The following is a 57,671-nucleotide window of genomic DNA, read 5'->3' on the forward strand; positions in this document are numbered from 1 at the left end:
GGAAAAAATTTCGCGAAAGGCTATATCGTTAAAGACGAACACAAAAACGAATCCGCGCAGGACACGCGCTGGCTGGCGTTTAATATTCAGCGCCCGGTTTTTTCCGATCGTCGGGTGCGTGAAGCCATTACTCTGGCGTTTGATTTCGAATGGATGAACAAAGCGCTGTTTTACGGAGCCTACAGCCGGGCGAACAGCTATTTCCAGAATACTGAATATGCCGCCCGTGATTATCCCCACGCGGACGAGCTGGTTTTGCTGGCGCCATTGAAAGCGGAGCTACCGCCGGAGGTGTTCACCCGCATATTTGAACCGCCCAAATCCGACGGAAACGGGTTCGACCGGGACAACCTGCTGAAAGCCAGCAGCCTGCTGGATGACGCTGGCTGGGTGCTGAAAAATCGGCAACGGGTTAATGCGCAAACCGGTAAACCGCTCAGCTTCGAACTGCTGATTGCCTCTGGCGCAAACGATCAGTGGGTGCTGCCGTTTAAGAAGAACCTTGCCCGGCTTGGCGTCACTATGAATATCCGCCAGGTCGATATGGCCCAGTTGACTAACCGCAAGCGCAGTCGCGATTACGATATGATGCAGACCCTGTGGGCCGCCCAGCCGTGGCCGAGTTCAGATCTGCAAATCTCCTGGGCATCGGGGTATATCGACTCCTCCTACAACGCCCCGGGCGTAAAGAGCCCGGTGATTGATGCGCTGATTGCAAAAATTGTGGCCGCTCAGGGCGATAAGAACAAGCTTCTGCCGCTTGGCCGCGCGCTCGATCGGGTATTAACCTGGAACTATTACATGCTGCCGATGTGGTATATGGGCGAAGATCGCGTGGCCCGCTGGGATAAATTCTCCCTGCCTGCCGTTCGCCCGGTTTACACCCTCGGCTTTGACGCCTGGTGGTATGACGTGAATAAAGCCGTAAAATTGCCCGCAGAGCGGCGTTAAGGAGTGACGATGGGCGCTTATCTTATCCGCCGGCTGCTGTTAGTGATCCCGACGCTGTGGGCCATCATTACCATTAACTTTTTTATCGTCCAGATCGCCCCCGGCGGTCCGGTGGACCAGGCGATTGCGGCAATAGAATTTGGTCACGCTGGCGGCATGCCGGGCGGCGGCGGCGAAGGAATGGGGGCCAGCCATGCCCGGACGGGCGTGGGCAACATCAGCGAAAGCCACTACCGGGGCGGTCGGGGTCTGGATCCGGAGGTGATCGCCGAGATCACCCATCGCTATGGTTTTGACAAGCCGCTGCACGAGCGCTATTTCAGGATGCTATGGGATTATGTCCGTTTCGATTTTGGCGACAGCCTGTTTCGCAGCGCCTCGGTGTTAACCCTGATCAAACAAAGCCTGCCGGTTTCCATCACGCTCGGACTGTGGGGGACGCTGATTATTTATCTGGTCTCCATTCCGCTGGGGATAAGGAAAGCGGTCTACAACGGTAGCCGTTTCGATATCTGGAGCAGTACGTTTATTATCATCGGCTACGCTATTCCGGCGTTTCTGTTTGCCGTGCTGTTGATTGTGTTTTTCGCAGGCGGCAGTTATTCCGACCTCTTCCCGCTGCGCGGGCTGGTCTCCGCGGATTTCAGCACGCTGCCGTGGTATCAGAAAATCACCGATTACTTCTGGCACATCACGCTGCCGGTGCTGGCGACGGTCATCGGCGGTTTTGCGGCGCTTACGATGCTGACCAAAAACGCCTTTCTTGATGAGATCCGCAAACAGTACGTCGTCACCGCGCGCGCCAAAGGCGTCGGTGAAAAGCAGATCATGTGGAAGCACGTTTTTCGTAACGCCATGCTGCTGGTGATTGCAGGTTTCCCCGCCACGTTCATCAGTATGTTTTTTACCGGCTCGTTGCTGATAGAAGTGATGTTCTCGCTCAACGGATTAGGGCTGCTGGGCTATGAGGCCACCGTCTCCCGTGATTATCCGGTGATGTTTGGCACACTCTACATTTTCACCCTGATCGGCCTGCTGCTGAACATCATCAGCGATATCAGCTATACGCTGGTCGATCCCCGTATCGATTTTGAGGGCCGCTGATGTCGCGTTTAAGCCCCGTCAATCAGGCCCGCTGGGCGCGCTTTCGCCACAACCGTCGCGGCTACTGGTCGCTGTGGATCTTCGCCGTCCTGTTCGCTTTAAGTATGTGTTCGGAACTGATTGCCAACGATAAACCCCTGCTGGTGCATTTCAAAGACCGCTGGTATGTACCGGTGCTTACTACCTATAGCGAAAGCGATTTTGGCGGCCCATTTGCGACGCCAGCCGAGTACCAGGATCCCTGGTTACGTGAGCAGATAGCGCAGCACGGCTGGGCTATCTGGGCACCGATTCGTTTTGGCGCGAACAGTATTAACTTCGCCACGTCTACCCCCTTCCCTTCGCCGCCTTCCGCGCAAAACTGGCTGGGAACGGACGCCAACGGCGGCGATGTGCTGGCGCGTATCCTCTATGGCACCCGCATCTCGCTCCTGTTTGGGCTGATGCTGACGCTCTTTAGCAGCGTAATGGGCGTTGTGGCGGGCGCCGTGCAAGGCTATTACGGGGGTAAAATAGATTTATGGGGACAGCGCGTGATTGAAGTCTGGTCCGGTATGCCAACGCTGTTTCTGATTATCCTGCTGTCCAGTGTGGTACAGCCTGGCTTCTGGTGGCTGCTCGGGATCACCGTCCTGTTCGGCTGGATGGCGCTGGTCGGCGTGGTGCGCGCGGAGTTTCTGCGCACGCGGAATTACGACTATATTCGCGCCGCGCAAGCGTTAGGCGTGAGCGATCGCGCAATTATCTTCCGCCACATGCTTCCCAATGCGGTGGTGGCGACCCTCACCTTCCTGCCGTTTATTTTGTGCAGCTCCATTACCACCCTGACGTCGCTTGATTTTCTTGGTTTCGGTTTGCCACTGGGCTCACCGTCCCTTGGCGAACTGCTGTTGCAGGGCAAAAACAATCTCCAGGCCCCCTGGCTGGGCATCACCGCATTCCTCTCCGTGGCGGTGCTGCTTTCCCTGCTGATTTTTATTGGCGAAGCCGTGCGCGATGCCTTCGATCCCAACAAGGCGGTATGACATGCCCCGGCCTCTTCTGAGCATAGAAAACCTGTCGATTGCGTTTTCAAAGCAGGGCGAATCACGCACGGTAGTGACGGATTTATCGTTGCAGATCCAGCGCGGAGAGACGCTGGCGCTGGTCGGGGAATCCGGTTCCGGTAAAAGCGTCTCGGCACTTTCGGTGCTGCGCCTGCTCCCCTCCCCGCCGGTCAGCTATCCGCAGGGGGATATTCTGTTCCATGGACAATCGCTGCTGAACGCTGACGAGCAAACCCTGCGCGGCATTCGTGGCAATAACATCGCCATGATTTTTCAGGAGCCGATGGTGTCGCTCAACCCTCTGCATACGCTGGAAAAACAGCTCTATGAAGTGCTGTCCCTTCATCGGGGAATGCGTAAAGAGGCAGCGCGGGGTGAAATTCTGGACTGCCTTGAACGCACCGGTATTCGTCATGCGGCGAAACGGCTGAACGATTTCCCGCACCAGCTTTCCGGCGGCGAGCGCCAGCGCGTGATGATCGCAATGGCCCTGCTCACACGCCCCGAACTGCTGATTGCCGATGAACCCACCACCGCGCTGGACGTCACGGTGCAGGCGCAAATTCTGCAACTGCTGCGCGAGCTTCGCGACGAGCTGAACATGAGCCTGTTGTTCATTACGCACAACCTGAGCATCGTGAAAAAGCTTGCTGACACGGTGGCCGTGATGCAAAACGGCCGCTGCGTGGAACAGAACCGGGCATCCGCCCTGCTGAGCGCGCCTCAGCACCCGTATACACAGCGCCTGCTCGATAGCGAACCCGCTGGCGACCCGGTTCCGCTTAACGCTGACTGCGCGCCGTTGCTGAGCGTTGAGGGGCTGTCGGTGTCATTCCCGATCCGCAAAGGCATTCTCCGTCGCGTGGTCGATCACAATCATGTCCTGAAAGACATGAGTTTCGCTCTGCGTCCGGGTGAGTCGCTTGGGCTTGTGGGCGAATCCGGCTCGGGCAAAAGCACCACCGGCCTGGCGCTGCTGCGCCTGATCGCCTCTCAGGGAAGCATTGTCTTTGACGGCATGCCGCTGCAAAACCTGAATCGCCGGATGATGCTTCCTGTCCGCCCGCGGATGCAGGTGGTATTTCAGGATCCAAACTCTTCGCTTAACCCGCGCCTGAGCGTATTACAGATTATTGAAGAGGGCCTGCGCGTCCACCAGCCGACAATGACGGCGCAACAGCGTGAAATCGACGTGAAGCGGGTGATGGAGGAAGTGGGTTTAGATCCCGAGACCCGGCACCGGTATCCGGCTGAGTTTTCTGGCGGACAGCGCCAGCGTATAGCGATTGCCCGCGCGCTGATCCTGAAACCGGAGCTGATCGTGCTGGACGAGCCAACCTCTTCCCTGGACCGCACCGTGCAGGCGCAAATTCTGGCGCTGCTGAAGGGGCTACAGGAAAAGCATCGGCTGGCCTATATCTTTATCAGCCACGATTTACAGGTGGTGCGTGCGCTTTGCCATCAGGTGGTGGTATTGCGGCAGGGAGAAGTCGTGGTGCAGGGAGAGTGCCAGCGCGTATTCACCGCGCCGACGCAGGATTACACGCGCCAGCTATTGTCCGCTGACTAGCACTCAGAAAGGGTATTGACCGGAGAACGGCTCGGCAATGGCCACGCCGAAGTTTTTCAGACGACAGGTGGCGGCAAACTCATCCTGGCTGTTAACAAACAGGCACGGCTCACCTTCGCATTCCAGCACGGAGCTGTCCACTTCGATGTCCGTCAGCGCCTGGCTGAGACGTTCCATAACCGGCCACGCATTTTCATCGCTCGGGCTGAGCAGTTTGAGCGCCACCAGGCAATTATCCTCCCCGGCAACGCTTTGCGGAATCGGTTCAACTTTCGAACCTGCAAAACCCGTCGACCAGCGATAGCTCTGGGGCAAGCGATGGACAATGGAGAGTTGTAATGTATTCACGTTCAGATCCCCGGAAGCAAATTTACTTCACAATTTATTTACATTTATAGTAACACATCATCGACAACCTGCACTATTTAGCGGATTTTATAGGCGTTGCAGGCTCGCGTCGGCGCTATATGTACCCGTTTCTGCGATCTAACTCAACCTTTTTAAATACAATGATGTGACTTTTTACATAAATAGATTTTACATAAAAGAAACAAACACAGGGTAAACGAACGTAGGGTTGGTTGATATGGGTCAACAAAAAGGCCCGTATCGGGCCTTAAGTGGTCATTTATGCGCCGTCTTTCGCGGCCGGCTGGCGTAAAGATAAAAAAGAATGGAGCAGGTCGCGCAGAGGGCAATCGCCCACAGCATCGGCCAGGCGGTATTAAACGTCGCCGTCGAGAGCAGCGCCCCGACTATCGCGCCAATCCCGAAACGGAACGTTCCTGCCAGCGACGAGGCGGTACCCGCCATATGCGGGAATTCGTCGAGGATCACCGCCATCGCGTTGGATGAAACCATCGACACGCAGCCGACAAACGCCGCCACGCCCACCACCAGCGCCCAGAAACCGACGCCCAGCAACGCGCTCAATACCAGCCAGATAGCCATCACGAACTGGATCCACAGCCCGGCGCGGAACATATTCAGCGCCCCAACCCGCCGGACAAAGCGGCTGTTGATAATGGTCATCACAAACAGGAACACAATATTCAGCGCGAAGTAGTAACCAAAATGCTGGGGTGACACATGGTTCAGTTCGATGTACACAAACGGCCCCGCACTCAGGAACGAGAACATTCCGGCAAAGCTGAAGCCGCTGGCAAGCATATAACTGAGCACACGCTTATGGCGAAACAGCGAGGCAAAGTTGCCAAGCGTGGTGCGAACGTGGAACTTCTGACGTCGCTCGACCGGCAGCGTTTCATCGATAAAGACGAAGATCATCACCGAGGCCAGCAGCGCGGCAATCGCCAGGATCCAGAAAATCGCATGCCAGCTGAACCAAACCAGCACCGCCCCGCCCACCATGGGGGCGACCAGCGGCGCAATTGTCGTGACCAGCATGACGAACGACATCATGCGTGAGAACTCTTCCTTCGGGTAGACGTCGCGCATCAGCGCGTTAATTACCACGCTTGCCGCAGCCGCCGCCAGGCCATGGAAGAAACGCATCACAATCAGCTGATCGATACTCTGCGCCAGCGCGCAGGCCACCGCCGCCGCGGCAAATATCAATGTCCCCCCCAGAATAACGGGTTTACGCCCCAGGCTGTCGGCCATTGGGCCATAAAAGAGCTGACCGAGGGCAAAACCAAGAATGTAGGTGCTGAGCGTCATCTGCGCGCTGCCTGCCGGTACGCCAAACTGCGCGGAAATCACCGGCAGCGCGGGCAGATACATATCGATAGACAGCGGCATCAGCATGGCCAGCAGGCCAAGGATAAATACAATTTTAAACGACGAGTGTGGCCTGGTGGTCACAGAGTTCTCCTGAATTTAGCGTGAAGGCAGCCCGACGCTGGCAATCTCTTCTTCCGTCAGCGGGCGATATTCCCCTGGCGCCAGGTCTGGATCGAGTGCAATCGCGCCGATACGTTCACGATGCAGCCCCACAACGTGGTTGCCCACGGCGGCAAACATCCGTTTCACCTGGTGATAGCGGCCTTCACTGATGGTCAGGCGCACGTCGGTTGGAGTGATGATTTCCAGCACCGCCGGTTTGGTCAGATCTTTTTCATTATGCAGCTGAACGCCTTTTGCGAACTGCTCTGCCGTGTCATCCGAGACCGGAGACTCAAGCGTCACCCGATAGGTTTTCTCACAGTGATGGCGCGGGGAGGTGATGCGATGCGACCACTGGCCGTCATCGGTCATCAGCACCAGGCCGGTGGTATCAATATCCAGTCGCCCTGCCGCATGCAGCTTGTGCGCCACAGGTTCGTCGAGGAAGTAGAGCACCGTCGGGTGATCCGGATCGTCCGTTGAACAGACGTAACCTTCCGGTTTGTTGAGCATGAAGTAGCGCGGGCCATTCTGCTGGGTCAGCGGGTTGCCGTCATACTCCACCTGGTGCTCAGGCTGGAGTTTAAAAGCGCTATCTTTCACAATGTCGCCGTCCACGGTTACGCGGCTGGCGCGAATTTCACGCCCGGCAATAGCGCGGCTTACGCCGAGTTGCTGAGCGATAAACTTATCAAGTCGCATGAAATCTTTTTAGCCTTAATGGTGCTGGAAGTCGGACTACGCGTCCGAAAAAGAAGCAGTCAGAAACAGTTCAGTATAATGGTCTGGTTGCGCCACTCCAGGGAAAAAGTTTCGTGGCATACTATATGCGAGTTAACTGAATAGAGAAGCCATGACGTTCACATTACGCCCCTATCAGCAGGAAGCCGTTGATGCCACCCTCGCCTGGTTTCGCAAGCATCGGGAGCCCGCCGCCATCGTACTCCCGACCGGAGCCGGTAAAAGTCTGGTGATTGCCGAACTGGCGCGCCTGGCCCGCGGACGCGTGCTGGTGCTGGCGCACGTCAAAGAGCTGGTGGCGCAAAACCACGCCAAATATTGCGCGCTCGGCCTGGAGGCCGACATTTTTGCCGCCGGACTGAAGCGCAAAGAGAGCCACGGAAAAGTGGTGTTTGGTAGCGTACAGTCCGTCGCGCGCAACCTGGAACTGTTTCGCAGCGAGTTTTCCCTGCTGATTGTCGATGAGTGTCACCGCATCAGCGATGACGACGACAGCCAGTATCAGCAAATCCTCACTCATCTGAAAAAGGTGAATCCTCACCTCCGTCTGCTTGGCCTCACCGCCACGCCGTTTCGTCTGGGCAAGGGCTGGATTTATCAGTTTCATTATCACGGCATGGTGCGTGGCGATGAAAAGGCCCTGTTCCGCGACTGTATCTATGAGCTTCCGCTGCGCTACATGATCAAGCACGGCTACCTGACGCCGCCGGAGCGGCTGGATATGCCCGTCGTTCAGTACGATTTCAGCCGCTTACAGGCGCAGAGCAACGGGCTGTTCAGCGAGGCAGATCTTAACCATGAGCTGAAAAAACAGAAGCGGATCACGCCCCATATCATCAGCCAGATTGAAGAGTTCGCACAAACGCGCAAAGGGGTGATGATTTTTGCTGCCACTGTCGAACACGCGCGCGAAATTACGGGGCTGCTGCCCGCCGACGACGCGGCGTTAATTACCGGTGAAACCCCCGGCCCGGAGCGCGACAGCCTGATCGAGGACTTCAAAGCTCAGCGGTTCCGCTATCTGGTGAATGTCTCCGTACTAACCACCGGCTTTGACGCCCCGCACGTCGACCTGATTGCGATTCTTCGCCCGACGGAATCCGTCAGCCTGTATCAGCAGATTGTTGGCCGCGGGCTGCGTCTGGCGCCGGGCAAAACCGAATGTCTGCTCCTTGATTACGCCGGTAACCCGCACGATCTCTATTCGCCAGAAGTAGGCACGCCAAAAGGCAAGAGCGACAACGTTCCCGTTCAGGTTTTTTGCCCTGCCTGCGGGTTTGCCAACACCTTCTGGGGGAAAACCACCGCCGACGGCACGCTGATTGAACATTTTGGCCGCCGCTGTCAGGGCTGGTTTGAAGACGATGAAGGCCATCGCGAACAGTGTGATTTCCGCTTCCGCTTCAAAAACTGCCCGCAGTGCAACGCTGAAAACGACATTGCCGCCCGCCGCTGTCGGGAGTGCGACACGGTCCTGGTCGACCCGGACGACATGCTGAAAGCAGCGCTGAAACTAAAGGATGCGCTGGTGCTGCGCTGTTCCGGCATGGCCTTACAACCCGGCGCGGATGAAAAAGGCGAGTGGCTAAAAATCACCTATTACGACGAGGATGGCGCAGACGTCAGCGAGCGGTTCCGGGTCCAGACGTCCGCCCAGCGCACCGCGTTCGAGCAGCTCTTTATCCGCCCGCATACCCGCACGCCTGGCGTACCGCTGCGCTGGCTAACCGTTGCCGATATCGTGCGCCAGCAGGCGTTGCTGCGGCATCCTGATTTTGTTGTCGCCCGCAAAAAAGGGCAGTTCTGGCAGGTACGTGAGAAGGTCTTTGACTATGAAGGACGCTTTCGCCGGGCAAACGAATTGCGCGGTTAACGGGACTTTTCGTTGATGTGCGAGCCATTTGAGTATAAAATGCCGCCCGCTTCACATCCGTGAGGCAGAACACTCACCTGCTGCTGGGTCGCCTGTAGTAGGGTTTTAAATACAGAGAGAAATCAATGTTCACTATCGAAGCAGAAGTACGTAACGTGCAGGGTAAGGGTGCGAGCCGCCGCCTGCGTACCGCAAACAAGTTCCCGGCTATCGTTTACGGTGGCGAAGCTGCTCCAGTTGCTATTGAACTGGATCACGACAAAGTATGGAACATGCAGACCAAAGCTGAGTTCTACAGCGAAGTTCTGACCATCGTTGTTGGCGGTAAAGAAGAAAAAGTGAAAGTTCAGGCTGTTCAGCGTCACGCGTTCAAGCCAAAACTGACTCACATCGACTTCGTTCGCGCGTAATCGCAAACCTGTCGAGAAAAACCCCGCGTTTGCGGGGTTTTTTTATGGCTGTTACTTACCGCCTGAGGTGCGACGCTGAAGCTGGTCGCGCAGATTCGGCGGCGTGCCTTTAATGGTCAGCGTGTCGGTGGCCGGGTCCCAGAAGATACGTTCCCCGAGCAGCATGGCATCAAAGTTAATGGTTAACCCACCGCCGCTACCGGCAAATTTCGTCAGCTGACGCAGCGTACTGCGATCCGCCGGGAAGCTCTCTTCCAGCTCATAGCCTTTTTCCGCGGTAAATTCCTGGAAGCTGACTTCGCTGACGCCTGCCAGCTCTTTGGACAGCGACTCCAGCTCAATCTCTTCCCCGGCCTGTAACTGCTCGTTGCAGTAGCTGTAAACCTGCTGACGCACGTTTTGACGCTCAGATTTATCAAGCTGCGCCTCAGCCGTAAAGTCATCCACCGCCTGGAGGAGACCTTTGTTCTGCGCTTTGGCATTCAGCCCTTCGCTGGCACCGAGGAAGTCCATAAAGAAATCGGCCACTTTGCGGCCCACGCGACCTTTAAGGAAGGTCAGGTAGCGCGTCGATTCCGGGTTGGTTTCCCATTCGGTTAAATCGATACGCGCCACAATATCCGCATGGTTGATATCCAGGTAGTGCGTTGAGCTGATATCCAGCTGCTCGTTCACGCGCATGCTGCTTAAGTTATTCAGCACGGTGACCAGGAGATACTCTACCGCCAGATAGCGGTAGTGGCAGAACAGGACGATACCGCCATCGGCGAAGGGATATTTCGCCAGTTCGTCACGCAGACGGCCAGTAGCAGCGCGGCTGAATGCCAGGAAATCCTCTTCGCCCTGACGTTGCAGGCGCAGGCTATCCGCCAGTTCGCTCTCTTCGCTGAACAAGCCATAGGCTTTATTTTTCGCGCTGTAGACGCGATGCAACTCCGCCATCATCTCGACAACGGTAGGCGTTGGTTCCAGTAACGAATCGCGCAGCACCACTTCAAGGGTTTGCTCATCACGCTTGATAAGCTGGTGCAAGGCAATCTGGTTGATTTCCAGACTCATGATAAACTCTCCTTTTAGACCGGGCGGTATTCAACCACCACCAACGCATGTGTGCAACAGAAGATAAAAAAGGGGAAAAAAAGCTGTTGCTACGGTAATATGTCGCCCTTCTCCCAACAAACTGATTTTGATTTATGCCACAACATTCCCGCTACAGTGACGAACACGTTGAACAACTGCTCAGTGAGCTGGTCAACGTACTGGAAAAACATAAAACGCCAACCGATCTCTCCCTGATGGTTTTGGGAAATATGGTTACCAACCTGATCAATACCAGCGTTGCTCCGGCTCAGCGTCAGGCGATCGCCAAATCTTTCGCCCAGGCTTTGCAGTCCTCCGTTAGCGACGACCAGGCACACTAAGGGAAACGAACAACAGTTTATGGTGACGAATCGTCAGCGCTACCGTGAAAAAGTCTCCCAGATGGTCAGCTGGGGGCACTGGTTTGCCCTGTTCAACATTCTGTTGGCGATGGTGCTCGGCTGCCGTTATCTGTTTGTGGCGGACTGGCCAACCACATTAACCGGGCGCGTCTACTCGTGGATGAGCCTTGTGGGTCACTTTAGCTTTCTGGTCTTCGCCACCTATCTGCTGATCCTGTTCCCACTGACGTTTATCGTCATGTCGCAGCGGCTGATGCGCTTCCTGTCTGCCATTCTTGCAACGGCGGGCATGACGCTGTTGCTGATCGACAGCGAAGTCTTTACCCGATTCCACCTGCACCTGAATCCTGTCGTCTGGGAGCTGGTGATTAACCCGGATCAGAACGAGACCGCGCGCGACTGGCAGCTGATGTTTATCAGCGTGCCGATTATCCTGCTGATCGAAATGCTGTTCGCCACGTGGAGCTGGCAAAAACTCCGCAGTCTGACCCGACGCCGCCATTATGCGAAGCCCGTCGCGGCGCTCTTTTTCGCCTCATTTATCGGTTCGCACCTGATGTATATCTGGGCAGATGCGAACTTCTACCGCCCGATTACCATGCAGCGCGCAAACCTGCCGCTCTCCTATCCGATGACGGCGCGTCGTTTCCTCGAAAAACACGGCCTGCTGGACGCGCAGGAGTATCAGCGTCGTCTGGTCGAACAGGGTAATCCGGAAGCGGTCAGCGTGCAGTATCCCCTGAGCGATCTGAAATATCGCGACATGGGGCGCGGTCAGAACGTGCTGCTGATTACCGTCGATGGCCTGAACTATTCCCGCTATGAGAAGCAGATGCCAGCGCTGGCTGAATTCGCTGAGAACAACATCGTATTCACTCAGCATATGAGCTCAGGTAATTCGACCGACGCGGGTATTTTCGGCCTGTTCTATGGCATTTCACCGAGCTATATGGACGGCGTGCTGTCGGCCCGTATTCCGGCGGCATTGATTACCGGGCTTAATCAGCAGGGCTACCAGCTGGGGCTGTTCGCCTCTGATGGTTTCAACAGCTCGCTGTACCGCCAGGCGCTGCTGTCTGATTTCTCACTGCCCGCCGCGCAGAGCCAGTCTGACGATCGGACCGCTGACCAGTGGATAGACTGGCTGAAGCGCTATGCGCAGGAAGATAACCGCTGGTTCTCCTGGGTTGCGTTTAACGGCACAACGCTTGATGACAGCAATCAGAAAGGCTTCGCGCGCCGCTATAGCCGTGCGGCGGGCGATGTTGATGCGCAGATCGGCCGCGTGCTGACCGCCCTGCGCGACGCGGGCAAGCTGGATAATACGGTCGTGATTATCACGGCGGGGCATGGCGTGCCGCTCGGCGACGAGGCGAAGGGCATGGAGTGGTCGCGTCCGAACCTGCATGTTCCCCTGGTGATCCACTGGCCGGGCACTCCCGCGCAGCGCATCAACATGCTGACCGACCATAAAGACGTCATGACCACGTTAATGCAGCGGCTGCTGCACGTCAGCACACCGGCAATTGAGTACTCGCAGGGCCAAGACCTCTTTAGCGCCACGCGGCGTCATAACTGGGTCACGGCTGCTGGCGGAAACACGCTGGTGGTGACCACACCGACGTTGTCCCTGGTGTTGAACAGCAACGGCAATTACCAGACGTATAGCCTCGAAGGTGAGAAGCTGAAAGACCAGAAACCGCAGCTCAGTTTGCTGTTGCAGGTGCTGACAGACGAGAAGCGCTTTATCGCTAACTGATTATTTATGAATCAGTTAGCGTTGCTTGCCCCTTGCATTCAAAAAGGAATAGAGTAGTATTCCTTTTATGCGTCGGCACGTAGCGCAGCCTGGTAGCGCACCGTCATGGGGTGTCGGGGGTCGGAGGTTCAAATCCTCTCGTGCCGACCAAAACTACACAAAAAAACCAGCCGCTTATGGCTGGTTTTTTATTGCCTGTCTCCGCATGCGCAATGCTTAGTGTTTTTCACGCCCACCGAGAAAGAAAATCCCCAGCGGAATCGCCAGCAGCACGGTGAACACCAGGCTGTAAACAAAGATCATCGCCGATTGCAGGACAAACATGCTGGTTGTCCACGCAGAGAGCGGGATGTTGTACTGCTCAATCACACCGACAATGGTTGCTCGCCCCACGCATGCAGCAGCAATCATAAACACAACCAGTAACGCCAGCAGGAACTTGCGGCCTTCAGGTGTCTTCAGTTTTTCCCGTACCATCTCTCCTCCCTTTACAGATAAATAACAATAATTAACGCGTAAAATAACACGATCGCCGCACCGACTCCACCACAGCATTAAACACCAATAAAAGAACACAAAAGCAGTGTATTACTCCGTTTAAAATGAAAATGTGAGTAAATTACGCCAACCATTCACGTATATTATGTTAGTCTTTCCAGGATCGTTTTAACAAAAAGGAATGACAGTGAAAAACGCACCTAAATTTGCCATCGCCCTCATCGCCGCTGCGTGCGCCAGCAGCAGTGCTTTCGCCAGCGAAACCCAGAAAGAGCAGCCGCTGGAAAAAGTTGCTCCATATCCGCAAGCGGACAAAGGGATGAAGCGCCAGGTTATTCAGCTCCCGGCTCAGCAGGATGAAGCAAATTTCAAAGTTGAGCTGTTAATCGGCCAGACGCTGGAAGTGGACTGCAACCAGCATCGTCTGGGCGGCCAGCTGGAAAGCAAAACGCTGGAAGGCTGGGGCTATGACTACTATGTCTTCGACAAAGTAACCTCGCCAGTCTCCACCATGATGGCGTGCCCGGACGGCAAGAAAGAGAAGAAATTTATTACCGCGTATCTGGGTGATAACAGTCTGCTGCGCTATAACAGCAAGCTGCCGATCGTCGTATACACGCCGGAAAACGTGGAAGTGAAATATCGCGTATGGAAGGCGGATGAGACGGTAGGACAAGCGGTAGTTCGTTAAAAATAAGTCGGGTGGCGCTCACGCTTACCCGACCTGGAAAGGGTGCGTTCTGATGCCCTCACCCCAACCCTCTCCCACCGGGGAGAGGGAGAAAACTCTAAAAACGGTAACGGATGTTACCGTTTTGCGTTTACCTTACAGCGCGATATCCGCTACCGGCTTGCTTTCCGCCTGAGGCTTCAGCTCTGCCTGTGGCGCAGCATCCGCAGCCTGCGGTTTGACGTATTGCAGTTGCAGAACGCGGCTGGTGTATTCCAGCTCTTGTTCCGTGGCTTCAACGTTACCGTTCAGCTTCGTACCGTAGGATGGAATAATGGTTTTCAGCTTCGCCTGCCATTCCGGGCTGGATACTTTGTCCTTAAACACTTTTTCCATCAGGTGCAGCATGATTGGCGCAGCGGTAGACGCCCCCGGAGATGCCCCCAGCAGCGCGGCAATGGTGCCATCCTTATCGCTTACCACTTCGGTGCCCAGACGCAGCACGCCGCCCTCTTTCGGATCGCGTTTGATAATCTGCACGCGCTGACCCGCCTGCCACAGACGCCAGTCTTCTTTCTTCGCCTGCGGATAGTACTCTTTCAGCGCCTCGAAGCGTTCTTCATCAGAGAGCATCACCTGGCTAATCAGGTATTTCACCAGATCGAAGTTATCCAGCCCCACGTCCATCATTGGCTTGACGTTTGACGTCGTGGTCGCGCTCAGCAGATCCCACAGGGAACCGTTTTTCAGGAATTTGGTGGAGAATGTGGCAAACGGCCCGAACAGCACAACGCGCTTACCGTCCAGCATGCGGGTGTCGATATGCGGAACGGACATCGGTGGTGCGCCCACAGAGGCCTGACCGTACACTTTAGCCAGATGACGGTTAACCACTTCCGGGTTTTCCGACACCAGGAACTGGCCGCCGACCGGGAAGCCCGCGTAGTCGTCCGCTTCCGGAATACCGGACTCCTGCAACAGTTTCAGCGCCGCGCCGCCCGCACCGATAAACACGAACTTCGCCTTAATCACATGCTCGGCTTCGTTGTTTTTCAGATCGGCAACGGTCACGCTCCAGCTGTTATCCGCGTTGCGCTTGAAACCACGCACTTCGGAGCTGAGTTGCAGGTTAAAGTTCTCTTTTTTCTTCAGAGAGGACACCAGCTGACGGGTGATTTCACCGTAGTTAACGTCAGTACCAATTTCAGTGCGGGTCGCCGCTACTTTCTGGTTCGGATCGCGGCCTTCCATGACCAGCGGCGCCCACTCTTTGATTTGAGCGTGATCTTCAGAGTATTTCATCCCGCGGAAAAGCGTGCTCTGTTGCAGGGCAGCGTAGCGCGCGCGCAGGAAGTTGACGTTTTGATCGCCCCACACAAAGCTCATGTGCGGTACGGTGTTGATGAAGGAGTGCGGATTGTGCAACACACCGCTGTTCACCTGGTGAGACCAGAACTGACGTGAGATCTGGAACGCTTCGTTGATCTCTACCGCCTTCTCGATACTAATGGAACCGTCCTTTTTCTGCGGCGTATAGTTCAGTTCCATGAGTGCCGAGTGCCCCGTCCCGGCGTTGTTCCAGCCGTTAGAGCTTTCCTGTGCCACGCCATCGAGGCGCTCGACCATGGTCATGGACCAGTTCGGCTCCAATTCCTGAAGATACGTTCCCAGCGTGGCGCTCATGATGCCGCCACCAATTAAAAGGACATCCGTTTCCTGCTCTTTTGGTGCGTCAGCCTTCGCCGCCATCGAGACGGCGTTCAGCCCCACGGCCAGAGAAAAGAGCACGGCAGTCATTTTTTTCATCATTTATGCCTTAGTTGAATAGTGCTTGATGCGTGGAAATTACAGGTGAAACACGCTGCGGTGGCACGGTAGCAACTTTTAAATATTGTTTAAAGGTTACGAAATTATTGTAATTGTGAAATTTAATGATGGATTGTTTGTAGGGATTTGGCAGACAGGCTGGCACCCGACGATTTTCCTGGCTATCATGCTGCACTTTGTGATCGCGCGCACGGAAGCCTGCCCCTACCAGCGAATTGTTATGTCATTACCCCACTCGTCTGTACCTCAAGAAGGCCATGTCGCCACTGTTTTACGTTCGCCTCACCGTCTGATGCGCGAAACCCTGGCCGGTGTGATTACCGCGCTGGCGCTGATCCCGGAAGTGATTTCGTTTTCCGTGGTCGCGGGCGTGGATCCAAAAGTGAGCCTTATCGCCTCCGTGGTGCTCTGTTTCGCCCTTTCCCTGCTCGGCGGGCGTCCGGCCATGGTGACGGCGGCGGCAGGTTCCGTCGCGCTGGTGATTGGGCCGATGGTCCATCAACACGGCGTACAGTACATTCTGCCCGCGGTGGTGATGGCAGGCGTGATTCAGATCCTGTTCGGCGCGCTGGGTATGGCGCGGCTGATGCGCTTTATTCCCCAGTCGGTGATGACCGGGTTTGTTAACGCCCTTGGCATTTTGATTTTCTTTGCCCAGGTGCCCCATTTCTGGAGCCGAAGCCCGCTGATTGTGGGCCTGTTCGTGCTGACGCTGCTGATTGTGCTCTGGGTGCCACGCTATATCAAAAGCGTGCCCTCCCCGCTGATTGCCATTGTGCTGCTGACTTTGTTCACCGTCACCAGCGGGCAAATCCTGCCGACGGTAGGGGATGAAGGTTCCATGGGCGGCGGTTTGCCGGGCTTTACGCAACTGCTGGTGCCGCTCAATCTGGAAACCCTGAGCATCATCTGGCCGTGCGCGCTAAGTATCGCTTTCGTTGGCCTGCTGGAATCCTTGTTGACGGCAAAACTGGTGGACGAGCTGACCGCTACCCCCTCCAGTAAGCGCCGCGAGAGCATCGGTCTGGGCGTGGGGAATATTATGGCCGGGTTCTACGGTGGCATTGCGGGCTGCGCGATGATTGGGCAGACCATCGTAAACGTGGAGATGGGGAAAGGCAGAAGCCGTATCTCCACCCTTGCGGCGGGTATCGTACTGCTGGTGCTGGTTACGGCGCTCAGCGAGGTGATGGCCAAAATCCCGATGGCGGTACTGGCGGGTATTATGGCCATTGTGGCCGTCAAGACCTTTAGCTGGCATAGCGTTCAGCCCGGAACGCTGAAAAACGCGCCGGTGGTTGAAACCGTCGTGATGCTGGTGACGGTTGTGGCAACGGTTTACACCGGCAACCTGGCGATTGGCGTGCTGGGCGGGATTGTGATGATGTTCATCCTCCCTGCCCGACTTAAGCAAAAAGCACTGGCTAGAGAAGAAAAATCGTCGCCAGTCCAAGAAAAATAAAGAAACCGCCGGTATCGGTAATGGCGGTGATCATCACGCTCGACCCCACCGCGGGGTCGCGCCCCAGCCGGGTCATCGTCAATGGGATAATCACGCCCATCATCGCCGCCACCAGCAGGTTCAGCACCATCGCCAGCATCATGACCCCGCCCAGCGCCATATCATCGTACAGCCACCAGGTAATGCCGCCCATGATGCCGCCCCAGACCAGGCCGTTAATCAGCGCGACGCCCATCTCCCTGAAAATCAGCCACGAAAAATTACCCGGCTGAATGTTTTCCAGCGCCAGGGCGCGAACGATCATGGTGATAGTCTGGTTGCCGGTGTTCCCGCCGATCCCCGCCACAATCGGCATCAGCGACGCCAGGGCCACCAGCTGGGAAATGGTATGTTCGAAGCCGTCAATAACGCGGGACGCCACGAACGCGGTGCATAAATTGATGGCGAGCCACGCCCAGCGGGTTTTGACGGCCTTGCCGACGGAGGCATGAACATCGTCTTCGGCACTGATCCCGCCAAGGGCACGCAGGTCGTTATCGGTCTCTTCATAGACCACGTCAACGATCTCATCGATGGTCAGACGCCCCATCAGCTTGCCCACCGAATCCACCACCGCCGCGCTCACCAGGTCATCACGTTCGAAAGTACGCGCCGCTTTTTCGGCATCGTCTTCCGGCGAGAAGACCATCGGCTCGGTTTCCATGACCTCACTCACCCGCTGCTGGGCGCTGTTCAGCAGGATCGTTTTCAGCTCCAGCTCCCCGAGCAGGGTTTTATCCCGCGAGGTGACGAACAGTTTATCGGTGTTGTCCGGCATACTGCCCAGGCGACGAAGATAGCGCTGCACCGTCCCCAGGGTGACGTCCGGACGCACGGTGATGACGCCAAACTCCATGATCGCGCCGACGCTGTTTTTCTCGTAGTGCATCACCTGACGCACGCGCGCCCGCTCTTCGGCAGGCAGGGAAGCCAGCAGGCGTCCGGTCAGGTTTCGCGGAAGGTGCTGTACAAGGTAGATCTGCTCGTCGATATCCAGCGTTTGCAGTGCGTCAAGAATGTCCCGGTCGCTCATCTCATCGATAAGGTCATCCCAGACGTTTTCCGAGGCTTCAAGCAGCACCTGACCACGCTCGTGATCCTGCACCAGCCGCCACAGGGCGTGGCGCTCCTCGGAAGGCAATGCCTCCAGGGTGTCCGCCAGATCCGGAGGTGGTAAATGTGCAACCAGCGCACCTACCTCAGCAATATCGTCGGCCAGCGTGCCGACATCATATTGCTCAGCCAGGGTTAGCTTACCCAATAACGTTGACGTGACCGCTTTATCAGTCGTCAGGAGCCAGATGAGCCGCGCACGCTCCTGGTCACGCTGCCTGGCGCTGTTTTTCTTTAATACCGACATCAATCATAAATCCATTAAATGAGTTGGCGTTAAGCATAGCGCGGGGATATGTAAATAAGAATAAACGGCGGGTCGGGATGGAGAAAAAAACGGCATATATGAAAAAATTAGTGTGCCGGGGTTCACCCGGCACAATTGCAATCAGGCCGTACGCGCCACCGCGTCCCGTGACGCCGCATCGCGCTCATCGCCGGTCAGCTCGCTCAGCTTGCCGTCGCGCATCTCCAGCAGACGGTCGGCGTGAATGAAGTAGTGATCGTCATGGCTGATGGCAAAAATGGTTTTTCCCATCGCCTGCATCAGCGGCAGCAGGACCTGATAAAACTCGCGACGGAAGTGCGGGTCCTGATCGGCGGCCCACTCATCCAGAAGGATGATGTCGCGCTCTTCGGCCAGCGCCAGCAGCAGCGCCACGCGCTTCTTCTGCCCTTTCGACAGCTTGAGATTCAGGATTTTGCCATCCTGAAGCTCCAGCTTGTGCGACATTTGCAGGTGCGCAAGCCACTTCTCCACCAGCGCCGGATCCGCCTGCTGCCCTTCCGGTCCCAGCAGCCGGTCGAACAGCCAGACGTCGGTAAATACCGCCGAGAAGAGCTTGCGGTAGTCCTCCGGTTTCTCCGCGCTCAGCGCTTTACCATCCAGCAAAATTTCACCCGACTGCGGCTGGTAGAGGCCCGTCAGCAGCATCGCCAGCGTGGATTTGCCGCTGCCGTTACCGCCGATCAGGAACAGGAGTTCGCCGCGGTGAATGGTCAGGTTGATCGGCCCCACTGAGAAGGCGTTATCCTGATAGCGGAAGGTAACGTTACGCAGCTCCAGCGTTTGCCAGTTCGGGAAGGCCTGCGGGCGCGGGAACTCAGCCTTAAACGGCGCAAGGTCGAATTTCTTCAGCTTGTTGAAGGCCACCTGTGCGCTCAGCAGCGTCGGCAGTGCGCCAACGGCCGACAGCAGCGGCGTGCGTAAAAACAGCAGCGTCAGGGAGTAGGTTGCCGCCACGTTGGTATCCGCCCACCCCAGGCTGTTCGCCATCCAGAACACCAGGCCAATCGCGCCCAGCATCATGATGTTGGACCAGTTCACGGCGCTCAGGTGGAACGTATCGGCGCGAATAATGTGATGACGATATTCGTGCGCATCCGGGATATAGAGATGGTTGAAGATATGTTCGGCGCGCTCGCGGTTCAGCGTCAGCTCTTTGCGCCCTTCCAGCACCGTCTGGTAATCGTTATAGAGCTTGTCTTCCGTTTCGCGCAGCACCGCCATGTGCTTATAGACGCGTGATACCAGCAGGAACCCGCCCCAGATGGTAATAACAATCCACAGCGCCGTTACCGCCAGCATTTTGCTGGAGAGCCAGGCGAGATAGGCTGCCGAGCCAAAGGTCAGGATGATCCCCTGCACCAGCTCCGGCAGGCGCACAAAGGCGATGGTAATGGCGCGCACATCGCTGGTCAGCCCCGCCAGCAGAGAAGCACTTCCCAGCTGTTCGATGCGCTCCACTTGAGTATCAAGGATCCGTTTGATGAACTCACTGCGCAGACGGAAAACGAAGTGGTGGCCGAGCGCGGTCAGCGCCAGCTGTGACCCGAGCGTGACTGCCATCAGCAGCAGCAGTAAACCCAGAAATTCCGGCAGGACGGAGAGTGACGTGTCGACCATTTCGATCAAACGCACGTTAATGAAGGCAATCAGGCCGATCCCCAGCGCCGCGCTGGCAAGGCTTAACGCCATCACCGCGATAAAAGGCCAGCGATACTGCCGCCAGACAAGAAGAAGTAGTTGCATGCAGAGCAATCCGGACAAGAAAAATCAGCCAGCAGTGTAAACTGCCTTTCACACACATCAAGAATAATTCTTATTTTTATTCTCTGTACGCTGCCTGGCGGAACGTGAGGTTGTAGCGAAACGCCCCCGCCACCGGGTGATCGCCTGGTTTAAGCGGCTGAATACCGTGATAAAAAAGCCGTGATTCACCGCCCCAGACCACCACATCGCCATGCTCCAGCATCAGCCGTTTGAGCGGGTCGTTGCGCCGCAGGCCGCCAAACTGAAAGACAGCGGGCAGCCCAAGGGATACCGAGACAATCGGCGCGCGCAGGTCCGGCTCGTCCTTATCCTGATGCAAGGAGAGCTTTGCCCCAACTGCATAGCGGTTAATAAGACAGGCATCGGGTCGAAAATCAGGATAGCCGGCCGCCACGGCGGCATCATGACACAGCGCCTGAAACGCCTCCGGCATCGGCGGCCACGGCTGATCCGTCAGCGGATCGTACGCGGCATATACATAGCCCCGCTCATTCGTCGCCCATCCCAGTTCGCCGCAGTTGGTCATCGCCACGGACATGGTATACCCGCCTGGCGTAACCATATGGCGAAACGGCGAACGGGTGGTGACGGCTTTAATGCCGTCGAACAGCGCCGCCGCGCGGGAAAGCGCGAAGCGTCTCAGGATCGTCGCCCCCGGCGCGAGCGACTCCTGCCAGGGTTCAGCATCAGCAAAAAGATCGAGCATTATTCCTCCGGGTTGTTCGCCTCACGTTTCAACAATAGCACCTTACGCGCTGCGCCCCAGCGATAACCCGACAGCGCACCGTCGTTACGCACCACGCGGTGACAGGGGATGACTATCGCCAGTTTGTTGGCACCGCAGGCCCCCGCCACGGCACGTACGGCATTGGGTTTACCAATGGCCTTTGCCACCTGCTGATAGCTTGCCGTTTCACCGCAGGGGATAGCCCGCAGCGCCTGCCAGACCTGCTGCTGGAAGGCGGTACCCCGGATATCCAGCGGCAGCGTCAGCGACGTCGCGCGGCTGTCGACAGAGGCAATCACCTGACGAACACGCCCGGCAAATGCGCCTTCCATCGGTTCACGGACGGCAAGCGGAAACAGTGACAGCAGCTCAGCCGTCAGCCCGGCGTCGTCATCACCCAGCAGTATTGCGCAGATCCCGCGCTCGCTTTCCGCCACCAGACAGCGGCCCAGCGAGCAGTCACTGATGGCATAGCGGACCGCAGCCTCTCCGTTGCGGTACTGTTTTGCCGTCATGCCCAGCGCGCCGTTGGCTTTACGGTAGTAACTGCTGCCGTCCGGAAAGCCAGCGGCCAGTACGGCGTCGGTGATTTTACCGCCCTGTGCAAGCAGGCTGCGCAGGCGTTGTTCACGCGCGGCCTGCTGCCATGCTTTCGGCGTCATGCCGGTGACGGATTTAAACAAGCGGTGGAAATGGAACGGACTCATGGCAACCTGCTGCGCCAGTGCCTCCAGGTTCAGCGAGGCATCCTGTTCAAGCAGTCGACAGGCCAGCGCAATGTTGGCCTTTTTCTGTGCCATTGGGTCGCCCTGGTCCGGCCTACAGCGCTTATAGTGGCGGAAACCCGCCTGCGCGGCCTGGTGAGCATCAGGATAAAAGCAGACATTTTTACGCAGCGCGTGGCGGGCGCGACAGGACGGACGACAATAAATGCCGGTCGTCTGCACGGCAAAGACAAACTGGTTATCCGCACGCGGATCGCGGGCCAGTACGGCCTGCCAGCGATCCTCATCGGTAAGATAGGTTGTGTTTTTCATCATCGGCTCCTCTCACAAGCATACGCTCAGCTTGCCTGAACGCCACCGAACAAAAACCCGCAACCTTGCTTTTTAATTTTTTTCGCTCACCAGGAAGCTGTTGAACTGCGGCGAACTCCAGGTTTTAAATCCGTCAGCCTCTTTAGTGATCATATAGACGGCCAGCCCTTCCTGACGCACTACCTCTTTGGCCTTCTCCGTGCCGAGCACCATCAATCCGGTATCCCAGGCATCCGCCTCCAGCGCGGTTGGGGCTATCACCGTCACGGACACCAGGTTATGGGTAATCGGGCGTCCGGTTTGCGGATCAATCACGTGCGAGATACGTTTGCCATCCAGCTCGTAATAGTTGCGGTAGCTTCCGGAGGTGCTGATACCATGCCCGTTGATGTCGACAATCGCCTGCACCGCGTTTTGCTGATCGGTTGGTTTTTGGATGGCCACTCGCCACGGCCTGCCGCTGGCGTTCATGCCCCGGCTGACGAGCGCGCCCCCGACGGAAACCAGATAACGCGGAATGCCTTCCTGCGCCATCAGGGCCGCGAGATGATCCGCAGCATACCCCTCGCCTACCGTGGAGAGATCCACAAACAGGTCGGGAATATCTTTTTGCAGGTATTGCTGACCATACTGGGAGATCACCGCCAGATGCTGTAACCCTGTACGCGCGCGGGCGTCGTCGATGGCGGCTTGATCGGGTGTAGTCACCGGCTGCTTGTTGGGGCCAAATCCCCACAGGTTCACCAGCGGCCCCACGGTCACATCCATTGCGCCGTTGGTTTTGTAGCCCACGCGCATGGCTTCCGTGACGATATCGGCCATTGCTTCGCTCACCGGCCACAGCGAGGTGCTGCTGGAGCGATTGAAACGCATCAGCGCTGAGTCATTTTTATAGGTAGAGAGTAGCTGATCGTCGGCATCCAGCTGCGCCTGAATTTTACCGCGTAATTCTTCAGCGCGGGATTTATCAATATCCATCACGCTGACGCGCCAGAAGGTCCCCATGGTTTTCCCTTCCAGCACCGTCGCGGCGGGTGCGTCGATTTTTGCGGGCTGTGTGGAAGAGTCACACGCGGTCAGGAGTAAAAAAGTCGCCAGAACGCTGGCGCGTAAAAAAGTCATATCCATTGGTTATTATCCTCATGCCAGGGCGGCAAGAGTACACTAAAACAGCGTATTTGTAAGACCCTAAAAAAGCATGAAAAAAGGGGCCTGTTGGCCCCTTTGTCGCTGTATGAGCAATTAGAACTGGTAAACCAGACCCAGCGCGACGATATCGTCAGTACCGATACCTGCTGCGCGAGTGAAGTCGTTCTCATCAACCAGGTTGATTTTGTAATCAACGTAGGTGGACATGTTTTTGTTGAAGTAGTAAGTCGCGCCAACATCAACATATTTCAGCAGATCCTGGTCGCCGTAGCCGTTTTCCAGGTCCTTACCTTTAGATTGCAGGTACGCCACGGATGGACGCAGACCGAAGTCAAACTGATACTGCGCAACCACTTCGAAGTTCTGCGCTTTGTTAGCCCAGCCCAGGTCGCCCGCACGGGTCGCGTTGTAAGTCTGAGTATACTGTGCAGCCAGGTAGATGTTGTTCGCGTCGTATTTCAGACCACCGGTGTAGGTCTCTGCGCGATCGCCTTCACCGTAGTAGCGCGCAGCGTTCTGGTCAGCAGTACGTTTAGAACTGGTGACTGCCGTACCGATAGCGAAGCCTTCGCCCAGATCATAGGTCAGAGAGCCGCCGTAGCCATCACCGTTCTGACGCAGTGCCTCACGACCGTTGTTGGTCTGGCCTTCGCCGCTTGCGCTGCCGTTTTTACCCTGGTACTGCAACGCGAAGTTCAGACCATCAACCAGACCGAAGAAGTCCTGGTTACGGTAGGTCGCGAAGCCGTTACCACGCTGCTGCATGAAGTTGTCAGAACCGTAGGTATCGCCGCCGAATTCCGGCAGAACGTCGGTCCAGGAAGTTACATCGTAAACAACGCCGTAGTTACGACCATAGTCGAATGAACCCGCATCAGCGAATTTCAGACCTGCGAACGCCACACGCGTCCATGAGTTGTTTTCGTTCTCACCAGAGTTACCCTGGATCTGGTATTCCCACTGGCCGTAACCGGTCAGCTGGTCGTTAACCTGAGTTTCGCCTTTGAAGCCCAGACGCATGTAGGTCTGGTCGCCGTCTGCACTGTCGTCATCAGAGAAATAGTGCAGGCCATCCACTTTACCGTACAGATCTAATTTGTTGCCGTCTTTGTTATAAATTTCAGCCGCATTTGCTGCGCCTGCCACCAGCAGAGCTGGTACCAGGAGGGACAGTACTTTAACTTTCATTTTATTAACCCTCTGTTATATGCCTTATTATTTACCACTGCTTACTGGTCAACCCTCTTAACCAGTCGGCAAGTTCATTCTCCTCAAAAATGCAGAATAATCCAACAGGAATATGATACGAAAACTTTGAAGATGTTTCACTTTGCCACCAAGATGTTTCAATTTGTAAATTTGGAGGAACTTTTACAGAGCATTAATAGTTTAAAAATATAGCACGGATAATCCAAACAAAAATATATCGCATTAAATTCAGCAAATTGCCGTAAAAAACAGTACAGCACTGAATGACAAAAAAATTCCCTTCAACACCACTAAAATAACCCTCGCTATCATCATTAACTTTATTTATTACCGTCATTCAGTTCTGAATGTCTGTTTATCCCTAATTGAACCGGATGCTTCGCATTCGGTTTTTTTTTACCTTTCTTTACGTCACCCTACATTTAATGTGCTACCGCTGGGTAATGATAACGACTATTAACTAAATCCCGAATACGGCTTGCACTTAATTGTTTTTATGCTATCGAAATTAATTTCTTGTTTATTCGTGCTATTTTTCTGCCGGTGCGGCGGCTCATTTATACATTTCACGGGGTTTTGTACACCTTTCACCCGGGGACATTGAAGCCGGTTACCCGGATAAAAAGTCAAGGTTATACCGATAACGACGCTGGAAATTCAGTTATTACCCTTTATACTGCCCTATCCCATTACCGCGCGGCCATTACGGGTTAAACACATCGATGAGTCAGACTGAAACTACCGCCCCGAGCAAATTCTCCCTTCTACCGGGCAGCATCACCCGTTTCTTTCTTCTGTTGATCGTTGTGCTGTTAGTCACAATGGGAGTGATGATCCAGAGCGCCGTTAACACCTGGCTTAAAGATAAAAGCTATCAAATCGTCGATATCACCCATGCGGTGCATAAGCGCATTGATACGTGGCGCTATGCGACCTGGCAAATCTACGACAATATCGCTGCCGCGCCCGCCACCTCATCAGGCGAAGGGTTGCAGGAAACGCGCCTTAAGCAGGATGTGTATTACCTTGAAAAACCGCAGCGTAAGACGGAAGCCCTGATTTTCGGCTCGCACGACAGCGCAACGCTTGAGATGACGCAGCGGATCTCCTCCTATCTGGACACCCTGTGGGGCGCCGAGACCGTACCGTGGTCCATGTATTACCTGAACGGTCAGGACAACAGCATGATCCTGATCTCGACCCTGCCGCTTAAGGATCTCTCGTCGGGCTTTAAAGAGACCACCGTTGGCAGTATTGTCGATTCCCGTCGGGCAGAAATGCTGCAACAGGCCAACGCGCTGGACGAGCGCGAAAGTTTCTCGTCATTACGCCGTCTTGCCTGGCAGAATGGTCACTACTTCACGCTGCGAACCACCTTTAACCAGCCGGGCCATCTGGCGACCGTGGTTGCCTTCGACCTGCCGATTAACGATCTCATCCCACCGGATATGCCGCTGGACAGCTTCCGTCTGGAGCCAGACAACAGCACCCAAAATATGCGCTCGCCGTCGGATAAAGAAGGCGCGGACAGCGTAGCCATCTCATTTAATGGCTCAAAGATTGAGATTGCCTCATCGCTCAACTCAACCGGTATGCGTCTGGTGTGGCAGGTGCCTTTTGGCACCCTGATGCTTGATACTCTGCAAAACATTCTGCTGCCGCTGCTGCTGAATATCGGCCTGCTGGCGCTGGCGCTGTTTGGTTACAGCACCTTCCGTTTCCAGTCGGGCCGCCAGAGCGACTCGACGTCGGTATCAGCCGGGACCAGCAACGAGCTGCGCATTCTTCGTGCCCTGAATGAAGAGATTATTTCCGTGCTGCCGCTTGGGGTGCTCGTTCACGATCAGGAGGCAAACCGCACGGTAATGAGCAATAAAATTGCCGATCACCTTCTGCCGCATCTTAACCTGCAAAATATTACGGCCATGGCGGACCAGCATCAGGGTGTCATCCAGGCCACCATTAATAATGAACTGTATGAGATCCGTCAGTTCCGCAGTCAGGTCGCGTCGCGCACGCAAATCTTCATCATTCGCGATCAGGATCGCGAAGTGCTGGTGAATAAAAAGCTCAAGCAGGCGCAAAGACTGTACGAGAAAAACCAGCATGGCCGCGCCGCGTTTATGCAAAATATTGGCGATGCCTTTAAACAGCCGTTGAAGTCACTCGCCACGCAGATTGCTGATCTGAGCACGCCAGAAAGCCGACAGCTAAGCAGCCAGGCCGATTCACTGGTTCGTCTGGTGGACGAAATCCAGCTTGCGAACATGCTGGAGAATGACATCTGGAAGGGCACCCCTACGCTCTTCTCCATCCAGGACCTGATTGATGAGGTGGTGCCGGAAGTCCTGCCGGTGATCAAGCGCAAGGGACTCCAGCTGCTGATCAACAACCATTTACCGGCCAACGACGAACGTCATGGCGATCGCGATGCCCTGCGTCGCATCCTGATGATGTTGATTCAGTATGCCGTCACCACGACGCAGATCGGCAAGATCACCCTTGAAGTCAGCACCGATGAGTCCACCGACGATCGTCTGACGTTCCGCATCCTGGATACGGGCGAAGGCGTGACCGTGAGCGAAATTGATAACCTGCACTTCCCGTTCCTGAACGATACCCAGCGCGACCACTACGGTAAGGCGAATGCCCTCACCTTCTGGCTTTGCGATCAGCTGGCGCGTAAGCTGGGCGGTCATCTGAACATTAAGGCGCGCGAATCCCTCGGCACCCGCTACTCTTTACACGTTAAAATGGCGGCGAATCCACAGGAAGAGGATGAAGAGCGTCTGCTGGACGATGTGGTGGTGATGGTGGATGTGACCTCCAGTGAGATCCGAAATATCGTCGTTCGTCAGCTGGAAAACTGGGGTGCGTCCTGCATTACCCCGGACGAAAGGCTCGCGAGTCAAGAATTTGATCTATTTTTAACTGATAATCCGTCTAATCTTACTGCCTCAGGCTTGCTTTTAAGCGATGATGAGCCAGGCGTGCGGAAAATCGGCCCTGGGCAGCTGCGCGTCAACTTTAATATGAGCAATGCAATGCAGGAAGCTGTATTACAACTGATTGAAGAGAATCTGGCGCAGGAAGAGATCCTGGAGTCACCGTTAGGCGGCGATGAAAATGCCGAACTCCATGCCAGCGGATATTATTCGCTCTTCGTTGATACAGTACCAGATGATGTTAAGCGGTTGTATACTGAGTCCGCTGCGCAGGATTTTGCAGCGCTGGCACAGACAGCACACCGGCTTAAAGGGGTGTTTGCCATGCTTAATCTGGTTCCCGGCAAGCAGTTATGTGAAACGCTGGAACATCTAATTCGTGAGAAAGATGCCTCTGGCATTGAAAAATACATCAGCGACATTGACGCTTACGTCAAGAGCTTGCTGTAGCAAGGTAGCCTTATACATGAACAATATGAACGTAATTATTGCCGATGACCATCCGATTGTACTGTTCGGTATTCGCAAATCACTTGAACAGATCGAGTGGGTGAATGTAGTCGGTGAATTTGAAGATTCCACAGCCCTCATTAACAACCTGCCTAAACTTGATGCGCACGTGCTCATTACCGATCTCTCCATGCCTGGAGATAAATACGGTGATGGGATCACGCTCATCAAATACATTAAACGCCACTTCCCGGACATTTCGATCATTGTTCTGACCATGAACAATAACCCGGCGATCCTGAGCGCCGTTCTGGATCTCGATATTGAAGGGATTGTGCTGAAACAAGGCGCACCTACCGATCTGCCAAAAGCGCTGGCGGCGCTACAGAAAGGGAAGAAATTCACTCCTGAAAGCGTCTCACGCCTGCTTGAAAAAATCAGCGCGGGTGGTTATGGCGACAAGCGTCTCTCGCCTAAAGAGAGTGAAGTTCTGCGTCTGTTCGCTGAAGGTTTCCTGGTCACTGAAATCGCCAAGAAGCTGAACCGCAGTATTAAAACCATCAGTAGCCAGAAAAAATCCGCGATGATGAAGCTGGGTGTGGATAACGATATCGCCCTGCTGAACTATCTCTCTTCCGTGACGCTGAGCGCAACGGACAAAGACTGATCTTCGCTGTCTATGCCGGGTGGCGCTCGCGCTTACCCGGCCTACAAACCCCGCAGGCCCGCGCAAGCGCAGCGCCGCCGGGCACATAAAAAAGGCCCTTTCGGGCCTTTTTTATTGTCTCGCTTTTCGTACCCGCTCCGCATAGACGGATAGCGTCTGCTTCAGTACATCCAGCGTGACCGGCTTCGACAGGCAGCTGTCCATTCCCGACTCCAGACAGCGCTGCTTCTCCTCCGCCAGCGCGTTGGCTGTCACCCCCACCACCGGTAGCGTCAGCCCCAACTGTCGGATACGCTGCGTCAGACGGTAGCCGTCCATGTTAGGCATGTTCACATCGCTGAGCACAATATCAATATGGTTCTTACTTAAGACATTCAGGGCATCCACGCCATCATTGGCCGTTTTACACTGATAGCCCAGAGAGCCAAGCTGGTCTGCGAGCAGACGACGGTTAATCGGATGATCGTCGACGACCAGAATCATCATATCGTCATTCACCGACGCCAGCTCATCAGGGGAAGCCAGCACGGTGGCGCCGTCGCTGTCTTCAAGCTGCACGCTGTAAATGCGCGCCAGCAAGCCCAACAGCTCGTGCGGTGTCGCCACGCTGTGCACCCATACCCCAGGCGAACGCTCAAGCGGAATACCGATATGACGGCGGCAGAACATCACCACGCCGCGCCCCGCCCACGCCTGTTCCGGCTCAACGTCGGTGATCAGCATGTCATCCGCGCCCGGCGTCTGGCCTTCGTAGCGCGAAACCCGCACGCCGCTGCTGGTCAGCATTGAGGTCAGGAAATCATGTAAGGAGGCGTTGTGCACCGCCAGCCAGCAGTGCTTATCGCTCAGGCCGTCGACCGTGGTTTTCGCCGGATAATGCGCCGAATAGAGCGGAATACGAATGGTGAACTGGCTGCCCATACCCGGCTCAGTATCGACAGAGATATCCCCGTCCATCATGCTGATAAGCTTCTCGCAAATAGCCAGACCAAGCCCGGTCCCCTGGAAATTACGCTGGACGCCGGTTCCCACCTGGAAGAACGGATCGAACAGGCGAACAACTTCTTTCGCCGGAATCCCCACCCCCGTGTCGCGCACGCGAATGGTCAGGTACTCCCCTGCCCGACAGACGTGCAGCACAATACAGCCGATATCGGTGAATTTGATGGCGTTGCTCAGCAGGTTTGAGATGACCTGTTGCAGACGCATCGGATCGCCATGCAGCGTCAGGGGCACATCCGGCTCGATAAAGCAGTACAGCCCAAGCTGTTTACGCACCACCAGCGGCAGATAGTTGGCGCAGATATGGTTCATCACCTCGCGCGGGGAGAACTCGCGCGGCTCTATTTTCAACTGCTCGGATTCAATTTTAGAGAAGTCGAGAATATCGCTGATGATTTTCAGCAGCAGGCTGGACGAGTTGTTCATGGCCGTCACCAGCCGGTCGACCCCTTTCGGCAGCTCTTTGGTCTGGAGCAGATCGAGGTTACCGATAATGCCGTACAGCGGCGTACGCAGCTCATGACTGACGGTCGCGAGGAACATCGATTTCGACTGACTGGCCTGCTCCGCCGCCTGCGCCATATCCTGCAACGACTCTTCCATTTTCACGCGCGCAGAGACGTCCACCAGCACGCAAATCGCCACGTTTTCATTACGGTAGCGCGAATGGACAAAGCTGATTTGCAGGTTGGTGTGGGTGCTGGTCAGCACATCCACAAAGTTAACCTGTTGCCCACAGATGATCTGCGTTAACCGCTGACGGTCTTCATGCGTTAGCATGTTCAGGTAGTTATGGGCAAGCTCGTTACTGAGGATATTTGTCCCGTCCTGAGTACGCAGGATGCAGATCCCCACCGGTGCCGAGGCGACAATTTTACGGTTAAACTGCTCGTGCTCCTCCAGACGCTGAGCATCCGCCTCCGCCGGAATAAAGATCCGCCGCTCATACATTCTCGCCAGCATAAACAGCGCGACGCCTACCGCGATGTTCAGCAAAATGGCGTTAAGGATCAGGATGCGAATGCGCTCCAGGACCTTGTCCACCGGCAGCGAGTAGACAATGCTCAGCGACGATGGCGGTAAACTTTTCTTCAGCACCAGCTCGCGGAACCCGGAGGTATAGCCAAACCATGACCGCTCCTGCATCCAGCTGGGTTCCACCTTCAGGCGGTTTTCAGGCCCGGTAAGGGAGATGAGCGGATGGCCGTTTTCATCCAGAATGGTCACGCCCATCGGCAGACTGCCCGGCGTGAAGAAGTTTTCCATGCGGATGGTTTGTTCAATCCCCAGCAGCGCTTGCAGGCGGTTTCCGAGGTAAACCGGAGTCAGGGCATAGAAATAGCCGACCCCCATGCGCGGCCCCTGGCTTATCCAGAAGATGTTGTTCCCGCGCTCTTCCTGAGGCGCATTACGGTATTTCACTATGCGCTCATGCAGGCTTTTCAGCGCGTCTTCGCGTTCGACGGGCATATCCCGCAGGCCGAAATCCGCCATGCAGAGATTTTCGTTGCTAATCAGGTAGACACGGTTCAGATCGTAAGCGGCCGAGAAGTTATCGCGCCAGTAGCGCATAAACCATGACAGGGACTCCAGTGAACCACGCCAGGCTTTGCCCATGGCGGAACAATCGGAATCCGGGAAGAGCGGTTCGAAATCAGGCACTTCGGTTTTTTCATCCCGACCGCGGATGGCAAGAATGCCGTTCTCCGCCGTCAGTCGATTCTCAGCAATATACTTAAGCTCTTTCATCACGTCAGACGTACGCTGGATATAGCGCTGAGCCTGATCCGAGCTCAAATTAAACTCCTGGCGGATCTCCGCTTCTTTCTGGTGTAACGCGTTAACGATGTAAAACACCGAGAGCAGTGCCACCAGCAACCATAGCAGTAGCGCAAGCGCCCGAAACAGATAGCGGGAGACTTTTAACGTGGTACGAAAGGAGACGAGGTATTTCAAAGGGGCGAGGCTCCGCCGTCGGGGTCAAAAAGAATGTGGTTAAGGTAGCGGTAAACGCGGCTTGTCGCAACGTTCACTTGTCTGCTTGCGCAAAACAAAAGGGCCGGAAACCGGCCCTTTATGCGTCAGGAGACGTTACTCGTCAGCGTCATCCGCTGCTTCATCATCGGTGTCCGCTTCCGGGGCGATTTCATCATCCCCTTCCGCGACGCTGCCGTCGATAGAGTCAAGCTCTTCGTCATCCACCGGCTCAGCAACGCGTTGCAGACCGACGACGTTTTCATCTTCCGCAGTGCGGATGAGGATAACGCCCTGGGTGTTACGACCTACCACGCTGATCTCTGACACGCGGGTACGCACCAGCGTACCGGCATCGGTGATCATCATGATCTGGTCCGCGTCGTCCACCTGCACCGCGCCAACAACGGAACCGTTGCGCTCGGTCACTTTGATGGAGATAACGCCCTGCGTGCCGCGTGACTTGGTTGGGTATTCACTTTCCGCCGTACGTTTACCGTAGCCGTTCTGGGTGACGGTCAGGATTGCGCCTTCGCCACGAGGAACGATCAGGGAAACAACGGAGTCTTCACCCGCCAGCTTGATACCACGCACGCCGGTCGCCGTACGACCCATTGCGCGCACGGCGTTCTCTTTAAAGCGCACCACTTTACCGGCGGCAGAGAAGAGCATCACTTCATCAGAACCGGACGTCAGATCCACGCCGATCAGTTCGTCGCCTTCGTTCAGGTTCACCGCGATAATCCCGGCGGAACGTGGACGGCTGAATTCGGTCAGCGCGGTTTTCTTCACGGTACCGCTCGCGGTCGCCATAAAGACGTTCACGCCCTCTTCGTACTCGCGTACCGGCAGTATGGCGGTGATACGTTCGTTCGCTTCCAGCGGCAGCAGGTTGACGATTGGACGTCCACGCGCGCCACGGCTTGCTTCCGGCAGCTGATAGACTTTCATCCAGTACAGACGGCCCCGGCTGGAGAAGCAGAGGATCGTGTCATGGGTGTTCGCCACCAGCAGACGATCAATGAAGTCTTCTTCTTTAATACGCGCCGCAGATTTGCCTTTACCGCCCCGACGCTGAGCTTCGTAGTCGGTCAACGGCTGATACTTCACGTAGCCCTGGTGAGACAGCGTCACTACCACGTCTTCGCGGTTGATCAGATCTTCAATGTTGATATCAGAGCTGTTGGCCGTGATTTCGGTGCGACGCTCGTCGCCGAACTGATCGCGAACCAGCTCCAGCTCTTCACGGATCACTTCCATCAGGCGCTCTGCGCTACCCAGGATATGCAGCAGCTCGGCAATCTGCTCCAGCAGCTCTTTGTACTCGTCGAGCAGTTTTTCATGCTCAAGGCCGGTCAGTTTCTGCAAACGCAGATCCAGAATCGCCTGGGCCTGCTGTTCAGTCAGGTAGTACTTACCGTCACGCACGCCGAATTCCGGCTCCAGCCACTCAGGACGCGCAGCGTCATCGCCGGCACGTTCCAGCATCGCCGCCACGTTGCCCAGATCCCATGAACGCGCAACCAGCGACGCCTTCGCTTCTGCTGGCGTCGGCGCACGGCGGATCAGCTCGATGATCGGGTCGATGTTCGCCAGCGCAACGGCCAGTGCTTCAAGGATATGGGCACGGTCGCGCGCTTTGCGCAGTTCGAAGATGGTACGGCGAGTCACCACTTCACGGCGGTGACGCACGAACGCGCTCAGGATCTCTTTCAGGTTCATGATCTTCGGCTGGCCATGGTGCAGCGCAACCATGTTGATACCGAAGGAGACCTGAAGCTGAGTCTGGGAGTAAAGGTTGTTCAACACAACTTCACCCACCGCGTCGCGCTTGATTTCAATCACGATGCGCATACCGTCTTTGTCAGACTCGTCACGCAGCGCGCTGATGCCTTCAACGCGTTTTTCTTTTACCAGCTCGGCGATTTTTTCAATCAGTCGCGCTTTGTTCACCTGATACGGGATCTCGTGAACAATAATGGTTTCACGGCCGGTTTTGGCGTCCGCTTCCACTTCGGCGCGGGCACGGATGTAAATCTTGCCGCGACCGGTACGGTACGCTTCTTCAATACCGCGACGGCCATTGATGATTGCCGCCGTCGGGAAGTCCGGGCCAGGGATGTGTTCCATCAGCCCTTCAATGCTGATGTCTTCATCGTCAATGTAGGCCAGGCAGCCGTTGATCACTTCCGTGATATTGTGCGGCGGAATGTTGGTTGCCATACCGACGGCGATACCGGACGAACCGTTCACCAGCAGGTTTGGGATCTTCGTTGGCATGACGTCAGGAATTTTTTCCGTGCCGTCGTAGTTATCAACGAAATCAACCGTCTCTTTTTCCAGGTCAGCCATCAGCTCATGGGCAATCTTCGCCAGACGGATTTCCGTATAACGCATTGCCGCGGCGGAGTCGCCGTCGATAGAACCAAAGTTACCCTGACCATCTACCAGCATGTAACGCAGCGAGAAGGGCTGCGCCATACGGACAATGGTGTCGTACACCGCGGAATCACCATGAGGATGGTATTTACCGATTACGTCACCAACGACACGGGCAGATTTTTTGTAGGCTTTATTCCAGTCATTGCCCAATACGTTCATGGCGTATAGTACGCGACGGTGTACCGGCTTCAGGCCATCGCGGACGTCCGGCAGCGCACGGCCAACAATGACCGACATCGCATAGTCCAGATAGGAGCTTTTCAGCTCTTCCTCGATGTTAACCGGTGTAATTTCTCTCGCAAGGTCGCTCATCTAACCGCTATCCCTCTACTGTATCCCGGATTCAAAGGTCGCAAATTATAACACAGCCGCGGTGATACAGGTAAACCTATACGCTTTATTCACAGGGATTGCCTGATATACTCATTTGTCTTGCTAAATAAGGAGTAAAAGCGCCCATGAATGCCGAAAAATCCCCGGTGGCTCACAACGTTGACCACGAAGAGATTGCCAAATTTGAAGCGGTGGCGTCCCGCTGGTGGGATCTCGAAGGTGAGTTCAAACCTCTGCATCGTATTAACCCGCTGCGTCTGGGCTATATCGCGGAGCGTTCCGGCGGTCTGTTCGGTAAGAAAGTGCTCGACGTCGGCTGCGGCGGCGGCATCCTGGCGGAAAGTATGGCGCGTGAAGGGGCCACCGTCACCGGTCTGGACATGGGCTTCGAACCTCTACAGGTTGCGCGTCTTCATGCGCTGGAGTCCGGCATACAGGTAGAATACGTTCAGGAAACCGTGGAAGAGCACGCGGCAAAACATGCGCACCAGTATGACGTGGTGACCTGCATGGAGATGCTGGAGCACGTTCCCGATCCGCAGTCGGTCGTCAGCGCCTGTGCAAACCTGGTGAAACCGGGTGGACAGGTCTTCTTCTCGACCATCAACCGCAACGGCAAAGCCTGGCTGATGGCCGTGGTAGGCGCGGAATATGTGCTGCGCATGGTGCCGAAAGGGACGCACGACGTGAAGAAGTTCATCAAGCCTGCCGAACTGCTGGGCTGGGTTGACCAGACATGGCTTAAGGAGCAGCACATGACGGGCCTGCACTACAACCCGTTGACGGATAAATTCAAACTTGCCCCGGGTGTGGATGTTAACTATATGTTGCACACAACCGCCAAAAACGACTAACGTCATTCGTTATTCTTATAAAGATTGCGCGACATCATGTTGCGCAATTCTGACCTCCCGTTGAAGAAATCAGCACTCGATCAAATTTTGAATTTTTTTTCTTAATTATTGACATCTCTTCCAGGCCTTACGGCACGAGGACTTAGCCTTTTTTACCCTTTCACAACCTCAATTTAACGTCAAAATCAACCCTTGTACTGAAAAGAATCCTTACTAGAATACTCACCATATAGCGTTCTTCTTATCGCAAAACCCCTATATGTAGTATTTATCCACAGAGTTAGTCACAAGACGGGTCTGTGGATAAGCGGGGGGATATTTTTTATTTCACGGACAGGTAAAAACCCACATGAATCAGAGTCTGCTGGTGACAAAGCGCGACGGTACCACCGAGCGTATCAATCTGGACAAAATCCATCGAGTTCTCGACTGGGCAGCAGAAGGACTGAACAACGTATCTATCTCCCAGGTTGAACTGCGTTCTCACATTCAGTTCTACGACGGCATCAAAACGTCTGATATCCACGAAACCATTATCAAAGCAGCGGCAGATCTGATCTCCCGCGACGCACCGGATTATCAGTACCTCGCTGCGCGTCTGGCGATTTTCCACCTGCGTAAAAAAGCCTACGGTCAGTTCGAGCCGCCGAAGCTTTACGATCACGTAGTGAAAATGGTTGAGCTGGGCAAATACGACACGCATCTGCTGGAAGACTATACGGAAGAAGAGTTCGAGCAGATGAACGGGTTTATCGATCACTGGCGCGACATGAACTTCTCCTACGCGGCGGTGAAGCAGCTCGAAGGCAAATACCTGGTTCAGAACCGTGTAACCGGTGAGATCTACGAAAGCGCCCAGTTCCTCTATATTCTGGTGGCCGCCTGCCTGTTCTCTAATTATCCACGCGAAACCCGTCTGGACTACGTGAAGCGTTTCTACGATGCGGTGTCGACGTTCAAGATTTCTCTGCCTACGCCAATCATGTCTGGCGTGCGCACCCCTACCCGTCAATTCAGCTCCTGCGTGCTGATCGAGTGCGGTGACAGCCTGGATTCCATCAACGCGACCTCCAGCGCCATCGTGAAATACGTTTCCCAGCGTGCCGGTATCGGCATCAACGCCGGTCGTATCCGTGCGCTTGGCAGTCCAATCCGCGGCGGTGAAGCGTTCCACACCGGCTGTATCCCGTTCTACAAGCACTTCCAGACGGCAGTAAAATCCTGCTCTCAGGGCGGCGTGCGCGGTGGCGCTGCGACCCTGTTCTACCCGATGTGGCACCTGGAAGTGGAAAGCCTGCTGGTTCTGAAGAACAACCGCGGCGTGGAAGGCAACCGCGTGCGTCACATGGACTACGGCGTGCAGATCAACAAGCTGATGTACACCCGCCTGCTGAAAGGGGAAGACATCACCCTGTTCAGCCCATCCGACGTCCCGGGCCTGTATGACGCGTTCTTCGCCGATCAGGATGAGTTCGAGCGTCTGTACACCAAATATGAAAAAGACGACAGCATCCGTAAGCAGCGCGTGAAGGCGGTCGATCTGTTCTCCCTGATGATGCAGGAACGTGCTTCTACCGGCCGTATCTACATCCAGAACGTTGACCACTGCAACACCCACAGCCCGTTCGATCCGGTGGTTGCCCCAGTGCGCCAGTCCAACCTGTGCCTGGAGATCGCCCTGCCGACCAAACCGCTGGACGATGTGAACGACGAAAACGGCGAAATCGCGCTGTGTACGCTCTCTGCGTTCAACCTGGGTGCGATTAAGAGCCTGGACGAGCTGGAAGAGCTGGCGGTGCTGGCTGTTCGTGCCCTCGACGCCCTGCTGGACTACCAGGATTACCCAATCCCGGCGGCAAAACGCGGCGCAATGGGCCGTCGCACTTTAGGTATCGGCGTAATCAACTTCGCCTACTGGCTGGCGAAAAACGGCAAGCGTTACTCCGACGGCAGCGCCAACAATCTGACGCACCAGACGTTCGAAGCGATCCAGTACTACCTGATGAAAGCCTCTAACGAGCTGGCGAAAGAGCAAGGCGCGTGCCCGTGGTTCAACGAAACCACTTACGCGAAAGGCATTCTGCCGATCGACACCTATAAAAAAGACCTGGATGCGATCGTCAGCGAGCCGCTGCACCTCGACTGGGAAGGCCTGCGCGAGTCCATTAAAACTCACGGCCTGCGTAACTCCACGCTCTCTGCCCTGATGCCGTCCGAGACCTCTTCGCAGATCTCCAACGCCACTAACGGTATTGAGCCACCGCGCGGGCACGTCAGCATTAAAGCGTCGAAAGACGGCGTGCTGCGTCAGGTGGTACCGGATTACGAAACGCTGGGTGACAACTACGAGCTGCTGTGGGAAATGCCAAACAACGACGGCTACCTCCAACTGGTGGGTATCATGCAGAAGTTTATCGACCAGTCGATCTCTGCCAATACTAACTACGACCCGACGCGCTTCCCGTCCGGCAAGGTACCGATGCAGCAGCTGCTGAAAGACCTGCTGACCGCCTACAAATTTGGCGTGAAAACGCTGTACTATCACAACACCCGTGATGGTGCGGAAGACGCCCAGGACGACCTGGCGCCGTCAATTCAGGACGATGGCTGCGAAAGCGGCGCATGTAAGATCTAATAAATTCCCTCACCCTAACCCTCTCCCACAGGGAGAGGGAACTCTTTCCCCCTCTCCCTGTGGGAGAGGGCCGGGGTGAGGGGAAATAACACCACAGGACTCACCGCAATGGCATATACCACCTTTTCACAGACGAAAAACGACCAGCTCAAAGAGCCGATGTTCTTCGGCCAGCCGGTCAACGTGGCACGCTACGATCAGCAAAAATATGACATCTTCGAAAAGCTGATTGAAAAGCAACTCTCCTTCTTCTGGCGTCCGGAAGAAGTTGACGTTTCCCGCGACCGTATCGATTTCCAGGCGCTGCCGGAACACGAAAAGCACATCTTCCTCAGCAACCTGAAGTACCAGACGCTGCTGGACTCCATTCAGGGACGTAGTCCGAACGTGGCGCTGCTGCCGCTAATCTCGATTCCTGAGCTGGAAACCTGGGTAGAAACCTGGGCGTTCTCCGAGACGATCCACTCCCGCTCTTACACTCACATCATCCGCAACATTGTGAACGATCCGGCGGTGGTGTTTGACGATATCGTCACCAACGAACAGATCCAGAAGCGCGCCGAAGGCATTGCGCACTACTACGACGAGCTGATCGAGATGACCAGCTACTGGCATCTGCTGGGCGAAGGCACGCATAACGTGAACGGCAAAACCGTTACCGTAAACCTGCGGGCCCTGAAAAAGCAGCTCTATCTGTGCCTGATGAGCGTCAACGCGCTGGAAGCAATCCGCTTCTACGTGAGCTTCGCCTGCTCCTTCGCGTTTGCCGAGCGCAAGCTGATGGAAGGTAACGCCAAAATTATCCGTCTGATCGCCCGTGACGAAGCCCTGCACCTGACCGGCACCCAGCATATGCTAAACCTGCTGCGCAGCGGTGCGGACGACCCGGAGATGGCGGAAATCGCCGAAGAGTGCAAGCAGGAGTGCTACGACCTGTTCTTGCAGGCCGCCCAGCAGGAGAAAGAGTGGGCAGACTACCTGTTCCGCGACGGCTCCATGATTGGCCTGAACAAAGACATTCTGTGCCAGTACGTGGAGTACATCACTAACATCCGCATGCAGGCTGTGGGTCTCGATCTGCCATTCCAGACGCGCTCTAACCCAATTCCGTGGATCAATACCTGGCTGGTGTCCGATAACGTGCAGGTTGCGCCGCAGGAAGTGGAAGTGAGTTCTTATCTGGTCGGTCAGATTGATTCTGAAGTCAACACCGACGACCTGAGCGACTTCCAGCTCTGATGAGCCGCGTAACGCTGAGCCTTTCTGGTACAGAGGTGTTGTGCCAGGAAGAGCATCCTTCTCTGCTGGTGGCGCTTGAAGCGCATCAGGTTGAGGTAGAGTACCAGTGTCGTGAAGGCTATTGCGGTTCGTGCCGCTGCCGTCTTGTCGCAGGCCAGGTGGACTGGCTGACCGAACCGCTGGCCTTTATCAATGAAGGGGAAATTTTGCCCTGCTGCTGCCGGGCAAAAGGCGATATTGAGATCGAGATGTAAAAAAGGGCCTTACGGCCCTTTTTCTATTTTAAGAACGTCACCGCTTTATCCGGGAAATCCGTAAACAGCCCGTCCACGTCCGCCTGCTTATACAACACCTCGTAAAGCTGATTCACATCGGTGGCATATGGCGGCAGCTGATCGGCACGCACCGTGTACGGATGCACCTGCATCTTGCTGGCGTGCGCCTCTTTCACCATCGCCGTCAGCTTCACGTGGCCAGGCGTTGAGCCTTCCGCCACCAGCATGTGATAATCCGGCCCGATGCCGTCAGCGTACTGCGCAATCTGCTTCATCGCGCCCGGCTTAAACATCCAGTCGTAGCTGTAGTTCACCCACTTCCCGTCCGGCTGTTTTTCCTGGGTTTCATTCCAGTCGGTATAGGCAATCAGCTGCACCAGATTGAGATCCATCCCCATCTTCGGCTCCAGCTCAGTTTTGATGCGCTTCAGTTCCGCGGCATCGAAACATTGCAGGAAAACCTTATCCTGCTTGCTGGTGTAGCCGTACTTTTTCAGTACCTCCAGCGTCTTCGCGGCAATGTCCTTTCCTTCCTGATGGTGGAACCACGGCGCTTTGATTTCCGGGTAGATACCGATATTTTTTCCTGTCGAGTGGTTCAGCCCCTGAACAAACTCGATCTCCTCTTCGAAGGTGTGAATACGGAAGTCAGACTTGCCCATCGGGAAACGTCCCGGATAGACCTGTACCTTCTTACCGTTTTCAATCTCGAAGCCCTCGGTAAACTTCAGCGAGCGGATCTCCGCCAGCGTGAAGTCGATAGCGTAGTAGCGACCATCTTTACGGGCGCGATCCGGGAAACGCTCCGCCACGTCCGTGACGCGGTCAAGATAGTGGTCATGCAGAACGACCAGCTGGTCGTCCTTCGTCATCACCAAATCCTGCTCCAGATAATCCGCGCCCTGAGCATAGGCCATCGCTTTTGCCGGCAGCGTATGCTCCGGCAGATAACCGCTGGCGCCACGGTGGGCGATCACGATCTTATCTGCCGCCAGCGCGGAGCCTGTCATCAGGCCCGCCAGCAGCAGGCCGGTTGCTAACTGAGTTAATTTCATCGCAATGCTCCTTATTGACGACGCGCCAGCACTTCGGCGTGGTGACGTTTTTCACCAATCATCACAACAACCAGCAGCAGTACCGCCAGCACGCTTCCGCCGATCATCACCATAAAGCCGCCGTCCCAGCCGAAGAAGTCAACGGTATAGCCCACAATGGCGCTCGCCGCGACCGAACCGCCGAGATAGCCGAACAGACCGGTAAAGCCCGCAGCCGTGCCTGCCGCTTTCTTCGGTGCCAGCTCCAGCGCGTGCAGGCCGATCAGCATAACCGGACCATAAATCAGGAAGCCGATAACGATCATACAGGCCATATCCACACCCGGATTACCCGGCGGGTTAAGCCAGTAAACGACCGTCGCGATGGTCACCAGCGTCATAAAGAACACGCCCGTTGCCCCACGGTTGCCCTTAAACACTTTGTCCGACATCCAGCCGCAGATCAGCGTGCCGGGAATGCCCGCGTATTCATACAGGAAATAGGCCCAGGAAGATTTATCCAACGCGAAGTGCTTCACCTCTTTCAGGTAAGTCGGGGACCAGTCGAGGATGCCGTAACGCAACAGGTAGACAAACACGTTCGCCACCGCGATGTACCACAGCAGCTTGTTCGGCAGCACGTACTTCATGAAGATCTGCTTTGCCGTCAGCTCTTCTTCGTGCTTCTCGCTGTAATCATCCGGGTAGTCGTTTTTATACTCTTCGATCGGCGGCAGGCCGCAGGACTGTGGGGTGTCGCGCATCAGAGCGAAGGCGATAATCGCCACCAGAATGGCGCCAAAGGCTGGCATATAGAGCGCGGCATGCCAGTCGTTGAACCAGGCCATCCCCAGCAGGAACAGCAGCGGCGGAAGCCCGCCCCCGACATTATGCGCACAGTTCCAGACCGATACAATTCCACCACGCTCTTTCTGTGACCACCAGTGAACCATGGTGCGTCCGCATGGCGGCCATCCCATCCCCTGGAACCAGCCGCAGAGGAACAGCAGCACGAACATGATGGCAATGCTTGAGGTCGCCCACGGCACAAAGCCCATGAACAGCATCACCGCTGCCGCGAGGATCAGACCGGCGGGCAGGAACACGCGCGGATTCGAACGATCCGACACCGACCCCATAATGAACTTTGAAAAACCGTACGCGATGGAGATCCCCGACAGCGCAAATCCCAGATCGCCGCGAGAGAAGCCCTGCTCCACCAGGTACGGCATGGCGAGCGCAAAGTTTTTACGTACCAGATAGTACGCCGCATACCCGAAGAAGATCCCGAGGAAGATTTGCCAACGCAGACGGCGGTAGAGAGGATCAATCTCTGCCTCTGGCAGTCGCGCCCGATGTGGCGCAGGTTTAAAGATACTGAGCATAACAGCCTCCGTGGCCTTTCAAAAAATGACCGGGCATCTCGCGCCCGGCTACAGAGGCGGCGATGTTAAGAAATCACGGTGAATGTTACTGTGAATCAACGCACAGATTGTTACAGAAATATGACAGAATGCGCAAAAAAGCGCATGAAATCACGTTTCACTTTCGAATTTCGCGCGTTTATGTTCGAAATCAAACAAACCACACGATCAATGTGGCTAAATGCAAAAAAACGAACATAGAGGAAAGGCAATGACAATTCACGATCCACGCTTCAGCGATGTGATTATCATTGGCGGTGGCGCGACGGGTGCCGGCATCGCACGCGACTGCGCCCTGCGGGGATTGAGCGTCACGCTTCTGGAACGCCACGATATCGCCACCGGCGCGACGGGACGTAACCACGGTCTGTTGCACAGCGGCGCCCGCTATGCGGTCACTGACGCTGAGTCAGCGCGCGAGTGTATCGCTGAAAACCAGATCCTCAGGCGCATCGCCCGCCACTGCGTTGAACCGACCAACGGTCTTTTTATCACCCTTCCAGAAGACGACCTCGGCTTTCAGCAAACCTTTATCACCGCCTGCACGGCGGCAGGCATTCAGGCCGAGGCGATCGATCCTGCGCAGGCGCGCCGTCTTGAACCCTCGGTAAACCCGGCGTTACTGGGCGCGGTAAAAGTACCGGACGGAACCGTTGATCCTTTCCGCCTGACCGCCGCCAATATGCTCGACGCGCGGGAACATGGCGCCCAGATCCTGACCGGGCATCACGTCACCGGGCTTATTCGCGAAGGGAATACCGTGCGCGGAGTGCGCGTGTTTGATGCGCAGTACAACGAACACCGCGAGCTGTATGCCGCCGTCGTGGTCAACGCGGCGGGGATCTGGGGCCAGCGCATCGCGGAATACGCGGACCTGTCGGTGCGCATGTTCCCGGCGAAAGGCTCGCTGCTGATCCTCGACCACCGCATCAATAACCATGTCATCAACCGCTGCCGTAAACCGTCTGACGCCGATATCCTCGTGCCGGGGGACACCATTTCGTTAATCGGCACGACCTCAATGCATGTGGACTACAGCGAAATTGATTACAACCGCGTCACCGCTGAAGAGGTGGATATCCTGCTGCGCGAAGGGGAAAAGCTGGCCCCGGTGATGGCGCAGACGCGTATTCTGCGTGCCTACGCGGGCGTGCGTCCCCTCGTCGCCAGCGATAACGATCCGAGCGGGCGTAACGTCAGCCGCGGCATCGTACTGCTCGATCACGCCGAACGTGACGGCATGGACGGATTTATCACCATTACCGGCGGCAAGCTGATGACCTACCGGCTGATGGCCCAGTGGGCCACCGATGCCGTCTGCCGTAAGCTCGGCAACACCGCGCCGTGCGTGACGGCGGAACAGGCCCTGCCCGGCTCGCAGCAATCGACAGAAAAAACGCTGCACAAAATCATTTCACTCCCTGCCCCGCTTCGCGGTTCGGCGATTTACCGCCACGGCGACCGCACCCCGACCTGGCTCGGTGAAGGGCGACTCAGCCGCAGCCTGGTGTGCGAATGCGAAGCCGTGACCGCAGGCGAGGTGCAGTATGCCGTGGAAAACCTGACGGTGAACAACCTGCTCGATTTACGCCGCCGCACGCGCGTCGGGATGGGCACCTGTCAGGGGGAGCTGTGCGCCTGCCGTGCCGCCGGGCTGCTGCAACGTTTTCACGCCACCACGTCAACCCAGTCGCTTGCCCAACTCAGCGATTTTTTAAACGAGCGCTGGAAAGGCATTCAGCCCGTCGCCTGGGGCGATGCCCTGCGCGAAAGCGAATTTACCCGCTGGGTCTATCAGGGGCTTTGCGGTCTGGAGAAGGAGCACAACCATGAAATTTGATACCGTGATTGTGGGTGGGGGGCTGGCGGGCCTGCTGTGCGGCCTCAAACTGACGCAGCGGGGTCTGCGCTGCGCCATTGTCACTCGCGGTCAGAGTGCTCTGCACTTCTCCTCCGGCTCGCTGGATTTACTGGGCGCGCTATCGTTCGCCGATCTGCCGCCTGAACATCCCTACCGCCTGACGGGCGCAGAGAATATGGCCCGCTTTGCCTGCGAAACCGAACACCTGCTCACCACCTGCGGTGCACGCATGCAGGGTGACGCCGAGCAAAACCATCAGCGCGTCACGCCACTCGGCACCCTGCGCGCCGCCTGGCTTAGCCCGGAAGAGGTGCCTGTCGCTCCCATCGCTGCCGAGCGCGTGCGGGTGGTGGGGATCAGCGGCTTCCTCGATTTCCAGCCACATCTGGCCGCCGCGTCTCTCAGACAGCAGGGTGTTCAGGTGGATACGGCGGAGATTGTTCTCCCCGAACTCGACGTGCTGCGCGAAAACCCCAGCGAGTTTCGTGCGGTGAACATTGCCCGCCTGCTGGATAATGAAAGTTACTGGCCGCAGCTGTACGCGGCGCTTCAACCGCTCGGCGAGACCTGCGACGCCCTGTTTATGCCCGCCTGTTTTGGCTTAACGGACAACCGGCTCTGGCGCTGGCTCTCGGCGCGCCTGCCCTGTACGCTCGGTTTACTGCCGACGCTCCCCCCTTCCGTGCCCGGCATTCGTCTGCACACCCAGCTTCAGCGTCAGTTTGTTGCCCAGGGTGGCGTCTGGATGGCAGGCGACGAGGTGAAAAAAATCACCCTGGCTGAGGGCGCGGTAAGCGAAATCTGGACCCGCAACCACGGCGACATCCCGCTTCGCGCACGCTTTACGGTGCTGGCAAGCGGCAGTTTCTTCAGTAACGGTCTGCTGAGCAGCCGGGATGGCGTGCGTGAGGCAATACTCGGGCTGGATGTCCGGCAAAGCGCTTCCCGCGCGGACTGGTATCAAAGCGATTTCTTCACCCCGCAGCCCTGGCAGCAGTTCGGCGTGATCGTCGACAGCCAACTGCGCCCGCGGCTGGGCGGGGAACCGGTTGAAAATCTTTACGCCATCGGCTCGGTTCTGGGCGGGTACGATCCCGTGGCGCAGGGCTGCGGTGGCGGCGTCTGCGCCGTCACCGCGCTGCATGTCGCGGAGCAGATTATCCATCGCAGGGAGAGAGCACAATGAACGACACCCGATTTGAAAGCTGTATCAAATGCACGGTCTGCACCACGGTTTGCCCGGTCAGCGGCGTCGATCCGCGCTATCCCGGCCCGAAACAGGCCGGTCCCGACGGGGAGCGTCTGCGCCTGAAGGATGGCGCGCTCTACGACGAGGCGCTGAAATACTGCATCAACTGCAAACGCTGCGAAGTTGCCTGCCCGTCGGACGTGAAAATAGGCGATATCATCCAGCGCGCCCGCGCCCGCTACAGTACGAAAAAACCGACGCTGCGTGACGCGATACTGAGCCACACCGATCTAATGGGCAGCCTCTCGACGCCTTTCGCACCGGCCGTCAATGCCGCCACCGCCCTGAAGCCGGTGCGCAGGCTGCTGGATGCGACGCTCAAAATCGACCATCACCGCAGTCTGCCGAAATATTCTCACGGCACCTTCCGCCGCTGGTATAAATCCGTGGCGGCAGAACAGGCGCAGTTCGCTGAGCAGGTCGCCTTCTTCCACGGCTGCTACGTGAACTACAACCATCCGCAGCTGGGAAAAGACCTGCTGAAAGTGCTGAACGCCATGGGGACGGGCGTTCAGCTGCTGAGCAAAGAAAAGTGCTGCGGCGTTCCGCTGATTGCCAACGGTTTCATCGACAAAGCGCGCAAGCAGGCGAGCAGCAACGTCACCTCTTTACGTGAGGCGATCGTCGACAAAGGGATACCGGTACTGGCGACGTCGTCAACCTGTACCTTCACGCTGCGCGATGAATATCCGCATCTGCTGGATGTGGATAACACCGGCCTGCGCGAGCACATTGAGCTGGCGACCCGTTTTCTCTGGCGCAAACTGGACAGCGGGCAGACGTTACCGCTGGGCAAATTGCCGCTGAAGGTGGTATATCACACGCCATGTCATATGGAGAAGATGGGCTGGTCGATCTATACGCTTGAGCTGCTGCGGCTGATCCCGGGGCTGGAGCTGACGGTGCTGGACTCACGCTGCTGCGGCATCGCTGGCACCTACGGATTCAAGCGTGAAAACTACCCAACGTCACAGGCCATTGGCGCGCCGCTGTTCCGGCAGATTAAAGAGAGCGGCGCAGATATCGTGGTGACGGACTGTGAAACCTGCAAGTGGCAGATCGAGATGTCCACCAGCAAACGCTGTGAACAACCCATTACCTTGCTGGCAAAAGCGCTGGCGTAACCGTTGCCGGGGACACTGCCCCGGCACACTCTCACTCTACGAACAGCGATTCCACGACGTTGATCCAGCCGTGCTCACTGGCGACCTCTTTCCCGTTCAGCCAGCGGCGCAGCATGTTCAGCGCCATCATCGCGCACACCTCCTGACGTACGGCCAGGCTGTGGCGGGTAATGCTCATCCTGACGCGCAGGGCGTGCGTTCCTTCCGGCGTTGCCAGGGCAAAGTTGAGGTGCTCCTCATCCAGCCCGCCCACAAACAGCGCCAGTCCGGCAAAATGCTTCACTCTGCGCTCGGATGCCCAGCGCGCCGTCTGCGCCAGCGTCTCCTGCTGGAACGGCACCACTTCACTGGCCAGCAGCGGCGCACCCGCCCGGGTAAGCTGAAGCGCCAGAAGCCCACCGGTAAACTGCTCGCTTAACGTCACGCTCAGCTGGCGGGACTGCAAATGCGCTGCGATCTGCGCCGGCAGCCCTTCCGTGCCTTCGAAAATCAGGCTTTCCCCGGCGACGCGCCGCACTTCCGGCCACAGTGCCAGCATAGCGGCTTTCTCTGACGCCGGTCCGGTCAGCTTCAGTTCAATAATCGGCATGGAGGAGCGATAGCCCATCGACACGCCGGGAGGCAGTTGCAGGTGATCGAGGCTCTGAGCCAGATCGCTTTCCGAGCGACCAAAGGTGGTCAGACGCAGGCACAGCGGCGGTTCAGGCAGCGTAAAGCGCGCGCGCAGGCGCGGCAGGATCTGCTGCTCGACCATCACTTTAAATTCCGACGGCACGCCCGGAGTGAAGAACATCAGGCAGCGGTTCAACTGAACGGCAAACCCGCAGGCGGTGCCGACCGGGTTATCAATCAGTTCCGCGCTGGCGGGAATTTCAGCCTGCTTGCGGTTGCTGGGGGCCATCACGCGGCCACGCCCGGAGAAAAAGCGCTCCATCTGCGCCAGCCACGCCTCGTGCAGGACCAGGCCTTCGCCTTTGGCCGTGGCGGCGGCCAGCGCGCTGAGATCGTCGCTGGTGGGTCCCAGCCCGCCGTTCACAATCAGCACGTCGCAGCGTTCGCTGCGCTCGCGCAGAACGTTGACCAGCGACTCAAGGTTGTCACCTACGGTGTTGCGGCGCGTTAACGATAATCCTTGCTCAAAGAAGAGATCGGCGAGCCAGGCGGCATTGGTATCAATGATTTGCCCATGAAGCACTTCGTCGCCAGTGGATAACATTTCCACGTTTATCATTGTGTTCTCCCATTTCAATGGTCAAAACACTATAGCGCAATCAAAGACTGGGGGAAGAGAGAAACTGGCGCGACTGAACGCCGCGCCGAGAGGATTAGAAACCGGCGCTAACGCCAACGTACGGGCCGTCTGCCAGGGCGTTGTCGCGGTTGCCGTCTTTACCGGCCAGGTTCAGATAGCGATAACCCGCTTCGATGGTGATTGGACGCACGATGGTCCAGCGCGCGCCGGCGTTAGCTTCCTGATAGCTGTCGATGCCGCTGGAGAGGGAATCAGGAGAGTAGTAGTACTCACCGAACAGGCCAAAGCTGTCGCCAATTTTCCACTGCAAGCCGCCGCCCACTGCCGCCGCGTAGCCTTCGTCGCCCTCGTTCGGGTTGGTGTAAATGCCTTTACCGCCGACGGTCGCCAGGAAGGGACCCAACGGCACGTTGAAGCCGAGGCCCAGGCTTGCCGCATCGCCGTCGTCGTCGTTATGCGTCCAGCCGCCGGTCATTGCCAGGCCTGCGCTGTCCGTGCCAAGACCGAAGCCCAGATGGGTATAATCTTGTCCCGCCGAGCCGTTGAAGGAAATTGCGTTTGCCGCTGCTGAAACAAACATCAGGCCGCTTAAGCCCATTAATGCCACTTTTTTCATTGTCGTGATCCCGCACAATTTATTCAGAGATGTCCAAAAACCGCGAGATTTTAACCTGCCTGCCTGTGTGATCAATGGACTCCGCGTGCGGCAGGCAATTAGTTTGTAACGATTTGATAATATCGGCATTTATATCAGCATCAGAAAGCGCATTTTCACGCTCAGCCCACCCAGATTTTCACTGGGCATCAGCTGAAGATGGCTGCGGTGCAGGCGGGCAATATCGTTAGCCAGCGCCAGGCCAATGCCGGACCCGGCGGCATCACCCACGTTTTCCAGACGGTGAAACGGCAGCATGGCCTGGGAGATCTGGTCTTCAGCAATACCCGGTCCGCTGTCCTCCACGCTCAGCTCAACGGCATCGTTAGCCGTGCGCAGGTACACCGTCACGATGCCCTGCTCCGGCGTGTATTTGATCGCGTTCCCCAGCAGGTTGGCGCAGAGTTCACCCAGCAGCACGTCATCACCCTCAATCATTACCGGCTGCTGTACGCCGTCATAACCGAGATCGATACCCTTGCTGCGCGCCTGCGCCAGCCGGGAAAAGCAGCAGTTTTGCACCACCTGCACCAGATCGACAGGGGCAAACTGTCGCTCCCCCTGCTCTTTTCGCTTCACCGCTGAAAGCTGCAACAGCCTTTCTGTCAGCACGATGGTGTTATCCAGCGTGACGTTCATCGCCCGTAAGCTCTCCTGCCACAGGGCCGGATCGTTACGCGTCAGGGCAACCGATACCTGGGTTTTCAGCACCGCCAGCGGCGTTTTGAGCTGGTGTGAGGCGTCAGCATTAAAGCGCGCCTGTCGCGAAAGCACGCCGCGTAACCTGTCGATATAGCGGTTAAATGCCACAATCAGCAGCCGCGTTTCCGACCAGGGCAGCAGCTCCGGCAGCGGAGCCAGCAGCCCGGGCTCACGGCGCACCATCAGCGAAGAGAGCTGCCGCATCGGGCGCAGCACGCGACGCAGCAGCCACGCGGTCAGGACCAGCGTCAGCAGCACCAGCAGCCCCTGCGACACGAGCGAGGAAAACAGCAGCTGAGTGGCCAGATAGCGCCGCGACTGCAACGTTTCGGCGACGTAGATTTCCGCCATGCCGAACACACTGTCCTCGTTAACCGGCTGGAGCAGCTTCGCCACGCGGATCGCCTGCCCGCGATACTCGGTATGATAAAACCACGCCAGCGCCGGATAGTGGGAGGTGCGCGACGTGGAGGGGGGCATATTCGGCAGATCGTCATAGCCGGAGATCGTCCGCCCGTCAGGGTCCACGACCTTGTAGTAGAGGCGATCGTTCATGTTCAGCTCGAAGCTGTCGAGCACGACCCACGGCACGTTCACCTGGAGCTTGCCGTTGTGCACCACCAGCCGCTCTGACACCGTGCGCGCCGAGGATAACAGCGTGCGGTCATAGGCCTGCGTCGCCGCCTGTAGCGCGCTAACGTAGCTGTTAAAGGCTGACAGCCCCCATAACAGCAGCAGCGGCAAACCCAGAAAAAGCAAAAGTTGCAGGTAAAGCGACTGCGGCTTAACCCACTTCATCGCCGCACTCCAGCACGTAGCCCAGCCCCCGGAGGGTGGTGATCCGCACGCCGCTGCCGGTCAGCTTCTTACGCAGGCGGTGAATATAGAGATCGATGCTCTCGGGGCTGACGTCGTCGTTCAGGCTGAACACCTGGTCGAAAAGCTGTTGCCGGGAGACGGGACGGGTCCGACGGTGCATCAGCACCTTCAGCAAAGAGAGTTCGCGCGGCGTGAGGGAAAGGGGTTCATCGCGCAGCAGAAAAAAGCCTTCATCATCGTACTCCAGCTCTCCCAGCCGCTGGCGCTCCTGGGTTCGCCCTTCACTGCGGCGCAGCAGCGCACGCAGGCGGGCATCAAGCTCCTCCAGCTCGAACGGTTTCGGCAGGTAGTCATCCGCCCCGGCATTCAGCCCCTTAACCCTGTCTGCCACGTTGCTGCGGGCGGTAAGAAACAGCACGGGCAACGTCTGCCCGCGCTTTCTCAGCCGATGCACCACCTCCAGCCCGTCGAAACCGGGCATGCCGATATCAAGGATCGCGACGGCATAGTTTTCTCCCTGCAAAAGATGATCGGCCGCCCGTCCATCGTTGACGCAATCCACGGCAAATCCGTTTTGTACCAGCGCTTTTTCCAGCCAGTGAGCCAGCTCACGATTATCTTCCGCCAGTAAGAGACGCATATCACATCCTGTAAAGTTGGTGTCGCAGTGAAAGGGAAATGAAAGGTTATTGTTTTAACAATCACGCAACGGAACCGCTACAAGGTGGTTCACATAATCAGAAAAAAGACACCCGTACCCGTACTCCCGGTTCTCCGGCGTGAGGATAAACGATGAAAAAACAATTACTTTCTACCCTTGCTGCAAGCGTATTGCTGTTGAGTGCCTCTGTCGTCCAGGCGCAGGACGCGCCATCCCGTACCGAATGTATCGCCCCGGCCAAACCCGGCGGCGGCTTCGACCTGACCTGTAAGCTGATTCAGGTCAGCCTGCTGGAGACGAAGGCCATTGAGAAACCGATGCGCGTTACCTACATGCCCGGCGGCGTGGGCGCGGTAGCCTATAACGCCATCGTCGCCCAGCGCCCTGCCGAAGCGGGCACAGTGGTGGCCTTCTCCGGCGGTTCGCTGCTGAATCTGTCACAGGGGAAATTTGGTCGTTATGACGTGAATGACGTGCGCTGGCTCGCCACCGTAGGCACCGATTACGGCATGATCGCCGTGCGCGCGGACTCTCCGTGGAAATCCCTGAAAGATCTGCTGACCGCCATGGAAAAAGATCCGAACAGCGTGGTCATTGGCGCGGGCGCCTCTATTGGCAGCCAGGACTGGATGAAAGCCGCGCTGCTGGCGCAGCAGGCCAAAGTGGATCCGCACAAGATGCGTTACGTGGCCTTTGAAGGCGGCGGCGAACCGGTGACGGCGCTGATGGGCAATCACGTCCAGGCGGTATCGGGCGATCTCAGCGAAATGTTGCCCTACCTGAGCGGGGATAAGATCCGTGTGCTGGCGGTCTTCTCAGAAAACCGTCTGCCGGGCCAGCTGGCAGACGTCCCAACCGCCAAAGAGCAGGGTTATAACCTGGTCTGGCCGATCATCCGCGGCTTCTTCGTCGGGCCAAAAGTGACCGACGCCGAATACCAGTGGTGGGTGGATACCTTCGCAAAACTTCAGCAAACCGAGGAGTTCAAAAAACAGCGCGATCTGCGCGGGCTGTTTGAGTTCAACCTGAACGGCAAGCAGCTGGACGAGTATGTCAAAAAACAGGTGAATGACTACCGCGAACAGGCGAAAGCCTTTGGCCTGGCGAAATAACCGGAGGCGCTATGAGCGATCGCATTTTTGCCGGGATATGGCTGCTGCTCTGCATTGGCGGCATGTTAGTCGCCTGGCAGATCCACAGCGAATACAGCTATGAACCCGTGGGGCCACGCCCCTTTCCCGTCGGCATTGTCGGCCTGATGCTGCTCTGCTCGGTAGCGCTGCTGCTGCGCCATCCGGATACCGTGGAGTGGCCGCCACGCCGAACGCTGCAACGTCTGCTGGTAATGGTGATTGTCCTGCTGATGTACGCGTGGGGCTTTGAATGGCTCGGCTTCCCGATTGCCACCGCCCTGCTGACGATGGTGATTGGCATACTATTTAACGCCTCGCTGCCTGCGGCGGGGATCTCCGGGGTCGTACTGGGCATTTTACTCTGGTACGCCTTCGACCGCCTGCTGGACGTGACCCTGCCGCTTGGCGCATGGTTTAACTAACGGAGCACGCTATGGATACCTGGATCTATCTCTCTCAGGGGTTCGCGGTAGCGATGACCCCGGAAAACCTGGTGATCGCCCTGATCGGCTGTTTCGTCGGGACCATCGTCGGCCTGCTGCCGGGCCTTGGACCTATCAACGGCGTGGCGATTTTACTGCCGCTGGCCTTTGCGCTGCACCTGCCTGCGGAATCGGCGCTGATCCTGCTGGCGACGGTTTATATCGGCTGCGAATACGGGGGGCGTATTTCCTCGATTCTGCTTAACGTGCCCGGCGATGCCGCCGCCATTATGACCGCGCTGGATGGCTATCCAATGGCGCAGCAGGGACGCGGCGGCGTGGCGCTCTCTATTTCCGCCGTCAGCTCGTTCTTTGGCTCCCTGATCGCCATTGGCGGCATCATCCTCTTCGCCCCGGCGCTGGCCCAGTGGTCGCTGGCGTTTGGTCCGGCCGAGTATTTTGCCCTGATGGTGTTCGCCATCGCCTGTCTCGGCAGCATGATGGCGCAGAATCCGCTGAAGTCGTTTTTGTCTGCGTTGATTGGCCTCAGTCTGGCCACCGTCGGCGTGGATGCCAACACCGGGGTTTATCGTTTTACCTTCGACAGCGTTCATCTCTCCGACGGCGTGCAGTTTATCGTCGTGGTGATTGGTCTGTTCTCTGTCTCAGAAATCTTACTGATGCTGGAACATACCAGCAGCGGGCAGACGCTGGTGCGTAAAACCGGACGTATGCTCTTTAATGCCAAAGAGGGGGCGCAGTGTGTGGGTGCCACCCTGCGTTCGTCGGTGATCGGTTTCTTCGTCGGCATTCTGCCCGGCGCGGGGGCGACTATCGCCAGCGCCATCACCTACATGACCGAGAAAAAGCTGAGCGGTAACAGCGACAGCTTCGGCAAAGGCGATATCCGCGGCGTGGCGGCGCCGGAGGCGGCGAATAACGCCTCGGCCTGCGGCTCGTTTATCCCGATGCTGACCCTCGGCGTGCCGGGCTCCGGCACCACGGCGGTAATGATGGGCGCGCTGACGCTCTATAACATCACCCCGGGTCCGGCGATGTTTACCGAGCAGCCCGATATCGTCTGGGGTTTGATTGCCGCCCTGCTGATCGCCAACGTGATGCTGCTGGTAATGAACATCCCGCTGATCGGCCTGTTCACCCGCATGCTGACCATTCCCCTGTGGTTCCTGGTCCCGGCCATCGCCGCCGTCTCTGCGGTTGGGGTGTACGCGGTGCACAGCACCACCTTCGACCTGGTGTTGATGGTGCTGCTCGGCGTGCTGGGCTACATTCTGCGCAAGATGCACTTCCCGATGTCGCCGCTGATTTTAGGGTTTGTGCTGGGGGAAATGCTGGAGCAGAACCTGCGCCGCGCCCTCTCCATCAGCAACGGCAACATGGGGATCCTGTGGGAGAGCAGCGTGACGAAGATCCTGCTGGCAATGGCGATTATGGTGATTGTCGTGCCGCCGGTGCTGCGCTGGATCCGCCGACGCCAGCACAAACCGCAGCCGGATATCGGCTGATTAGCCCCTCAACAGGGCATTGACCCACTGCTTTAACGCCTGGCGGGAGATTTTAATCCCGCCATTTTTCAGTTCTGACGGCAGCGCCAGCCAGTGTACCGGCTGCTCAAAGCGCGCCAGCCTGCCCTGAATCCACTCCGGCAACAGCGTGATATCCGTGCCCGGCTCGCATTCCACCACCGCCACCGGGCGTTGCCCGTACTCGGCATCATCCAGCGGAACGACAAACGCCTGGCTTACCTGCGGATGCGTGGCGATAACGCGCTCCAGCGCTTCCGGCTGGATCCCTTCTCCGCCGCTGAAAAAGAGATTGTCCATTCGGCCCAGAATGGTCAGGCGTCCGTCATGCCACTCGCCGCGATCGCGGGTGGCGAACCAGCCCTGCGCATTGACCAGCGGCAATAATGCGCCGTCTCGCCAGTAGCCTGCCGCCATGCTTTCCGCCCGGATCCAGACTTCACCGTTTACCACCTGAACGTCTCTGCCCGGCAGCGCGCTGCCCACGTCCGGCGCGCCGTCGGCCTCTTTGGCGCAGACGGTGGAGGCGAACTCGGTCAGACCGTAGCCGCAGAATGTACGGATCCCCTGCTCGCGCGCCTGTTCGGTCAGCGCAACGGGGATTTCCGCCCCGCCGAGCAACACGGCTTTCAGCGCGACGGGATGGTGTGAATTAAGCAGTCGCCACAGCTGCGTTGGCACCAGCGAGGCATGGGTACAGCCCTGTAGCGCCTGCTCAAGCGGCTGTTTTACGCGTACGGTGAGACGGCCTCCGCCCTGTAACCAGCGCCACAAAATCCCCTGACCGGAGACGTGAAACAGCGGCAGAGAGAGCAGCCAGTCGTCGCTATCGCCGTAAGGCATCAGCGCCAGCACCCCTTTTGCGCTGGCAAGGTGGGCGGCACAGGTGTGCACCGCCGCTTTTGGCAAACCGGTGGAGCCGGAGGTGAGCGTCATTGAGGCCAGTCGTTCTGCCCGCCACGTCACGCCCCCCTGCCCCTCGCCCTCTCTTAATGCCAGCGCGGGCAGACCGTCATACTCACCGTTAAGCACCAGCGCAAAACGCAGGGTCATCTGCGGCAGGAGGACATCCAGCAGCGGACGGGGAAGCTGAGGGTTCACCGGCAAAATGCGGGCGCCGCACTGAAGCAGCGCCAGCCAGGCCAGCAGGGTCTGCGGGTGGTTGTGGGCGAGCAGCATGACGCCGTCACCGTCAGCAACGCCCTGAGACTGAAAACCGGCTGCCAGACGATCGATACGCTTGCCCAGCTGAGTCCAACTGAGCGTTACATCGTCTAAACGCAGCGCGGGTTTATCGGCACGCCGGGTGCGCCAGTGCCGCCACGGCCAGTCGGTAAAACTCATCGCAATGGCTCCAGCGCCCCGACGTCGAGGCACGGCAAGGTGCTGTCAGGCCACTGGCGAATCAGCTGGGCCTGCATCAGGTTTAGCGTATCGAGACCGGGAACGGTGTCCGGCGTTAACCATGCAGCGATGCGCGCCAGCTGCGTCAGGCCGAGGCTGGATTCGATGGATGAACTGATCACCGCCGTCAGCCCTGCGGCATGGGCCGCCGCAACCTGCTCGCGCACCTTGTCGAGGCTGCCGGTCAGCGTTGGCTTAATCACCACGGCCATGACGCCCGGCTCGGCGGCAAACGCGAAATCGGCTTCGCGCAGGCTCTCATCCCAGGCGATGGCGATGCCGGTTTCCCGGGCGAAGGCGCGAGAGTCGTCGCGCGTTTTGCACGGCTCTTCGAGAAACGCGATGCGGTTGCGGTACGTCGGGTTGACGTACTTCGCAAACTGCTGCGCCCTGAGCGGTGTCCAGGCGCGGTTGGCGTCCAGGCGCAGGTACAGATCGGGAATGGCTTCCAGTAACAGATTAACCACCATCCCGTCGCGCACCGCTTCGTACAGGCCGACCTTTATTTTCGCCACCTTCTCGCCAGGCATCGCGGAAAGGAGCGCGAAAAGTTCATCCGGATCGCCAGTACAGAGCGGCGCGGCGCGATAGTTCGCCGCCTCCGGCAAACTGCCGTCCAGCTCTGCCAGCGCGCAGCTGATGCCGAACGCGGCGGAAGGAACGTCCGGCAGCGCCGGATCTGCTCCCTCACGCCATTCGTACGTCCAGGCCATCAGCGCAGCCTGCGCCTCGTCCAGCGTTTCCAGGCTAAAGCCCGGAAGCGGGGCGATTTCGCCCCACCCTTCCCGCTCGCTCTGCCGGAGATGCACGCAAAAGCCGTCACGGGTTTTTAACCGCCGTTCACGCAGCACCACGCCCGCGTCCATCGGTATCTGCCAGCGGTAAACCTGCGCGCAACGCATTACGGGTTCCGTTTGTATTTGCTGAAGTCCGGCTGGCGTTTTTCGTTGAACGCGTTGCGCCCTTCCTGACCCTCTTCGGTCATATAGAACAGCATGGTGGCGTTACCTGCCAGCTCCTGAAGGCCCGCCTGACCGTCACAGTCGGCGTTGAGGGCCGCTTTCAGGCAGCGCAGCGCCATTGGGCTGTTTTGCAGCATTTCGCGACACCAGCGCACGGTCTCTTTTTCCAGATCGGCGATCGGCACCACGGTGTTAACCAGCCCCATATCCAGCGCTTCCTGGGCGTTGTACTGACGGCACAGGAACCAGATTTCGCGGGCTTTTTTCTGACCGACAATGCGCGCCATATAGGACGCGCCCCAGCCGCCGTCGAAAGAGCCGACTTTCGGGCCAGTCTGACCGAAAATGGCATTTTCCGCCGCGATCGTCAGGTCACACATCATGTGCAGCACGTGACCGCCGCCGATGGAATACCCTGCCACCATCGCGACCACCGGTTTTGGACAGGTGCGGATCTGGCGCTGGAAATCCAGCACGTTCAGGTGGTGCGTGCCCGCATCATCCTGGTATCCGCCGTAGTCACCGCGGACTTTCTGATCGCCGCCGGAGCAGAAGGCTTTCTCCCCTTCCCCGGTGAGGATGATGACGCCGATAGTGTCATCGTAGCGGGCATCCGCCAGCGCCTGGATCATCTCTTTTACGGTCAGCGGACGAAATGCGTTGCGCACCTGTGGACGGTTGATAGTGATTTTGGCGATACCATCGGCGGATTTGTGGTAACGAATGTCGGTGTAGCCTTCGGAGCAGTCCTGCCATTCAACCGGCGCGTAAAGCATGTGTTCATCAGGATAGATCATAGCGTGTCCTTTGTTCGATAACGCAGTATCTGAGCCAGACTCGCGGCAACCGCTTCCGGGTTGTCCCGGTGGGCGTTGTGTCCGGCGTGAGGGATAGCATGACGCGTGGCGTTAAGTTCAGCGGCGATAGCTGCAAACTTCCCGTCACGTTCGCCATAGAGATAGTCAAAAGAAAAATCACGCGCGATGAGCGCGGGACGTAAATCAGGCTGAACGGCAAGCGAGGTGGCCTCCAGCATCTCTGCCAGCCTCGGGCCGTTGTTCCGGCTGCGCAGCGCGATCAGCGCCCTGCGCTGATCATCCGTAAGTGAGGCAAAGACCGGCTGTTGATACCAGTCGGCAAAGACGGCCTCCAGCGGCTCACTGCGAAACCGTGACGCCCAGCGGCGGTCAGAGATCAGCCGGGCCTGGCGCGCATCGGCGTCTTGCAGGCCCGGGTGTCCACCTTCCACAATCACCCCGTCTAACCCCGCAGGATGCTGGCAGGCATGGAACATCGCAATGCGGCCGCCGAGGGAGTACCCCACGAGCCAGTATCTTAGTATGTTGTAACTAACAAGGGTATGCGAGAGCAATTCACTTACCTCTGCAAACCCCGTCACGCCCGTATCCGCTGAACCACCGTGCCCGGGCAGGTCAATGTAGAGCCGGGGGTAGTCATGCAGCGACGCCCCGACAGCCTGCCACTCGCGACAGTCGCCGGAAAAACCGTGCAGGAAAACCAGCCAGGGGTAGCCTGGTTTTCCTGGCTGGGAGACGCCTGCGAGGATCACAGGTGACTCACCTGCGCAAGCAGATGTTGCAGCTTCTGCGCGCCGTCAGCATCGTTTACCACCAGCTCAATGAGCGTCGCGCCAGGCTGCCGCCAGGCGGTGTTCAGCGCCGTCTCCAGCGCGTCCCAGTTTTCCGGGCGATGGTACTTCAGGCTGAACATGGCGGCGGCGTGTTCGAACTGCACGTTTTGCGGCATCAGATAGAAGCGCTCACGCTCGCTTTGCGGCGTCGGCAGCAACGAGAAAATCTGCCCGCCGTTATTGTTCACAATAATCAGCACGAACGGGGCCGACGCCTGACGCAGGAGCGCCAGCGCGTTGAGATCGTAGAGGGCTGAGAGATCCCCCACAATCGCCAGCGTGGATTTCGCGCTGGCCCTCTGTACGCCAGCGGCGGTGGAGATCAGGCCGTCAATGCCGCTCGCGCCCCGGTTGCTGTACACCGGATAACCCGCCGGCAGCTGCGAAAAGGCGTCAATCAGGCGCACCACCAGGCTGTTACCGACAAAAAGTT

The 57,671-nt window shown here is 57.1% G+C and carries 47 protein-coding genes and 1 tRNA gene (2 of these 48 running past the window's edge); 23 read left to right on the plus strand and 25 right to left on the minus strand.

Features of this window, described 5'->3' with window-relative positions; translation table 11 throughout:
• The 4 genes in view from ACOTYB_RS03385 to yejF are tightly spaced (at most 9 nt apart) and all read left to right on the plus strand, a layout consistent with a single transcriptional unit that may run on beyond the window.
• Positions 1-951, plus strand: partial view of an extracellular solute-binding protein gene (locus ACOTYB_RS03385; protein WP_220316991.1) — the 3' portion only. 855 nt of this gene lie to the left of the window's left edge; only the last 951 of its 1,806 coding nucleotides appear in the window; its start codon lies beyond the left edge, outside the window; its stop codon occupies positions 949-951.
• 9 nt (positions 952-960) lie between these two features.
• Positions 961-2,055 (plus strand): microcin C ABC transporter permease YejB, encoded by a 1,095-nt coding sequence (locus tag ACOTYB_RS03390; protein WP_123060386.1) that lies wholly within the window; start codon positions 961-963, stop codon positions 2,053-2,055.
• Positions 2,055-3,080: an ABC transporter permease gene (locus ACOTYB_RS03395; protein WP_023314555.1), complete on the plus strand. Its 1,026-nt coding sequence runs from the start codon at positions 2,055-2,057 to the stop codon at positions 3,078-3,080. The genes ACOTYB_RS03390 and ACOTYB_RS03395 overlap by 1 nt, the downstream gene beginning before the upstream one ends.
• Before the next feature lies 1 nt (position 3,081).
• Entirely contained in the window at positions 3,082-4,671 is a 1,590-nt protein-coding gene (yejF, locus tag ACOTYB_RS03400; protein ID WP_421765747.1) for a microcin C ABC transporter ATP-binding protein YejF, read from the plus strand.
• A 3-nt stretch (positions 4,672-4,674) separates the two neighbouring features.
• Here the strand turns inward: yejF and ACOTYB_RS03405 are convergent, their stop codons facing one another.
• The 3 genes from ACOTYB_RS03405 to rsuA all read right to left on the minus strand — a co-directional run bounded on the left by ACOTYB_RS03405 (position 4,675) and on the right by rsuA (position 7,218).
• Positions 4,675-5,019, minus strand: a complete 345-nt coding sequence (locus tag ACOTYB_RS03405) for a YejG family protein (RefSeq protein WP_003859372.1) — start codon at positions 5,017-5,019, stop codon at positions 4,675-4,677.
• Between the two features lie 276 nt (positions 5,020-5,295).
• Positions 5,296-6,495 (minus strand): Bcr/CflA family multidrug efflux MFS transporter, encoded by a 1,200-nt coding sequence (locus ACOTYB_RS03410; RefSeq protein WP_003859373.1) that lies wholly within the window; start codon positions 6,493-6,495, stop codon positions 5,296-5,298.
• A 15-nt stretch (positions 6,496-6,510) separates the two neighbouring features.
• On the minus strand, positions 6,511-7,218 hold the full coding sequence (gene rsuA, locus ACOTYB_RS03415; RefSeq protein WP_045896180.1) for a 16S rRNA pseudouridine(516) synthase RsuA: 708 nt from the start codon (positions 7,216-7,218) through the stop codon (positions 6,511-6,513).
• A 151-nt stretch (positions 7,219-7,369) separates the two neighbouring features.
• On the opposite strand from rsuA, the gene ACOTYB_RS03420 reads away from it, so the two are divergent.
• Both ACOTYB_RS03420 and rplY read left to right on the plus strand, forming a co-directional pair.
• Positions 7,370-9,130, plus strand: coding sequence for a DEAD/DEAH box helicase (locus tag ACOTYB_RS03420; RefSeq protein WP_045343038.1), 1,761 nt, complete (start codon positions 7,370-7,372; stop codon positions 9,128-9,130).
• Between the two features lie 125 nt (positions 9,131-9,255).
• On the plus strand, positions 9,256-9,540 hold the full coding sequence (gene rplY / locus ACOTYB_RS03425) for a 50S ribosomal protein L25 (RefSeq protein ID WP_003859376.1): 285 nt from the start codon (positions 9,256-9,258) through the stop codon (positions 9,538-9,540).
• 51 nt (positions 9,541-9,591) lie between these two features.
• Here the strand turns inward: rplY and yejK are convergent, their stop codons facing one another.
• On the minus strand, positions 9,592-10,599 hold the full coding sequence (gene yejK / locus ACOTYB_RS03430) for a nucleoid-associated protein YejK (protein ID WP_017383403.1): 1,008 nt from the start codon (positions 10,597-10,599) through the stop codon (positions 9,592-9,594).
• A gap of 134 nt (positions 10,600-10,733) precedes the next feature.
• Here yejK and ACOTYB_RS03435 point away from each other — a divergent pair, with 134 nt between their 5' ends.
• From ACOTYB_RS03435 to ACOTYB_RS03445, 3 genes are all read left to right on the plus strand, one after another.
• Positions 10,734-10,961 (plus strand): YejL family protein, encoded by a 228-nt coding sequence (locus tag ACOTYB_RS03435; RefSeq protein WP_001135586.1) that lies wholly within the window; start codon positions 10,734-10,736, stop codon positions 10,959-10,961.
• Positions 10,962-10,980: 19 nt separating this feature from the next.
• Entirely contained in the window at positions 10,981-12,741 is a 1,761-nt protein-coding gene (yejM, locus tag ACOTYB_RS03440) for an LPS biosynthesis-modulating metalloenzyme YejM (protein ID WP_003859380.1), read from the plus strand.
• A gap of 73 nt (positions 12,742-12,814) precedes the next feature.
• Positions 12,815-12,891, plus strand: a tRNA-Pro gene (locus ACOTYB_RS03445).
• A gap of 66 nt (positions 12,892-12,957) precedes the next feature.
• Here ACOTYB_RS03445 and ACOTYB_RS03450 read toward each other — a convergent pair.
• Complete coding sequence (locus tag ACOTYB_RS03450) at positions 12,958-13,218, minus strand: DUF2534 family protein (protein WP_006811332.1); 261 nt, start codon at positions 13,216-13,218, stop codon at positions 12,958-12,960.
• A gap of 202 nt (positions 13,219-13,420) precedes the next feature.
• Here ACOTYB_RS03450 and eco point away from each other — a divergent pair, with 202 nt between their 5' ends.
• Positions 13,421-13,930, plus strand: a complete 510-nt coding sequence (gene eco / locus ACOTYB_RS03455; protein WP_063863634.1) for a serine protease inhibitor ecotin — start codon at positions 13,421-13,423, stop codon at positions 13,928-13,930.
• A 135-nt stretch (positions 13,931-14,065) separates the two neighbouring features.
• Here eco and mqo read toward each other — a convergent pair whose 3' ends face one another.
• The gene (mqo, locus tag ACOTYB_RS03460) at positions 14,066-15,715 is read right to left on the minus strand and encodes a malate dehydrogenase (quinone) (protein ID WP_058689096.1); all 1,650 of its coding nucleotides are present in this window, start codon (positions 15,713-15,715) and stop codon (positions 14,066-14,068) included.
• 187 nt (positions 15,716-15,902) lie between these two features.
• On the opposite strand from mqo, the gene ACOTYB_RS03465 reads away from it, so the two are divergent.
• Positions 15,903-17,198, plus strand: a complete 1,296-nt coding sequence (locus tag ACOTYB_RS03465; RefSeq protein ID WP_126524829.1) for a SulP family inorganic anion transporter — start codon at positions 15,903-15,905, stop codon at positions 17,196-17,198.
• On the opposite strand, the gene mgtE is transcribed toward ACOTYB_RS03465, so the two are convergent.
• From mgtE to ACOTYB_RS03495, 6 genes are all read right to left on the minus strand, one after another.
• Positions 17,161-18,597: a magnesium transporter gene (gene mgtE, locus ACOTYB_RS03470; protein WP_003859390.1), complete on the minus strand. Its 1,437-nt coding sequence runs from the start codon at positions 18,595-18,597 to the stop codon at positions 17,161-17,163. The two genes, ACOTYB_RS03465 and mgtE, sit on opposite strands and share 38 nt — an antisense overlap.
• A gap of 141 nt (positions 18,598-18,738) precedes the next feature.
• Positions 18,739-20,382: a multidrug ABC transporter permease/ATP-binding protein gene (locus ACOTYB_RS03475; RefSeq protein ID WP_003859392.1), complete on the minus strand. Its 1,644-nt coding sequence runs from the start codon at positions 20,380-20,382 to the stop codon at positions 18,739-18,741.
• A 76-nt stretch (positions 20,383-20,458) separates the two neighbouring features.
• On the minus strand, positions 20,459-21,109 hold the full coding sequence (alkB, locus tag ACOTYB_RS03480) for a DNA oxidative demethylase AlkB (RefSeq protein WP_045343033.1): 651 nt from the start codon (positions 21,107-21,109) through the stop codon (positions 20,459-20,461).
• Positions 21,109-22,167 (minus strand): bifunctional DNA-binding transcriptional regulator/O6-methylguanine-DNA methyltransferase Ada, encoded by a 1,059-nt coding sequence (ada, locus tag ACOTYB_RS03485; protein ID WP_220153882.1) that lies wholly within the window; start codon positions 22,165-22,167, stop codon positions 21,109-21,111. The genes alkB and ada overlap by 1 nt, the downstream gene beginning before the upstream one ends.
• A gap of 72 nt (positions 22,168-22,239) precedes the next feature.
• A complete protein-coding gene (gene apbE, locus ACOTYB_RS03490) occupies positions 22,240-23,295 on the minus strand; it encodes an FAD:protein FMN transferase ApbE (protein ID WP_023300605.1) in 1,056 nt (351 codons plus the stop codon).
• A gap of 114 nt (positions 23,296-23,409) precedes the next feature.
• The gene (locus ACOTYB_RS03495; protein WP_047055377.1) at positions 23,410-24,504 is read right to left on the minus strand and encodes a porin OmpC; all 1,095 of its coding nucleotides are present in this window, start codon (positions 24,502-24,504) and stop codon (positions 23,410-23,412) included.
• A 743-nt stretch (positions 24,505-25,247) separates the two neighbouring features.
• Between ACOTYB_RS03495 and rcsD the strand changes: the two genes are divergently transcribed.
• Entirely contained in the window at positions 25,248-27,920 is a 2,673-nt protein-coding gene (gene rcsD / locus ACOTYB_RS03500) for a phosphotransferase RcsD (RefSeq protein WP_003859403.1), read from the plus strand.
• Positions 27,921-27,936: 16 nt separating this feature from the next.
• Entirely contained in the window at positions 27,937-28,587 is a 651-nt protein-coding gene (rcsB, locus tag ACOTYB_RS03505) for a response regulator transcription factor RcsB (RefSeq protein WP_003859405.1), read from the plus strand.
• Positions 28,588-28,698: 111 nt separating this feature from the next.
• Here the strand turns inward: rcsB and rcsC are convergent, their stop codons facing one another.
• Both rcsC and gyrA read right to left on the minus strand, forming a co-directional pair.
• Entirely contained in the window at positions 28,699-31,545 is a 2,847-nt protein-coding gene (gene rcsC, locus ACOTYB_RS03510; protein WP_022651523.1) for a two-component system sensor histidine kinase RcsC, read from the minus strand.
• 135 nt (positions 31,546-31,680) lie between these two features.
• The gene (gene gyrA, locus ACOTYB_RS03515; protein ID WP_058662459.1) at positions 31,681-34,317 is read right to left on the minus strand and encodes a DNA topoisomerase (ATP-hydrolyzing) subunit A; all 2,637 of its coding nucleotides are present in this window, start codon (positions 34,315-34,317) and stop codon (positions 31,681-31,683) included.
• Between the two features lie 146 nt (positions 34,318-34,463).
• Here gyrA and ubiG point away from each other — a divergent pair, with 146 nt between their 5' ends.
• The 4 genes from ubiG to yfaE all read left to right on the plus strand — a co-directional run bounded on the left by ubiG (position 34,464) and on the right by yfaE (position 39,320).
• Positions 34,464-35,192: a bifunctional 2-polyprenyl-6-hydroxyphenol methylase/3-demethylubiquinol 3-O-methyltransferase UbiG gene (ubiG, locus tag ACOTYB_RS03520; RefSeq protein WP_003859413.1), complete on the plus strand. Its 729-nt coding sequence runs from the start codon at positions 34,464-34,466 to the stop codon at positions 35,190-35,192.
• A 349-nt stretch (positions 35,193-35,541) separates the two neighbouring features.
• Positions 35,542-37,827, plus strand: a complete 2,286-nt coding sequence (nrdA, locus tag ACOTYB_RS03525) for a class 1a ribonucleoside-diphosphate reductase subunit alpha (RefSeq protein ID WP_003859415.1) — start codon at positions 35,542-35,544, stop codon at positions 37,825-37,827.
• Positions 37,828-37,935: 108 nt separating this feature from the next.
• Positions 37,936-39,066 (plus strand): class Ia ribonucleoside-diphosphate reductase subunit beta, encoded by a 1,131-nt coding sequence (nrdB, locus tag ACOTYB_RS03530; protein WP_023314567.1) that lies wholly within the window; start codon positions 37,936-37,938, stop codon positions 39,064-39,066.
• Complete coding sequence (gene yfaE, locus ACOTYB_RS03535) at positions 39,066-39,320, plus strand: class I ribonucleotide reductase maintenance protein YfaE (protein ID WP_023324987.1); 255 nt, start codon at positions 39,066-39,068, stop codon at positions 39,318-39,320. Before nrdB ends, yfaE begins: the two co-directional genes overlap by 1 nt.
• A 23-nt stretch (positions 39,321-39,343) precedes the next feature.
• On the opposite strand, the gene glpQ is transcribed toward yfaE, so the two are convergent.
• Complete coding sequence (glpQ, locus tag ACOTYB_RS03540; RefSeq protein ID WP_047653832.1) at positions 39,344-40,396, minus strand: glycerophosphodiester phosphodiesterase; 1,053 nt, start codon at positions 40,394-40,396, stop codon at positions 39,344-39,346.
• A gap of 11 nt (positions 40,397-40,407) precedes the next feature.
• The gene (gene glpT / locus ACOTYB_RS03545; RefSeq protein WP_003859423.1) at positions 40,408-41,760 is read right to left on the minus strand and encodes a glycerol-3-phosphate transporter; all 1,353 of its coding nucleotides are present in this window, start codon (positions 41,758-41,760) and stop codon (positions 40,408-40,410) included.
• A gap of 250 nt (positions 41,761-42,010) precedes the next feature.
• Here glpT and glpA point away from each other — a divergent pair, with 250 nt between their 5' ends.
• The 3 genes from glpA to glpC are packed head-to-tail and all read left to right on the plus strand — an operon-like array spanning position 42,011 to position 46,033.
• Positions 42,011-43,639, plus strand: a complete 1,629-nt coding sequence (gene glpA / locus ACOTYB_RS03550; protein WP_015572285.1) for an anaerobic glycerol-3-phosphate dehydrogenase subunit A — start codon at positions 42,011-42,013, stop codon at positions 43,637-43,639.
• On the plus strand, positions 43,629-44,846 hold the full coding sequence (glpB, locus tag ACOTYB_RS03555; RefSeq protein WP_421765748.1) for a glycerol-3-phosphate dehydrogenase subunit GlpB: 1,218 nt from the start codon (positions 43,629-43,631) through the stop codon (positions 44,844-44,846). The genes glpA and glpB overlap by 11 nt, the downstream gene beginning before the upstream one ends.
• Positions 44,843-46,033 carry an anaerobic glycerol-3-phosphate dehydrogenase subunit GlpC gene (gene glpC, locus ACOTYB_RS03560; RefSeq protein WP_409248730.1) on the plus strand — a complete coding sequence of 397 codons (1,191 nt, stop codon included), beginning with the start codon at positions 44,843-44,845 and terminating at the stop codon, positions 46,031-46,033. The genes glpB and glpC overlap by 4 nt, the downstream gene beginning before the upstream one ends.
• A gap of 31 nt (positions 46,034-46,064) precedes the next feature.
• On the opposite strand, the gene ACOTYB_RS03565 is transcribed toward glpC, so the two are convergent.
• From ACOTYB_RS03565 to tctD, 4 genes are all read right to left on the minus strand, one after another.
• The gene (locus ACOTYB_RS03565; protein ID WP_045343019.1) at positions 46,065-47,264 is read right to left on the minus strand and encodes a nicotinamide mononucleotide deamidase-related protein YfaY; all 1,200 of its coding nucleotides are present in this window, start codon (positions 47,262-47,264) and stop codon (positions 46,065-46,067) included.
• A 94-nt stretch (positions 47,265-47,358) separates the two neighbouring features.
• The gene (locus ACOTYB_RS03570) at positions 47,359-47,901 is read right to left on the minus strand and encodes a YfaZ family outer membrane protein (RefSeq protein WP_045343018.1); all 543 of its coding nucleotides are present in this window, start codon (positions 47,899-47,901) and stop codon (positions 47,359-47,361) included.
• A 129-nt stretch (positions 47,902-48,030) separates the two neighbouring features.
• On the minus strand, positions 48,031-49,440 hold the full coding sequence (locus ACOTYB_RS03575; RefSeq protein WP_421765749.1) for a sensor histidine kinase: 1,410 nt from the start codon (positions 49,438-49,440) through the stop codon (positions 48,031-48,033).
• Complete coding sequence (gene tctD / locus ACOTYB_RS03580; RefSeq protein ID WP_017693014.1) at positions 49,427-50,101, minus strand: transcriptional regulator TctD; 675 nt, start codon at positions 50,099-50,101, stop codon at positions 49,427-49,429. Before tctD ends, ACOTYB_RS03575 begins: the two co-directional genes overlap by 14 nt.
• A gap of 152 nt (positions 50,102-50,253) precedes the next feature.
• On the opposite strand from tctD, the gene ACOTYB_RS03585 reads away from it, so the two are divergent.
• Genes ACOTYB_RS03585 through ACOTYB_RS03595 form a run of 3 tightly spaced genes read left to right on the plus strand, consistent with a single transcriptional unit; the run spans position 50,254 to position 53,203 of the window.
• Positions 50,254-51,234: a Bug family tripartite tricarboxylate transporter substrate binding protein gene (locus ACOTYB_RS03585; RefSeq protein WP_220153247.1), complete on the plus strand. Its 981-nt coding sequence runs from the start codon at positions 50,254-50,256 to the stop codon at positions 51,232-51,234.
• 11 nt (positions 51,235-51,245) lie between these two features.
• Positions 51,246-51,677 carry a tripartite tricarboxylate transporter TctB family protein gene (locus ACOTYB_RS03590; RefSeq protein ID WP_220153248.1) on the plus strand — a complete coding sequence of 144 codons (432 nt, stop codon included), beginning with the start codon at positions 51,246-51,248 and terminating at the stop codon, positions 51,675-51,677.
• Positions 51,678-51,688: 11 nt separating this feature from the next.
• Positions 51,689-53,203, plus strand: a complete 1,515-nt coding sequence (locus tag ACOTYB_RS03595) for a tripartite tricarboxylate transporter permease (protein WP_003859445.1) — start codon at positions 51,689-51,691, stop codon at positions 53,201-53,203.
• Here ACOTYB_RS03595 and menE read toward each other — a convergent pair whose 3' ends face one another.
• The 5 genes in view from menE to menD are tightly spaced (each overlapping or abutting the next) and all read right to left on the minus strand, a layout consistent with a single transcriptional unit that may run on beyond the window.
• Positions 53,204-54,565 (minus strand): o-succinylbenzoate--CoA ligase, encoded by a 1,362-nt coding sequence (gene menE / locus ACOTYB_RS03600; protein ID WP_220153249.1) that lies wholly within the window; start codon positions 54,563-54,565, stop codon positions 53,204-53,206.
• On the minus strand, positions 54,562-55,527 hold the full coding sequence (gene menC / locus ACOTYB_RS03605; RefSeq protein WP_220153250.1) for an o-succinylbenzoate synthase: 966 nt from the start codon (positions 55,525-55,527) through the stop codon (positions 54,562-54,564). Before menC ends, menE begins: the two co-directional genes overlap by 4 nt.
• The gene (menB, locus tag ACOTYB_RS03610; protein WP_003859452.1) at positions 55,527-56,384 is read right to left on the minus strand and encodes a 1,4-dihydroxy-2-naphthoyl-CoA synthase; all 858 of its coding nucleotides are present in this window, start codon (positions 56,382-56,384) and stop codon (positions 55,527-55,529) included. Before menB ends, menC begins: the two co-directional genes overlap by 1 nt.
• Complete coding sequence (gene menH, locus ACOTYB_RS03615) at positions 56,381-57,157, minus strand: 2-succinyl-6-hydroxy-2,4-cyclohexadiene-1-carboxylate synthase (RefSeq protein ID WP_022651532.1); 777 nt, start codon at positions 57,155-57,157, stop codon at positions 56,381-56,383. Before menH ends, menB begins: the two co-directional genes overlap by 4 nt.
• On the minus strand, positions 57,154-57,671 hold the 3' portion of the coding sequence (gene menD, locus ACOTYB_RS03620) for a 2-succinyl-5-enolpyruvyl-6-hydroxy-3-cyclohexene-1-carboxylic-acid synthase (RefSeq protein WP_220153251.1). Its footprint extends 1,153 nt past the window's final position; only the last 518 of its 1,671 coding nucleotides appear in the window; its start codon lies off the right edge, out of view; the stop codon is at positions 57,154-57,156. Before menD ends, menH begins: the two co-directional genes overlap by 4 nt.

The sequence above is a fragment of the Enterobacter cloacae complex sp. IR5450 genome (genome assembly GCF_049238665.1).
Lineage (GTDB): Bacteria > Pseudomonadota > Gammaproteobacteria > Enterobacterales > Enterobacteriaceae > Enterobacter > Enterobacter hormaechei_C.

Coding starts and splice junctions, on each gene's coding strand:
- ACOTYB_RS03390 (WP_123060386.1), top strand. CDS start 961: ATGGGCGCTTATCTTATCCGCCGGCTGCTGTTAGTGATCCCGACGCTG.
- ACOTYB_RS03395 (WP_023314555.1), top strand. CDS start 2,055: ATGTCGCGTTTAAGCCCCGTCAATCAGGCCCGCTGGGCGCGCTTTCGC.
- yejF (WP_421765747.1), top strand. CDS start 3,082: ATGCCCCGGCCTCTTCTGAGCATAGAAAACCTGTCGATTGCGTTTTCA.
- rsuA (WP_045896180.1), bottom strand. CDS start 7,218: ATGCGACTTGATAAGTTTATCGCTCAGCAACTCGGCGTAAGCCGCGCT.
- ACOTYB_RS03420 (WP_045343038.1), top strand. CDS start 7,370: ATGACGTTCACATTACGCCCCTATCAGCAGGAAGCCGTTGATGCCACC.
- rplY (WP_003859376.1), top strand. CDS start 9,256: ATGTTCACTATCGAAGCAGAAGTACGTAACGTGCAGGGTAAGGGTGCG.
- yejK (WP_017383403.1), bottom strand. CDS start 10,599: ATGAGTCTGGAAATCAACCAGATTGCCTTGCACCAGCTTATCAAGCGT.
- ACOTYB_RS03435 (WP_001135586.1), top strand. CDS start 10,734: ATGCCACAACATTCCCGCTACAGTGACGAACACGTTGAACAACTGCTC.
- yejM (WP_003859380.1), top strand. CDS start 10,981: ATGGTGACGAATCGTCAGCGCTACCGTGAAAAAGTCTCCCAGATGGTC.
- ACOTYB_RS03450 (WP_006811332.1), bottom strand. CDS start 13,218: ATGGTACGGGAAAAACTGAAGACACCTGAAGGCCGCAAGTTCCTGCTG.
- eco (WP_063863634.1), top strand. CDS start 13,421: ATGACAGTGAAAAACGCACCTAAATTTGCCATCGCCCTCATCGCCGCT.
- mqo (WP_058689096.1), bottom strand. CDS start 15,715: ATGAAAAAAATGACTGCCGTGCTCTTTTCTCTGGCCGTGGGGCTGAAC.
- ACOTYB_RS03465 (WP_126524829.1), top strand. CDS start 15,903: ATGCTGCACTTTGTGATCGCGCGCACGGAAGCCTGCCCCTACCAGCGA.
- mgtE (WP_003859390.1), bottom strand. CDS start 18,597: ATGTCGGTATTAAAGAAAAACAGCGCCAGGCAGCGTGACCAGGAGCGT.
- ACOTYB_RS03475 (WP_003859392.1), bottom strand. CDS start 20,382: ATGCAACTACTTCTTCTTGTCTGGCGGCAGTATCGCTGGCCTTTTATC.
- alkB (WP_045343033.1), bottom strand. CDS start 21,109: ATGCTCGATCTTTTTGCTGATGCTGAACCCTGGCAGGAGTCGCTCGCG.
- ada (WP_220153882.1), bottom strand. CDS start 22,167: ATGAAAAACACAACCTATCTTACCGATGAGGATCGCTGGCAGGCCGTA.
- apbE (WP_023300605.1), bottom strand. CDS start 23,295: ATGGATATGACTTTTTTACGCGCCAGCGTTCTGGCGACTTTTTTACTC.
- ACOTYB_RS03495 (WP_047055377.1), bottom strand. CDS start 24,504: ATGAAAGTTAAAGTACTGTCCCTCCTGGTACCAGCTCTGCTGGTGGCA.
- rcsD (WP_003859403.1), top strand. CDS start 25,248: ATGAGTCAGACTGAAACTACCGCCCCGAGCAAATTCTCCCTTCTACCG.
- rcsB (WP_003859405.1), top strand. CDS start 27,937: ATGAACAATATGAACGTAATTATTGCCGATGACCATCCGATTGTACTG.
- gyrA (WP_058662459.1), bottom strand. CDS start 34,317: ATGAGCGACCTTGCGAGAGAAATTACACCGGTTAACATCGAGGAAGAG.
- ubiG (WP_003859413.1), top strand. CDS start 34,464: ATGAATGCCGAAAAATCCCCGGTGGCTCACAACGTTGACCACGAAGAG.
- nrdA (WP_003859415.1), top strand. CDS start 35,542: ATGAATCAGAGTCTGCTGGTGACAAAGCGCGACGGTACCACCGAGCGT.
- nrdB (WP_023314567.1), top strand. CDS start 37,936: ATGGCATATACCACCTTTTCACAGACGAAAAACGACCAGCTCAAAGAG.
- yfaE (WP_023324987.1), top strand. CDS start 39,066: ATGAGCCGCGTAACGCTGAGCCTTTCTGGTACAGAGGTGTTGTGCCAG.
- glpQ (WP_047653832.1), bottom strand. CDS start 40,396: ATGAAATTAACTCAGTTAGCAACCGGCCTGCTGCTGGCGGGCCTGATG.
- glpT (WP_003859423.1), bottom strand. CDS start 41,760: ATGCTCAGTATCTTTAAACCTGCGCCACATCGGGCGCGACTGCCAGAG.
- glpA (WP_015572285.1), top strand. CDS start 42,011: ATGACAATTCACGATCCACGCTTCAGCGATGTGATTATCATTGGCGGT.
- glpB (WP_421765748.1), top strand. CDS start 43,629: ATGAAATTTGATACCGTGATTGTGGGTGGGGGGCTGGCGGGCCTGCTG.
- glpC (WP_409248730.1), top strand. CDS start 44,843: ATGAACGACACCCGATTTGAAAGCTGTATCAAATGCACGGTCTGCACC.
- ACOTYB_RS03565 (WP_045343019.1), bottom strand. CDS start 47,264: ATGATAAACGTGGAAATGTTATCCACTGGCGACGAAGTGCTTCATGGG.
- ACOTYB_RS03570 (WP_045343018.1), bottom strand. CDS start 47,901: ATGAAAAAAGTGGCATTAATGGGCTTAAGCGGCCTGATGTTTGTTTCA.
- ACOTYB_RS03575 (WP_421765749.1), bottom strand. CDS start 49,440: ATGAAGTGGGTTAAGCCGCAGTCGCTTTACCTGCAACTTTTGCTTTTT.
- tctD (WP_017693014.1), bottom strand. CDS start 50,101: ATGCGTCTCTTACTGGCGGAAGATAATCGTGAGCTGGCTCACTGGCTG.
- ACOTYB_RS03585 (WP_220153247.1), top strand. CDS start 50,254: ATGAAAAAACAATTACTTTCTACCCTTGCTGCAAGCGTATTGCTGTTG.
- ACOTYB_RS03590 (WP_220153248.1), top strand. CDS start 51,246: ATGAGCGATCGCATTTTTGCCGGGATATGGCTGCTGCTCTGCATTGGC.
- ACOTYB_RS03595 (WP_003859445.1), top strand. CDS start 51,689: ATGGATACCTGGATCTATCTCTCTCAGGGGTTCGCGGTAGCGATGACC.
- menE (WP_220153249.1), bottom strand. CDS start 54,565: ATGAGTTTTACCGACTGGCCGTGGCGGCACTGGCGCACCCGGCGTGCC.
- menC (WP_220153250.1), bottom strand. CDS start 55,527: ATGCGTTGCGCGCAGGTTTACCGCTGGCAGATACCGATGGACGCGGGC.
- menB (WP_003859452.1), bottom strand. CDS start 56,384: ATGATCTATCCTGATGAACACATGCTTTACGCGCCGGTTGAATGGCAG.